This is a genomic window from Fructilactobacillus hinvesii, assembly GCF_024029435.1.
GTDB classification, from domain to species: Bacteria; Bacillota; Bacilli; order Lactobacillales; family Lactobacillaceae; genus Fructilactobacillus; species Fructilactobacillus hinvesii.
In genome coordinates, this window is record NZ_CP097118.1 from 1,375,291 (window position 1) to 1,432,961 (window position 57,671).

General features: G+C 47.4%; 50 protein-coding genes, 5 tRNA genes, 3 rRNA genes, 1 pseudogene and 1 other annotated feature (1 of these 60 running past the window's edge). Of the genes and pseudogenes, 6 read left to right on the plus strand and 53 right to left on the minus strand.

Annotated features, from left to right (window positions below):
* Nucleotides 1-593 precede the first annotated feature (593 nt).
* Nucleotides 594-1,724, plus strand: a pseudogene (gene solA / locus M3M39_RS07010) (N-methyl-L-tryptophan oxidase).
* Nucleotides 1,725-1,766: 42 nt separating this feature from the next.
* Here the strand turns inward: solA and mprF are convergent.
* The 16 genes from mprF to M3M39_RS07090 all read right to left on the minus strand — a co-directional run bounded on the left by mprF (nt 1,767) and on the right by M3M39_RS07090 (nt 15,456).
* On the minus strand, nt 1,767-4,313 hold the full coding sequence (gene mprF, locus M3M39_RS07015; protein ID WP_252797129.1) for a bifunctional lysylphosphatidylglycerol flippase/synthetase MprF: 2,547 nt from the start codon (nt 4,311-4,313) through the stop codon (nt 1,767-1,769).
* A gap of 105 nt (nt 4,314-4,418) precedes the next feature.
* Nucleotides 4,419-4,784 (minus strand): 50S ribosomal protein L7/L12, encoded by a 366-nt coding sequence (rplL, locus tag M3M39_RS07020; RefSeq protein ID WP_252797130.1) that lies wholly within the window; start codon nt 4,782-4,784, stop codon nt 4,419-4,421.
* A 34-nt stretch (nt 4,785-4,818) separates the two neighbouring features.
* Complete coding sequence (gene rplJ, locus M3M39_RS07025) at nt 4,819-5,331, minus strand: 50S ribosomal protein L10 (RefSeq protein ID WP_252797131.1); 513 nt, start codon at nt 5,329-5,331, stop codon at nt 4,819-4,821.
* A 24-nt stretch (nt 5,332-5,355) separates the two neighbouring features.
* Nucleotides 5,356-5,480 (minus strand) — a sequence feature (ribosomal protein L10 leader region).
* A 58-nt stretch (nt 5,481-5,538) separates the two neighbouring features.
* Nucleotides 5,539-6,231 carry a 50S ribosomal protein L1 gene (gene rplA / locus M3M39_RS07030; RefSeq protein ID WP_252797132.1) on the minus strand — a complete coding sequence of 231 codons (693 nt, stop codon included), beginning with the start codon at nt 6,229-6,231 and terminating at the stop codon, nt 5,539-5,541.
* Nucleotides 6,232-6,333: 102 nt separating this feature from the next.
* Complete coding sequence (gene rplK / locus M3M39_RS07035; protein ID WP_252797133.1) at nt 6,334-6,759, minus strand: 50S ribosomal protein L11; 426 nt, start codon at nt 6,757-6,759, stop codon at nt 6,334-6,336.
* Nucleotides 6,760-6,878: 119 nt separating this feature from the next.
* Nucleotides 6,879-7,433: a transcription termination/antitermination protein NusG gene (nusG, locus tag M3M39_RS07040; RefSeq protein ID WP_252797134.1), complete on the minus strand. Its 555-nt coding sequence runs from the start codon at nt 7,431-7,433 to the stop codon at nt 6,879-6,881.
* 127 nt (nt 7,434-7,560) lie between these two features.
* Nucleotides 7,561-7,740: a preprotein translocase subunit SecE gene (secE, locus tag M3M39_RS07045; RefSeq protein ID WP_252797135.1), complete on the minus strand. Its 180-nt coding sequence runs from the start codon at nt 7,738-7,740 to the stop codon at nt 7,561-7,563.
* Between the two features lie 12 nt (nt 7,741-7,752).
* Complete coding sequence (gene rpmG / locus M3M39_RS07050) at nt 7,753-7,899, minus strand: 50S ribosomal protein L33 (RefSeq protein WP_252797136.1); 147 nt, start codon at nt 7,897-7,899, stop codon at nt 7,753-7,755.
* A 35-nt stretch (nt 7,900-7,934) separates the two neighbouring features.
* A complete protein-coding gene (locus M3M39_RS07055) occupies nt 7,935-8,531 on the minus strand; it encodes a sigma-70 family RNA polymerase sigma factor (RefSeq protein ID WP_252797137.1) in 597 nt (198 codons plus the stop codon).
* A 158-nt stretch (nt 8,532-8,689) separates the two neighbouring features.
* Nucleotides 8,690-9,217: an NYN domain-containing protein gene (locus M3M39_RS07060; protein ID WP_252797138.1), complete on the minus strand. Its 528-nt coding sequence runs from the start codon at nt 9,215-9,217 to the stop codon at nt 8,690-8,692.
* Nucleotides 9,218-9,244: 27 nt separating this feature from the next.
* On the minus strand, nt 9,245-10,003 hold the full coding sequence (gene rlmB / locus M3M39_RS07065; protein ID WP_252797139.1) for a 23S rRNA (guanosine(2251)-2'-O)-methyltransferase RlmB: 759 nt from the start codon (nt 10,001-10,003) through the stop codon (nt 9,245-9,247).
* Nucleotides 9,993-10,418 (minus strand): Mini-ribonuclease 3, encoded by a 426-nt coding sequence (locus tag M3M39_RS07070; protein WP_252797140.1) that lies wholly within the window; start codon nt 10,416-10,418, stop codon nt 9,993-9,995. Before M3M39_RS07070 ends, rlmB begins: the two co-directional genes overlap by 11 nt.
* A gap of 8 nt (nt 10,419-10,426) precedes the next feature.
* Nucleotides 10,427-11,836, minus strand: coding sequence for a cysteine--tRNA ligase (gene cysS / locus M3M39_RS07075; RefSeq protein ID WP_252797141.1), 1,410 nt, complete (start codon nt 11,834-11,836; stop codon nt 10,427-10,429).
* A gap of 113 nt (nt 11,837-11,949) precedes the next feature.
* Complete coding sequence (gltX, locus tag M3M39_RS07080) at nt 11,950-13,443, minus strand: glutamate--tRNA ligase (protein ID WP_252797142.1); 1,494 nt, start codon at nt 13,441-13,443, stop codon at nt 11,950-11,952.
* 78 nt (nt 13,444-13,521) lie between these two features.
* Nucleotides 13,522-14,904 (minus strand): DNA repair protein RadA, encoded by a 1,383-nt coding sequence (gene radA / locus M3M39_RS07085; RefSeq protein ID WP_252797143.1) that lies wholly within the window; start codon nt 14,902-14,904, stop codon nt 13,522-13,524.
* A 15-nt stretch (nt 14,905-14,919) separates the two neighbouring features.
* Nucleotides 14,920-15,456 (minus strand): dCTP deaminase/dUTPase family protein, encoded by a 537-nt coding sequence (locus M3M39_RS07090; RefSeq protein WP_252797144.1) that lies wholly within the window; start codon nt 15,454-15,456, stop codon nt 14,920-14,922.
* Between the two features lie 145 nt (nt 15,457-15,601).
* On the opposite strand from M3M39_RS07090, the gene rpiA reads away from it, so the two are divergent.
* The gene (gene rpiA / locus M3M39_RS07095; RefSeq protein WP_252797145.1) at nt 15,602-16,297 is read left to right on the plus strand and encodes a ribose-5-phosphate isomerase RpiA; all 696 of its coding nucleotides are present in this window, start codon (nt 15,602-15,604) and stop codon (nt 16,295-16,297) included.
* Between the two features lie 50 nt (nt 16,298-16,347).
* Nucleotides 16,348-17,682, plus strand: a complete 1,335-nt coding sequence (locus M3M39_RS07100; RefSeq protein WP_252797146.1) for a C1 family peptidase — start codon at nt 16,348-16,350, stop codon at nt 17,680-17,682.
* Nucleotides 17,683-17,933: 251 nt separating this feature from the next.
* Here M3M39_RS07100 and M3M39_RS07105 read toward each other — a convergent pair whose 3' ends face one another.
* Nucleotides 17,934-18,605, minus strand: coding sequence for a 2,3-bisphosphoglycerate-dependent phosphoglycerate mutase (locus M3M39_RS07105; protein ID WP_252797147.1), 672 nt, complete (start codon nt 18,603-18,605; stop codon nt 17,934-17,936).
* A gap of 167 nt (nt 18,606-18,772) precedes the next feature.
* Between M3M39_RS07105 and M3M39_RS07110 the strand changes: the two genes are divergently transcribed.
* A complete protein-coding gene (locus M3M39_RS07110; protein ID WP_252797148.1) occupies nt 18,773-19,945 on the plus strand; it encodes an LCP family glycopolymer transferase in 1,173 nt (390 codons plus the stop codon).
* 113 nt (nt 19,946-20,058) lie between these two features.
* Here the strand turns inward: M3M39_RS07110 and M3M39_RS07115 are convergent.
* From M3M39_RS07115 to M3M39_RS07280, 34 genes are all read right to left on the minus strand, one after another.
* A tRNA-Leu gene (locus M3M39_RS07115) sits at nt 20,059-20,144 on the minus strand.
* Nucleotides 20,145-20,194: 50 nt separating this feature from the next.
* A complete protein-coding gene (locus tag M3M39_RS07120) occupies nt 20,195-20,638 on the minus strand; it encodes a SprT family protein (protein WP_252797149.1) in 444 nt (147 codons plus the stop codon).
* A 2-nt stretch (nt 20,639-20,640) separates the two neighbouring features.
* Complete coding sequence (locus M3M39_RS07125; RefSeq protein WP_252797150.1) at nt 20,641-22,818, minus strand: Tex family protein; 2,178 nt, start codon at nt 22,816-22,818, stop codon at nt 20,641-20,643.
* Between the two features lie 74 nt (nt 22,819-22,892).
* On the minus strand, nt 22,893-23,735 hold the full coding sequence (gene nadE / locus M3M39_RS07130; RefSeq protein ID WP_252797151.1) for an ammonia-dependent NAD(+) synthetase: 843 nt from the start codon (nt 23,733-23,735) through the stop codon (nt 22,893-22,895).
* Between the two features lie 22 nt (nt 23,736-23,757).
* Nucleotides 23,758-25,224 carry a nicotinate phosphoribosyltransferase gene (locus M3M39_RS07135; RefSeq protein WP_252797152.1) on the minus strand — a complete coding sequence of 489 codons (1,467 nt, stop codon included), beginning with the start codon at nt 25,222-25,224 and terminating at the stop codon, nt 23,758-23,760.
* A 97-nt stretch (nt 25,225-25,321) separates the two neighbouring features.
* On the minus strand, nt 25,322-26,023 hold the full coding sequence (locus tag M3M39_RS07140; RefSeq protein ID WP_252797153.1) for a GntR family transcriptional regulator: 702 nt from the start codon (nt 26,021-26,023) through the stop codon (nt 25,322-25,324).
* Nucleotides 26,024-26,079: 56 nt separating this feature from the next.
* A tRNA-Gln gene (locus M3M39_RS07145) sits at nt 26,080-26,151 on the minus strand.
* Nucleotides 26,152-26,160: 9 nt separating this feature from the next.
* Nucleotides 26,161-26,243, minus strand: a tRNA-Tyr gene (locus tag M3M39_RS07150).
* 120 nt (nt 26,244-26,363) lie between these two features.
* The gene (locus M3M39_RS07155) at nt 26,364-27,836 is read right to left on the minus strand and encodes a peptide MFS transporter (protein WP_252797154.1); all 1,473 of its coding nucleotides are present in this window, start codon (nt 27,834-27,836) and stop codon (nt 26,364-26,366) included.
* Between the two features lie 112 nt (nt 27,837-27,948).
* Complete coding sequence (gene glnA, locus M3M39_RS07160) at nt 27,949-29,295, minus strand: type I glutamate--ammonia ligase (RefSeq protein ID WP_252797155.1); 1,347 nt, start codon at nt 29,293-29,295, stop codon at nt 27,949-27,951.
* Between the two features lie 29 nt (nt 29,296-29,324).
* The gene (locus M3M39_RS07165) at nt 29,325-29,696 is read right to left on the minus strand and encodes a MerR family transcriptional regulator (protein WP_252797156.1); all 372 of its coding nucleotides are present in this window, start codon (nt 29,694-29,696) and stop codon (nt 29,325-29,327) included.
* 130 nt (nt 29,697-29,826) lie between these two features.
* Nucleotides 29,827-29,899: transfer RNA gene (locus tag M3M39_RS07170), tRNA-Thr, on the minus strand.
* Between the two features lie 44 nt (nt 29,900-29,943).
* Nucleotides 29,944-30,016 (minus strand) — tRNA-Asn (locus tag M3M39_RS07175).
* Nucleotides 30,017-30,022: 6 nt separating this feature from the next.
* Nucleotides 30,023-30,139, minus strand: a 5S ribosomal RNA gene (gene rrf, locus M3M39_RS07180).
* Between the two features lie 70 nt (nt 30,140-30,209).
* Nucleotides 30,210-33,125, minus strand: a 23S ribosomal RNA gene (locus M3M39_RS07185).
* A 213-nt stretch (nt 33,126-33,338) separates the two neighbouring features.
* A 16S ribosomal RNA gene (locus M3M39_RS07190) occupies nt 33,339-34,914 on the minus strand.
* Together the 16S, 23S and 5S rRNA genes with 2 tRNA genes alongside form the textbook arrangement of a ribosomal RNA operon.
* Nucleotides 34,915-35,135: 221 nt before the next feature.
* Nucleotides 35,136-35,873 carry a nicotinamide riboside transporter PnuC gene (gene pnuC / locus M3M39_RS07195; RefSeq protein ID WP_252797157.1) on the minus strand — a complete coding sequence of 246 codons (738 nt, stop codon included), beginning with the start codon at nt 35,871-35,873 and terminating at the stop codon, nt 35,136-35,138.
* Nucleotides 35,874-35,953: 80 nt separating this feature from the next.
* A complete protein-coding gene (gene lysS / locus M3M39_RS07200) occupies nt 35,954-37,438 on the minus strand; it encodes a lysine--tRNA ligase (RefSeq protein ID WP_252798020.1) in 1,485 nt (494 codons plus the stop codon).
* Between the two features lie 97 nt (nt 37,439-37,535).
* The gene (gene dusB / locus M3M39_RS07205) at nt 37,536-38,558 is read right to left on the minus strand and encodes a tRNA dihydrouridine synthase DusB (RefSeq protein ID WP_252797158.1); all 1,023 of its coding nucleotides are present in this window, start codon (nt 38,556-38,558) and stop codon (nt 37,536-37,538) included.
* Complete coding sequence (gene hslO, locus M3M39_RS07210) at nt 38,551-39,462, minus strand: Hsp33 family molecular chaperone HslO (protein WP_252797159.1); 912 nt, start codon at nt 39,460-39,462, stop codon at nt 38,551-38,553. The genes dusB and hslO overlap by 8 nt, the downstream gene beginning before the upstream one ends.
* A 65-nt stretch (nt 39,463-39,527) precedes the next feature.
* The gene (gene ftsH / locus M3M39_RS07215) at nt 39,528-41,603 is read right to left on the minus strand and encodes an ATP-dependent zinc metalloprotease FtsH (protein WP_252797160.1); all 2,076 of its coding nucleotides are present in this window, start codon (nt 41,601-41,603) and stop codon (nt 39,528-39,530) included.
* 68 nt (nt 41,604-41,671) lie between these two features.
* Entirely contained in the window at nt 41,672-42,214 is a 543-nt protein-coding gene (hpt, locus tag M3M39_RS07220; RefSeq protein WP_252798022.1) for a hypoxanthine phosphoribosyltransferase, read from the minus strand.
* Complete coding sequence (tilS, locus tag M3M39_RS07225) at nt 42,183-43,586, minus strand: tRNA lysidine(34) synthetase TilS (RefSeq protein ID WP_252797161.1); 1,404 nt, start codon at nt 43,584-43,586, stop codon at nt 42,183-42,185. The genes hpt and tilS overlap by 32 nt, the downstream gene beginning before the upstream one ends.
* Nucleotides 43,587-43,637: 51 nt before the next feature.
* Entirely contained in the window at nt 43,638-44,096 is a 459-nt protein-coding gene (locus tag M3M39_RS07230) for a S1 domain-containing RNA-binding protein (protein WP_252797162.1), read from the minus strand.
* Nucleotides 44,097-44,187: 91 nt separating this feature from the next.
* Nucleotides 44,188-44,556 (minus strand): FtsB family cell division protein, encoded by a 369-nt coding sequence (locus M3M39_RS07235; RefSeq protein ID WP_252797163.1) that lies wholly within the window; start codon nt 44,554-44,556, stop codon nt 44,188-44,190.
* 63 nt (nt 44,557-44,619) lie between these two features.
* Nucleotides 44,620-44,907, minus strand: a complete 288-nt coding sequence (locus M3M39_RS07240; RefSeq protein ID WP_252797164.1) for an RNA-binding S4 domain-containing protein — start codon at nt 44,905-44,907, stop codon at nt 44,620-44,622.
* Nucleotides 44,897-48,424 carry a transcription-repair coupling factor gene (mfd, locus tag M3M39_RS07245; RefSeq protein ID WP_252797165.1) on the minus strand — a complete coding sequence of 1,176 codons (3,528 nt, stop codon included), beginning with the start codon at nt 48,422-48,424 and terminating at the stop codon, nt 44,897-44,899. The genes M3M39_RS07240 and mfd overlap by 11 nt, the downstream gene beginning before the upstream one ends.
* 24 nt (nt 48,425-48,448) lie before the next feature.
* Nucleotides 48,449-49,006: an aminoacyl-tRNA hydrolase gene (pth, locus tag M3M39_RS07250; RefSeq protein WP_252797166.1), complete on the minus strand. Its 558-nt coding sequence runs from the start codon at nt 49,004-49,006 to the stop codon at nt 48,449-48,451.
* Between the two features lie 84 nt (nt 49,007-49,090).
* Nucleotides 49,091-49,444 (minus strand): type II toxin-antitoxin system PemK/MazF family toxin, encoded by a 354-nt coding sequence (locus M3M39_RS07255; RefSeq protein WP_252797167.1) that lies wholly within the window; start codon nt 49,442-49,444, stop codon nt 49,091-49,093.
* 32 nt (nt 49,445-49,476) lie between these two features.
* Complete coding sequence (locus M3M39_RS07260) at nt 49,477-49,713, minus strand: hypothetical protein (protein ID WP_252797168.1); 237 nt, start codon at nt 49,711-49,713, stop codon at nt 49,477-49,479.
* Between the two features lie 20 nt (nt 49,714-49,733).
* Complete coding sequence (alr, locus tag M3M39_RS07265; RefSeq protein WP_252797169.1) at nt 49,734-50,876, minus strand: alanine racemase; 1,143 nt, start codon at nt 50,874-50,876, stop codon at nt 49,734-49,736.
* Nucleotides 50,877-51,048: 172 nt separating this feature from the next.
* Nucleotides 51,049-52,527, minus strand: a complete 1,479-nt coding sequence (cshA, locus tag M3M39_RS07270; RefSeq protein WP_274705465.1) for a degradosome RNA helicase CshA — start codon at nt 52,525-52,527, stop codon at nt 51,049-51,051.
* A gap of 183 nt (nt 52,528-52,710) precedes the next feature.
* Nucleotides 52,711-54,111: a UDP-N-acetylmuramoyl-tripeptide--D-alanyl-D-alanine ligase gene (locus tag M3M39_RS07275; protein ID WP_252797170.1), complete on the minus strand. Its 1,401-nt coding sequence runs from the start codon at nt 54,109-54,111 to the stop codon at nt 52,711-52,713.
* Between the two features lie 87 nt (nt 54,112-54,198).
* A complete protein-coding gene (locus M3M39_RS07280; protein ID WP_252797171.1) occupies nt 54,199-54,996 on the minus strand; it encodes a hypothetical protein in 798 nt (265 codons plus the stop codon).
* Nucleotides 54,997-55,176: 180 nt separating this feature from the next.
* Here M3M39_RS07280 and M3M39_RS07285 point away from each other — a divergent pair, with 180 nt between their 5' ends.
* Together M3M39_RS07285 and M3M39_RS07290 are read left to right on the plus strand one after the other, a co-directional pair.
* A complete protein-coding gene (locus M3M39_RS07285) occupies nt 55,177-55,668 on the plus strand; it encodes a low molecular weight protein-tyrosine-phosphatase (RefSeq protein ID WP_274705466.1) in 492 nt (163 codons plus the stop codon).
* Nucleotides 55,661-56,914: a multidrug efflux MFS transporter gene (locus tag M3M39_RS07290; RefSeq protein ID WP_252797172.1), complete on the plus strand. Its 1,254-nt coding sequence runs from the start codon at nt 55,661-55,663 to the stop codon at nt 56,912-56,914. The genes M3M39_RS07285 and M3M39_RS07290 overlap by 8 nt, the downstream gene beginning before the upstream one ends.
* A 46-nt stretch (nt 56,915-56,960) precedes the next feature.
* Here the strand turns inward: M3M39_RS07290 and M3M39_RS07295 are convergent, their stop codons facing one another.
* Nucleotides 56,961-57,206, minus strand: coding sequence for a type B 50S ribosomal protein L31 (locus M3M39_RS07295; protein WP_252797173.1), 246 nt, complete (start codon nt 57,204-57,206; stop codon nt 56,961-56,963).
* A 102-nt stretch (nt 57,207-57,308) separates the two neighbouring features.
* A protein-coding gene (locus tag M3M39_RS07300) for a UDP-N-acetylglucosamine 1-carboxyvinyltransferase (RefSeq protein ID WP_252797174.1) crosses the window boundary here: on the minus strand, nt 57,309-57,671 show its final stretch. 909 nt of this gene lie beyond the right edge of the window; 363 of the gene's 1,272 nt are visible here — the last part of the coding sequence; the start codon falls outside the window, past its right edge — the gene reads right to left on this strand; it ends in the stop codon at nt 57,309-57,311.

Below are 57,671 nucleotides of genomic sequence, written 5' to 3' on the forward strand. Positions count from 1 at the left end.
CAGAAATTTCCCGCGCTAAATGTTGTTGCACGTTATCACCACTTTCTCGTTAAATAAAAAAACACCCGTCCTCTAAAAAGGACGAGTGTTCCCGTGGTGCCACCTTTATTCCTCCACCTCTCACAAAGTGAAGCTCAGCAGTTACGCTGGTGAAGCAGCATAACTGAGTCGTGATATCGGTTTCCACCCCGCGTGAAGCTTATGATTCACCCCACGACCACTACACAGCCCATCTTCAGTCGGTTAATTTCATCCTTTCGCACCACCCAAGGACTCGCTGGGAAACGCTCCGACTTACTCAACTGTCACGGTTCTTTGCTAATTTGCTCTTAGTGTAGCGTGCCTTTTCCGAAGTGTCAACTACCCATTGAGTCAATTTAGCACTAATTTACTAACTAATTCATCCAAATTAATAAAATCGTTTGTAATTGTCTGTAAAAGCCCCGTACCATGAACATTAAGTTTTAGGTATCAAGCAAAAAGCGAACTTTAAAAGCATTTTTCCACTAAATTAACCTAATTTCCGTTTGACAAGCTTCCTGTTTTTCGGAATAATCAGCTGCAACTGATGTTTTGCAAAAGGAGGAGTTATGATGAAACCCATTTATGATTTAGCCGTGATTGGAACCGGCTCAGTGGGAGCAGCAGCGGGCTATTATGCTGGAAAAGCTGGCCTCTCGGTCTTAGAAATTGATGCCGATGTTCCTCCCCACGAGGATGGTTCTCATCACGGTCAAACCCGTCTGATTCGACATGCGTATGGAGAAGGAGCTCAATACGTACCATTAGTGTTAGCGGCCCAACGGCTTTGGAAGGAGCTGGCCCAGCAAACCGGCCACTCCATTTTTCACCAAACCGGAATTCTTAGCGTGGCTCAGCCCGATTCCCCCTTCCTAACCTAGTTAGTTAGCAGCGCGGAACAATTTCAAATTCCCCTCACTTCTTTGAGTGCCACTGAAATTACGGATCACTATCCAAACTGGCATTTTTCCGCTGACTACCAAGCACTCTTAGAACCGACCGGGGGCTATCTCGAATCCGAAACGGCCATTACGGCCTACATCCAGTTCGCTCGTAAAATTGGAGTGCAGCAAGAATTTAATCAACCGGTCCGAAAATTCCGCTCGTTAGCAAACGGTCAGGTTGAAATTACGACCACGCAGGGTAGTTATCGAGCTCGCCACGTTGCGATTACAGCGGGCACCTGGGTCAAGACCCTCTTACCGAAGTTACCCATCCAACCAATTCGTAAGGTTTTTAGTTGGTTTAAAACCGCGGATCAGCGGTTAACGGAAGCAGCCGGCTTTCCTGGTTTTACCGTGGAGTTAACCGACGGAAATACCTTTTATGGCTTTCCCGGGACCAACGGCACCATCAAAATTGGCCGCCACAACGGTGGTCAACCAATTACTAATTCCGCGGAGCGCACTCCCTTTGGCAGTTATCCCGAAGATTATCACGAAATCGATCCATTGTTAGATCATCATCTCACCGGAACAACTGGCTTAGATCACGGCGGGGCTTGTACCTATGATCTCACTTCCGACCAGAACTTCATCATTGACTACCTACCGAATCAGCGTAATATCCAGATCGTTACGGGCCTCAGCGGTCACGGCTTTAAGTTTGCCAGTGTCCTAGGTAAAATCATTGCCGAGCGAGCGGAAAACCAGCTAGATCAATTCGATTTAACGCCTTTTAAACTAGACCGTTTCCAGAACTAAAAAAGCTTGGCAGTAAAGTATCATCCACTGCCAAGCTTTTCCTTATTGTTGTTTAGGGCGTTCGTTCACAACCCACAATAACTGTAACATCGTGAAGACCAGGGAGTTATTCTTCCGGTACACAAAGTACTTCGATTCCCATTTGTCCACGTATTTTTCCTTGTAGGAACGCAACCCTTGGAAACTATAGAAAGCATCCCCATACTCATAAATTAAATGAGCAATCTTTTCGTTAATAAAACTAAAGCGGGAGTTTCCCACGTTAGCCAACGGAGCCATTCCCAGGTTAAACCATTGGTACCCTTGATCCTTAGAGTACTGGAACAGGTTGATGAAAATCCCATCCATGACTCCTGACGGGGCACTGGAACTAGATCGCATCAAGTCAATCGAGGTCATCTTATGATCCCCGGTCGGCATGATGTTCGCAAAGGCCACAATCTTTTGGTCTTCATCCCTGAAAACCGCAATTGGCGCCTGGTTTAGGTAGTACGGATCAAAGAAGCCGAGCGAAAAGCCCTTTTCTTCCCGACCCCCTAGCCATTCATCAGAAATTTCCTTTAATTCCCCTAAAAGTTCATCGCTAAACGGTGGCTGCAGGATCTCAAAGTGATAGCCGTCCCGGTCAAACTTGTGCATCAATGCCCGTTCGCCCCGGTGGCGTTTTCCAACCAGGGTAAACTCGTTTAAGTTCACCTGACCTTCTTCTCCGGCCTTGATGAAGTCAAAGCCCTTATCATGCAATAGCATCGTCAGCGATTCACTAACTTCATAGAAGACCAAGGTTAGGTCAGCATTATCGGCATCCAGCATGAACTGATCAATGGCAGCTTCCAGTTTGGCTTGATTTCCAAACGGTTCCCCCATGATGATCAATTTATTGGCCTTTTGCCGGTACATAAAGACGATCTGATCCTCGCCGTCTTCTGTGTAAAAGTAAATCCGCTTATCACGTAGAAAGGCCAAGTGACTGACTTCGTTTCCACCGTATTGATCAATTACCTTTCCGATGCGATCACCATCGAAGGGTTGATCCAGCCAGTCTAGGTTTGCATAGGTTAAGACCCGGTAGAGACCATACAGAATACAGAGGGCAATCACAAAACCAATCAACCCGACGACCCAGGTTTGTTGGGATGGAAGAAGATAAGCATTCGTCAATCGGAAATGACGGTGATTACCCACAATCAAACCAACTAAGACGTAGAGAGCAAAGGTTGCCACAAAGAGACCAGCATCTGTAATCAATGCTCCCCAGGAGTAAGTTAATCGTTTGCGGTAGAGTCCCTTCCGTGCTAACCAGAGACACAGCAGAATAAAGCAGAGGAACAATGCCAGTGGCAGTGGGAAGTCTTCCTTCCATAGGGTGTTAGCAATCGCAAAGACCAGCAGAATCACCGTGGGCCAAAAGGCTTTTTGGACCCGGGCCCCCACTCCCCGGGCCAATCCAATTAACAAACAGCCCACAATCACGTTCGAGAGTTGCCCTAAAAAGTAGAGGGTAAAAGGTGCTAACGAAAGGTATAGTGGGTTCACCAGCACCACGTTGGGGACCGTTGCCAACAGAATCATCATGATTCCAGAGAAATACATGAAGAAAGTCACGATTAGTTGAGATGAACGTTGCACGATGTTAGCCGGAATGTCATCTAGGAATTTATTAAACCGTTGCAACAGTTCCTGCGCAAACAAAATTACTCCAATTCCAAACGGAATGAAGTAGTAAAAAACCCGGTACAACAGAACCCACACGGTGGCCGTCGTAGGTGAAACACCAAGGTAGCCCAGCCCCGTAATCATTGCCAAATCGAAAGTTCCAAGCCCCCCAGGCAGCATCGAAATGACTCCAATTACGTTGGCAGCAATGAAGAGCGGAAAAACGCTGGCAAAGTTGATGTGCAGGTTCATGAACATTCCAATGATAATGAAGAAAATGCCACAACTACCCCACTCCAAACAGGAGCCGATGATTAACTTAATTTCTCGCTTAATTGTTAAATCAGCGAAAAACTCTGAATTGTTAAAGCGGGTAAACAAGAAAATCACGGGGAAGTAAATTCCTCCCCCTAACAGAAATGGCCAATAACGATGAAATTGGGTTCCCACGCCAAAGCCATAAATCATCACTAACGATACCAAACAGTAGGTTGAGAGTCCGGCCAATAAAAACAGGGCAATTTTAGAAATCGCATAGAGCACTTGCTTTTTGCTGGCGTTCTTACTATAAAAGCTCGCCCGCAAGCTTGCTCCTAAAAAGCCACCAAAACCAGCAATGTTGGTAAAGCTATTGGTAATCCATCCACTCTTGATGATGTACCACGGTTTAAATTTCCCGGGCAAAAACTCAACAATTGTAAAGTCATACGTTAGCATTGGAGTGACCGCTAACAGCCCTAGCACGATTAAAATTAACAGGTGCGTCGGGGACTGCGAGGCTAAACTAGCTCGCATCTGTCGGCCGTTAATTTCTTGTAGGATGTTGTGGCCTTCGTAGATTACAAAAACCACCATCACTAACAGAAACAGAATCTTGAGCACGTTCAGATAGCGGTTAAACCAGTCCGATACTCGTTTAATAAAATTTTTCACAGGTTTCCTCCAAAGGTCTGGTCGCCTTGTGTTTTTCTCAATCAAAATCCTCCTAGTAAAAAAGGATGTGTGAGAAACACACATCCTTGCTTACGAAGACTAAGACTACTTAAGCGTAACAGTAGCACCTTGAGCTTCAAGTTTTTCTTTAATATCGTTAGCTTCGTCTTCTGAAAGACCTTCCTTAACGATTGATGGAGCTTCATCAACCATTGCCTTAGATTCTTTCAAACCAAGACCAGTGATGTTTTTGATTTCCTTGATAACCTTGATCTTACCAGCACCACCAGAAGTTAATTCAACGTCAAACGTTGACTTAGCAGCACCATCACCACCAGCAGCACCACCAGCGGCAACTGGAGCAGCAGCTGAAACATCAAATTCGTCTTCGATTGCTTTTACCAAATCGTTTAAATCAGTAATAGAAGCATCTTTTAATTGTGAAATAATTGCATCTTTATCAAAAGCCATTTTTATTCCTCCTCATAGGACAGTCATTTTTATATTATGCGGCGTCATCGTCGTCTGATTTGCTATCAGCCACAGCTTTAACAGCGTAGGCAACGTTCCGAACTGGTGATTGTAACATACTTGCAAGGGTAGCAAGCAATTCATCACGACTAGGCAACGTAGCAAATTCGTTAATCTTATCAAGGGAAGCAACTTCACCTTCGATAATTCCACCCTTAATTTCAAGAGCGTCGTGATCTTCAGCGAACTTCTTCAAGATTTTAGCAGGAGCAATTGGATCTTCGTGAGAGAAGGCAACCGCACTAGGACCATTGAAGACATCCTTTAAGTCGGTGTGACCACTTTCATCAGCAGCCCGTTCCAAAATCTTGTTTTTGATCACCATTAATTTTACACCGTTATCACGTAATTCTTTCCGTAATTCAGTGTCTTGAGCAACCGTTAACCCCCGGGAGTTAACTACGATAGCTGAAACTGCTTCTTTAAAATCATCAGCAACTTCAGTTACCTTCTTTGCTTTTGCATCAATAACTTCTTTCTTTGGCATAATTTCACCTCCCGTTTAAAATTGGGACCTAATAAAAAATCCCTATGCTCGCCAAAACATAAGGAAAAGTCGTTAAACTAAACTCCTCGGCAGGCATTAATTAAGACCATTACGGTCACCTGAGTCTTAGGCGATTCATATTCAATTAACAATTTATCATAATTATGACTAGTCGTCAATCTGAGATTTTTTAGCGTTCATCGTTAACTAGAATGATTCAGGAGCAACCTTCACACCTGGTCCAAACGTTGATGAAACTGAGATATTTTGGATGTAAGTTCCCTTCACAGTTGAAGGACGGTTCTTAACCAAGATATCTTGAACGGTCTTGAAGTTTTCCACTAACTTGTCAGCGTCAAACGATGCTTTCCCGATCGCAACGGCAATGTTTCCGTCCCGGTCCGTCCGGTAAGTAACTTGACCGGCTTTGGCATCTTTAACGGCTTTTTCAACGTCCATGGTAACAGTCCCCGTCTTCGGGTTAGGCATTAAGCCCTTTGGTCCTAAGACCCGACCTAAACGACCAACTTGTGCCATCATGTCTGGCGTAGAAATCGCAACGTCAAAGTCTAACCAGCCGTCCATAATCCGTTGAGCCAAGTCATCTTCACCAACGACATCGGCACCAGCAGCTTCAGCTTCTTTAGCCTTGTCACCCTTAGCGAAAACAACTACCGTTTGATCTTTACCAGTTCCGTTAGGAAGCACTACGGCTCCCCGTAACTGTTGATCAGCTTGTTTCGTGTCCACGTTTAACTTGATAACGGCTTCGATGGAGTCATCAAAGTTAGCAGTGTCTAATTTTTGGACGAGCTTAACTGCTTCATCAACTGGGTAAGCTTTACTCTTGTCGATTTGTTCAGCAGCTGCTCTGTATTTTTTCCCTCTTGTACGAGCCATGTAATTTCCTCCTTGCAAATGTGGTGATGACGGAAAGAATATCCTCCCACGCTCACACGCTATCTTTTGATAGCGTAGCGACTGTCATCGTAGTAGCAGTGATTAACCTTCGACAGTGAATCCCATACTACGAGCAGTACCTTCGATCATACGCATTGCGGCTTCAACGTCGGCAGCGTTTAGATCTTGCATCTTGGTTTCGGCGATTTCCTTCACTTGATCCTTGGTTACGCTAGCAACCTTCTTCGTGTTGGGTTCACCAGAACCAGATTCCACGCCAGCAGCTTTCTTCAAGAGCACTGCGGCTGGTGGAGTTTTGGTAACGAATTCAAACGAGTGATCTTCGTATACCGTAATTACAACTGGAATCAACATTCCTGCTTGATCAGCAGTCCGAGCGTTAAAATCCTTTGTAAATTCCATGATGTTTACCCCAGCTTGACCCAATGCAGGTCCAACTGGAGGAGCAGGTGTTGCTTTACCCGCTGCAATTTGTAACTTAACAATATCAGCTACTTTTTTAGCCACGAGACATACCTCCTTAAGTCCGTGTGTGGTCATCGAGGAATTGAAATCCCTCTCCCACGTTGATTATGCATAAATACACTAGATTAGTCTAACACACTGACTAGTGATTAACAAGCTCATTATTCTAAGGTCAGTGGTTTTACCTGGTTAAAGTCTAGTTCGGTACTAGTTTCTCTGCCAAACATGTCAATGTTAACCTTTAACTTACCTTTTTCGTTATCGATGCTGGTGATCTTCCCAGACAAGCCTTTGAAGGCTCCGTCCACAATCGTCACCGTGTCTCCAACTTCACTATCCAACGGTTGGACCGTTTCCTTGACACCAAGACTAGCCATCACCCGTTCTACTTCTTCCGGTAGCAATGGGTTGGGCTTTGATCCCTGCCCGTGAGAACCGATGAACCCAGTTACTCCTGGAGTATTTCGAACCACGTACCAAGCCCTATCGGTCATGACCATCTGCACTAATACGTACCCAGGGAAAGTCTTATCCATGACAACCTTTTCCTGACCGTTCTTAACTTCGTGGGTTTCCATTTCCGGAACCACTACATCAAAAATGTAGTCCTGCATCCCCATCGAGTCTCGTCTAGATTCTAGGTTTTCTTTAACCTTGTTTTCGTAACCAGAATACGTGTGTAAAACGTACCATTGCTTTTCTGCTGATTCTACCATCGCAATCTCTCCTCTACTTTGTTTCTTCATCCGAACCGGCGCACGTGGATGCGACTAAAATAAAAAAACCTCGCACCCACGAAGTTTTTCAATCTTACTATACCAAAAATTAAGCGGCAAAACCAGCTTAACCTGCTTTTAACAAAATTGCTTCTAACGCCCAGTCGATTAATCCAAGAAAGACCGTAAAGAACAACGTTGTTCCAATCACAGTCGTGGTATCAATCCGCGTTTGGCGTGCATTCGGCCACGTAATCAGCTTTAATTCCCCGATTACGCTCTTTAAAAAGTTCCAGAATCGTTTCATTGTTATCTTCTCCTAGCGAGTTGCTCGATGCAAGGTGTTTTTACCACAGTGCTTACAGTATTTGCGAAGGGTTAAGCGGTCGGACTGCTTAGAAACGGATACGTGGTAGTTCCGCGCCCCACACACAGAGCACGCTAAAGCCATTTTTACTTTGGCCATTCACGACTCCCTCCCATCATATTTATACTCTAGCATCAAACTGAAGCAGCGTCAATTGTAGTCTGACGGTACTTCCGTTTACAGCGAACCAGGGCATTGTGCACCTGCTGTTCCTCCACCTGGAGTTGTTGCGCAATTTGGGCTACCGTTTGTTGGCGCAAGGTGGCCACTAAGACCCGGCGTTCGAGAGGAGAACAGGATGCCCCGACCGTTTGGAGTCGTTCCGTGAGTTCACAACACCATAATGGATCCGGTGCTTCGGGATCCTGAATCGTTTCTGCGTAATACTCGGGATTGGAACTAAACGACGCTTGGAGTTGTTCTGGGATTCGCTTTTGGGCGCTTTTCTTGCGCAGTAAATCAAACATATGATTCCGGAGGTTCGTCTTATAAAACGCCCCAAAGGGAACCCGTTTGCTGAGATCATAGCGATGGAGCGTCTTAATGAAAACCAGTGCGGCCTCCTGACTCCAATCGGTTAACTCCATGTCGTTTAAAAAATAGTCGCGCCACAGCTTCAAGTAAACCGGAGCAAACTGCTGAAATAACCGTACGAAACACTCTTCGTCCTGTTTTGCTGCTACAATCGTTGCACTATCACACTGATAATTTAACTTAATTCCCATTTTCATCGCACTCCTCGTGGTTGGTTGCTTCTAAGTTACAGAAAGCTCCGCTCACCCCACAAGCGAACGATTGTTCCAACCACGGCTAGTTCACGTAGTCCACTTTCAACTTATGCCAAAAGCACTAAAAAGTTAGTGAAAAAGAAATCAGGATCAGTGATTACTCACTGATCCTGATTCAAACGATTATATAAATCCCGCAGTTTTTGGGCTTCCTTTTCGTTAAAATTCAACCGGTTACCCAGTGGTTGCTGATGATAGGTCTTAGTGACCTGCTTGATCTCCACCTTGGCCCGCTTCACCGAACGCAAAAGCTCTGGGGCCGAAATCCGCAGGGCTCCCGCACTAAAGATGGTCCACTGCTCGGCATGGTCGCTCGTAGCCACCTCTACCTGGGTAAACAAGGACTGTTCTCGCGTTGCCAACGCTTCAATGTAAGAATCAGCAGTTTCATTCTTACTGGTCCAGACCACATCGATGTTTTTAACCTGGACAGTCCGGGCATTTCCCGGAACGTACATGGCATCAAAAACCACAATAATCTTTTTACCGCTGTACTTTTGGTACTCCGACAAGTCCCACAGTAATTGATCTCGTGCCTCTGGGAGTTGATCCTTTAATTTTAGTTGATTTAAGTGAGGCCAGCTACCAATCACGTTATAGCCGTCCACAATCAACAGTTCTTTTTTCATGTTCTCACTCCTCGCCCGTCGTTTCGGTTAAAGGGGATGGCGGGAGTTAAAGCCCTGGTACATCAACAATCCGGCCGCAACAGAGGCGTTCAGACTCTGGATGTCTCCAATCATCGGAATCGTAAGCAATTCATCCATCTTTTGCTTGACCAACGGCGAAATCCCCTTGCCTTCACTTCCAATCACAAGGGTTACTGCCCCTTGGGCATCCCACCGACGATAATCAGTCCCCTGCATGTCGGTTCCAAAGATCCAGACGCCGCGTTCCTTTAACTCCCGAATCGTGTTTACGAGGTTCGTTACCCGCGCCACGGGCACCCGTTCCATGGCTCCGGCTGAAGTTTTCGCCACCGTAGCGGTTAATCCGACGGACCGGTGCTTCGGAATAATCACCCCGTGCACCCCTGCGGCATCCGCCGTTCGCAAAATCGAACCCAGGTTGTGGGGATCGGACACGTTATCGAGCATCACAAAGAATGGCGCTTCATTTCGTTCCTCCGCCCGGGCAAACAAGTCATCGATGGTTGCGTACTTAAACGGGGCTACTGCTAAAATAACCCCTTGGTGGTTTTGCCGGTTCGCCATGAGGTCTAACTTCGTCTTTGGCACATTCGTAATTACCAAATGACGCCCCTTGGCCAGCTGCAAAATAGCTTGAACCGTCCGGTCCTCTTTACTAATTCCGGTCTGTAAAAATACTTTATTAATTTCTTGGTCCCGGTTCCGGAGCGCCGCCACCACTGGATGACGCCCGATGATAAAATCAGTTTCTGCTTTATTTGGCATATTCTACCCTTCCTGCTTGGACCTGTTTAATGCACCACTGGGCTAGTTCCTGAAACCGCTCGTCCTGCCCACTTAACGACAAATACCCAAAGAGGGCTTCAAAGCCGGTTGAGACCCGGTAAGTAACTACGCTGGTGTTTTTAGCGTGGGTGTAGCTCTTCGCGTTGCGTCCCCGCTTGTAAAAATACCACTCTTCGTCCGTTAACAAGTCGTCTGCTTCCATCAGCTTAATCAACCCAGCCTGGGCCTTCGCGGAAACGTAGCGAGTGGCCTTGTGTTGCAGTTGGTTGGGACGGGTTAACCCCTCGTCAATTAGATGGCGCCGAATAAAAACTTCATACACGGCATCACCAAGGTAGGCCAAGGCAATCCCATTTAACTGTCGAAAGTCCTGTTGCTGCGTTGCTTCATCCATGCTTACGCTTATTCCCTTCTAAACCGCGTTCCCTGCGGCGTATCTTCAAGGATGATTCCTTGTGCTTTCAATTCATCTCTAATTTCGTCACTGCGGGTAAAGTCCTTGCCTGCTCGGGCCTGTTCCCGTTCGGCAATCAGCTTTTCCACTTGGTCGTCGTTTAGTTCTTCTGAAGCTAATTTAATGCCAAAGATCGATGCTAATTGAGCAAGACGGTCACTCACCACTTTGAGCGTGTCAACAAACACCACCGGATTCTGACTGTAAATGTTTCCCAGTTTAGCCAGTTCGTAAACGCTCGAGATTCCGTTTTGGACGTTAAAGTCATCGTTCATAGCGTCCTGAAAGTCGGCTTGGATCTGACGCACTTCTTGTTCCAGCTTAAAGTCACTGCCGGGTTCGGCGTCCTTGAAGCGATAATTCAGGTTTTGGTAAGCCGTTTGCAGCTTTTTTAGATTAGCTTGGGCTTCGTCTAAACCAGACTGGCTAAAGCGAATCGGCCGCCGGTACTGGGTGGTGGCCATCAGTAACCGAACGACTTGCGGATCCACCTTTTTCAGCAACTCGTGCACGGTGACAAAGTTGCCCTTTGACTTACTCATTTTTTCATCGTCAGCCCCGACCGTCACAAAGCCGTTGTGCAACCAGTACTTCACAAACAGTTGCCCCGTCTTGGCCTCACTCTGAGCCCGTTCGTTTTCATGGTGGGGGAATTCAAGGTCAATGCCACCCCCGTGAATGTCAATCGTATCGCCGAGATACTTCGTAGCCATCACCGAGCATTCGATGTGCCAGCCGGGCCGACCAGCTCCCCACGGTGAATCCCAGGAGATTTCCCCGGGTTTAGCCGCTTTCCAGAGGGCAAAGTCAATCGGATCTTCCTTTTTAGCCAGTTCAGCAGCTGAAATATGCTCACTGGCGCCACTTTCGAGTGTATCAATGTCTTCGTGACCGAGTTCCCCGTAACTAGGGAACTTGCGAGCCCGGTAGTACACGTCTCCATCGGCTTCGTAAGCGTATCCCTTGTCAATCAGGTCGGTTACAAAGGCAATGATCTCTGCAATGTTTTCCGTCGCCCGCGGGTTGACGGTCGCCGGTTTCACGTTTAAAGCGGTGGTATCTTCGTAGTAAGCTTTGATGTAGCGATCAGCTAGTTTTGGAACCGTCGTCCCTGCTTCTTGCGCGGCCGTAATCAGTTTGTCATCAACATCCGTAAAGTTCGAAATGTAAGTAACGTCATAGCCTAGGTATTCCAGATAACGCCGAATCGTATCAAAAGCCACCACACTGCGGGCGTTCCCAATGTGAATGTAGTTATAGACGGTCGGTCCACAGACGTACATCTTCACCTTACCAGGTTCTAACGGCGTAAAGGTTTCTAACTGGTTATCCCGTGAATTGTAAACTTGTAATTTCATCGTGGCAGACCCCTTTTTCTCAATTTATTTAGTCCCTATCATACCATAATCAGCACATTAGCTGACAAAACAAAAGGCCTAGTAAGCACTAGACCAATTGTTAGAAAAATATTTTAGTTTGCCTGGATTTGTTCCAGCGTTTGGTGCACGTGTTGCAAGGCTGTCTCGCGTCCAATCAGTTCGATGGATTCAGGCAGTTCCGGACCTTCCATTTCGTGGGTTACGGCAATTCGGATTGGCATCCAGAGTTTGCGACCCTTAATCCCGGTTTCCTTTTGGACCTCTTTGATGGTCCGTAAGATGGCTACCTTGTCAAAGATTGGCAGTTCCTGCAGTTTCTTGGCAAATTCTTTTAAAACGACCGGAGCAGTGTCGTTTTGCAGTTCAGCTAACGCATCTCCGGTAACTTGATCTGGTTCGGTGAAGAAGACCGTCGCCATTTCGTTAATTTGCGCCATGTAGCTCATTTGCCGCCGGTAAACGTCAATCAACTTGCGCGCCCATTCAATCGTCTTAGCATCCGGATTTTCCGGTAGGTTACCAGCTTTAATCAATTGTTGTAAAGCCAGGTCAACGATTACGTCTTCGTCGCCATCCTTGACGTACCGGTTATTAATCCATTCCAGCTTCTTGTTATCAAAGGTAGCTGGTGACTTACTCAACCGCTTTTCATCATACATTTTGATGAATTGCTTTTCGGAGTAAATTTCGTCTTCACCAACCGGAGACCAACCTAACAGCACGATAAAGTTAAATAAGGCGTCAGGCAGGTAGCCCAGGTTCCGGTACTGTTCGATGAATTGGAGCACGGTTTCGTCCCGCTTACTCAATTTCTTTCCCGTATCGGCACTAATGATCAGGCTCATGTGACCAAACTTCGGTGCTTCCCAACCAAAGGCTTCGTAAATCATCAGTTGTTTGGGCGTGTTGGCCACGTGGTCATCACCCCGGAAAATGTGGCTAATCTGCATGTTGTGATCATCGGCCACCACGGCAAAGTTATAGGTGGGCATGCCGTCTCGTTTGACGATGACGAAGTCGCCCCCAATGGTATCGGAGTCAAAGGAAACGTGCCCTTTCACCATGTCGTCCCATTCGTAGGTCTTGTGCTTGGGCACCTTAAACCGAATCACCGGCTTTAAGCCCTTCGCTTCGGCAGCATCCATTGCTGCTTGGCGTTCTTCAGCCGTCATGCCCGCGTATTCGTATTCATAGTGGGGCATCACGCCCCGGGCCCGTTGTTCTTCTCGTTCTGCTTCGAGTTCTTCCTCCGTTTTGTAGGAGTAGTAGGCCTTGCCTTCGTCGAGCAGTTGTTGAATCAGCGGATCGTAAATGTCTTTTCGTTCTGATTGCCGGTACGGACCGTAATCGCCACCAACGTCTGGACCTTCATCCCAGTCAAGTCCCAACCACTTTAGGTTATCTAACTGACTGATTTCTCCGTCCTGCACGTTCCGTTTCGTATCCGTATCTTCAATCCGGATGATGAACTTGCCCTTGTAGTGACGGGCAAAGAGGTAGTTAAAAATTGCCGTCCGAGCGTTTCCGATGTGCAAATGTCCCGTAGGACTTGGTGCATACCGCACGCGAATCTGATTGTTTGCCAATTGCATTCTCTCTTTTCTATTAATAGTTTCACCTTAGTTTACAATGGATAGCGCCAAAAATAAACCCGCGGACCGGGGTTACTTCGGCAGAGCGAGCTTTAAGGCTTCTTTAAGGGTCGTAACACCCACCACTTCAATCCCGTCTGGAACATCGAAACCTTCCAAACTGTGTTTAGGGACCACAATCCGGGAGAAACCAAGCTTGGCAGCTTCGCGGATTCGTTGCTCAATCCGGTCGACCCGGCGGACTTCCCCGGTCAACCCGAGTTCGCCGACGTAACATTCCCGTGGATCGGTACTGACGTTTTCATAACTGGAGGCAATGCTGACGGCCATCGCCAGGTCAATGGCAGGTTCGTTCAACTTTACCCCACCAGCCGCTTTTACGTAAGCATCCTGGTTTTGCAACATCAGACCGGCCCGTTTTTCTAAGACGGCCATGATTAACGAAACCCGGTTTCGATCAACTCCAGTGGCGGTCCGCTGTGCGTTCCCAAAGACCGAGGGCGTAATCAACGCCTGCAGTTCAACCAGAATCGGTCGGGTTCCTTCCATTGCCACCACAATCGCTGATCCGGTCGCATTCTTCAGTCGTTCCTCTAGGAAAATCTCCGACGGATTTTGCACCTCTTGCAGGCCCCCGTCCGCCATCTCAAAGATGCCGAGTTCGTTGGTCGAGCCAAACCGATTTTTGACCGCCCGGAGCAAGCGGTAGGAGTGGTGCTTATCTCCTTCAAAGTACAACACCGTGTCCACCATGTGCTCTAAAGTCTTGGGACCAGCGATTGCTCCGCCCTTGGTCACGTGCCCGACGATGAAGACCGTAATGTTATTGGTTTTGGCAATGTTCATGAGGTCGGTGGTGACGCCGCGGACCTGTGAAACGGAGCCAATCGCAGAATCCACGTCGCCCTCCTGCATCGTCTGGACCGAGTCAACAATTACGACGTCCGGCTTTAAATCAGCAATCGCGTTTCGAACCGCCGTCATATCGGTTTCTGGAAAGACGTAGAGCCGGTCGTTGGCTGCAATCTGGAGGCGGTCAGCCCGCATCTTAACTTGATCAGCACTTTCTTCTCCGGTCACGTACAGAACCCGCTTACCCATGGTGGCTAGTTGCCCGGAAACCTGAAGCAGTAAAGTTGACTTCCCAATTCCAGGATCACCACCAATTAGCACCAAAGAACCCGGCACAATGCCGCCCCCGAGCACCCGGTTTAATTCCGCCGACTGAATCTGGTAGCGGGGAGCATCATGAGCATCCACTTCGTTAATCAGCTGGGGTTCCACCCGCTTCCCCGCTAAGGAAACCCGGGTGGCCGGCGAACTCGCACTGCTATCCTTTGTGACCGTTTCTTCTGTAAACGTGTTCCATTCACCACAGTTAGGACACCGGCCAAGGTAGGTCGGTGAAATGTACCCACAGTTGGAACAAACAAACTGCGTTTTGGTTTTACTCATACGTGTGCTTCCTCTCTAATCACCAGAAGAACCAAAGCCTCCGGTTCTCGTTGCGTGGGGCGTTTCGTCTGCATCAGCCAGTAGGTACGGCATAAAGATCCCCTGGGCAATCCGGTCGCCCTTGTGAATCTTACGGTCACGAATTCCCCAGTTAACCAGCTGAACGAAAATTTCCCCTTCGTTTTTTTCATTATTATAGTAGTCGGCATCAATCACTCCAATGCCGTTCGGTAAAATCAGGCCCCGTTTCAGCGGATTGCTGGACCGGTTGGCCAAAATTAACACCTCGTTCGGTTGCATGTAAGCCTTAATCCCGGTCGGAACCAAGTAGGGCTTTAAGTCCTGACTGGCTTCATCTGCTTCTGTCGCGCTTAACTGCCGCCCCTGTCGTAAGATTTTAAACGCCCGGAGCAATCCCTGTTTCCAGATTGATGGCAACACCATGTCCGTCGAACTGGCCAGGTCATACCCAGCTGCTTGTTTTGTCGCGCGCTGGGGTACTTGGATCCCCAAATTAGCTGCTTGTGATGTAACTTCAAATCCGCGTTTCATTTGCAAAACTCCTCACCTTTAAATAATTGGATAGTACCATTCTAACAGGATTTAGAGCATTTCAACATTACTTGACAAATGCTAAAAAGCCATGGAAAATTAAGGACTGAATTATAAATTATATGGTGGATGAAGGGGACAGTCAATGGATAGCGAAGCAATTAAACAACAAAAGGCGCAGGTGGGCCAAGAAGCCGTTAAATACATTGAAGATGGAATGGTCGTCGGCATCGGGAGCGGATCCACGATGTGGTACATGGTCGAAGCCCTCGGCAAGCGGGTCCAAGAAGGCCTAAACATCGTTGGGGTTCCAACTTCTCGGGCTACTCGCAAGCATGCCAACGAACTAGGCATTCCACTCAAAACCGTCGATGAGGTCGATCGGATTGACCTCACCATTGATGGTGCCGATCAGATTGACCAAAATTACCAAGGAATTAAAGGCGGAGGCGCCTCCCATTTGATGGAAAAGATTGTCGCCACGAACTCCACGAAAAACATGTGGATCGTGGACGAAAGTAAGATGGTGACGGCCTTTAACTATCCCGTTCCGGTCGAAGTGATTCCCTACGGAAGTACCCAACTCGAACGACGCTTAGACCGCTTAGACCGCTTAGACTTACAACCGAAGTTGCGGAAAAACGCAGCTGGTGAATTTGTCACGACCGATTCTAACAACTACATCATTGATCTCTACCTTGATCCATTAGACGAACCCAAAGAACTGGCCCATATCCTCGATCCCCTCGTTGGCGTTGTCGAACATGGCCTCTTCTTAGACATGGTAAACACGATTATTGTCCAGCACGCTGATGGTCCTGAGGTTATTAACGTGCGTTAAGCACCTAAAATGCAGTATAATATTCGTAATTTATTGATGGAGGTTACATTATGCCAAAGGAAATTTCACCAGAAAACATTGAACGTTATCAAAACAACCTAAAGGATCAACCAGATGCCGACGTCATTCGGCGCGCCGTGACCCACAACGGCATTTTAGCTTCCGCCGCTGACTACGAAGCTAACAATCAGTTAGATCCAGTCTTCTCTGTCGACGTTTCGAGCCAACCTGTTTCTGACCAAAAACGGAGCGGGCGGTGCTGGCTCTTTGCCGCTTTAAACACGATGCGGTCCAAAGTTGAAGGCAACTTCAACGTCCCGAAGGAATTCGAACTTTCTCAAGTTTACCTCTTCTTCTGGGATAAGTTTGAAAAGTCGAACTACTTCTTAACCAACATCTTAAAGACGGCCGACCAACCATTGACCGATCGGAAGGTGAACTTCCTCTTACAAACCCCACAACAAGACGGGGGCCAATGGGACATGATTGCAGCATTGATCGCCAAGTACGGCGTGGTGCCAAAGTCGGCCATGGCTGAAACCGCCAGTAGCAACAACTCGAGCGAGTTAAACAGCGCCTTGAACACCCAGTTACGCCACGATGCCATCATCTTACGGAAACTGGTCAAAGATGGGCAAAGCGGAGAAATCATTAACGCCAAAAAAGACGACATGTTAAACGAAATCTACCGGATGTTAGTGTACGCCTTTGGCAAACCAACGACGGAATTCACCTTTGAATACCGGGATAGTGATAATCAATACCACATTGATCAAAATATCACGCCCCAAGAGTTCTTTAAAAAGTACGTAAACGTTAACTTGGATGACTACGTATCCATCATCAACTCCCCGACGGACGACAAGCCATTTAACCAAACTTACACGGTTGAAATGTTAGGAAACGTCGTGGGTGGGCAACCAATCAAGCACTACAACTTGCCAATTGACCGTCTAAAGGAATTGACCATCAAGCAACTGCAAGCCGGTGAAACGGTTTGGTTCGGTAGTGACGTTGGTCAAGCCAGCGACCGCAAGAACGGTTTGATGGACACCAACCTTTACCACGTTGACCAACTGATGGACACCGACATGAGCATGAGCAAGGCCGAACGCCTCGACTACGGTGAAAGTGTGATGGACCATGCCATGGTCATCACTGGAGTGGACATTGTGGACGGCCAGCCAACGAAATGGAAAGTCGAAAACAGTTGGGGTGACAAGGTCGGAACCAAGGGTTACTTCGTTATGAGTGACGACTGGTTCAGCGAATTTGTTTACCAGGTTGTCATCAACAAGAAGTACCTGACTGACCAAGAACGACAAGAACAAGCCCAAGCACCAACGGTTCTCGCACCATGGGACCCAATGGGTACGTTAGCTTAATGAGCTAAATTAAAATGCGTAATCACTAGATGTGGTTACGCATTTTTTAGCTGGAACAGAAAAGACTCCTAACGATGGGGTTAGGAGTCTCAGTGAAGATGATTAACTTAGTTATTAAAACTTTTCATACATTAGCCTGGACCGTTCATCGGTTCGTTACAAAGGTTAACGAACATAATCTTCAAATTTAGTGAATTTGTAAAGAGTAAAAATCTCATAAAAACCTTCATCATTCTTTTTTCATTAGATGATTACCGCAAAATCTGCTTATCCAGGATTTGCAACTGATTATCTAACGTATAGATAATCGGTTGGGCGTTTGGAACCTCAACTCCATCAATCGCTACGTCGGAAAGGTGTTCGAGGTACTTAATCAACGCCCGGAGCGAGCTCCCGTGGGCCACGATTAGCTGATTTTCGTTTTGTAGGAGCCGGGGGGCCAATTGATCCTGCCAGTATGGTAACAAGCGGTCATAGGCCATCTGCAAACTTTCAGCCCGGGGTTCTTGAATCCCCATTCGCGCGTAACGGCGTTTGGGCGTGACCTCGGCTAACCGCGGAGGTACGGCCGTAAAACTCCGGCGCCACTGCATGAACTGTTCGTCACCGACTTCCTCTCGGACCACTGGTTTCTTGCGACCCCGCAGCGCTCCGTAGTGCCGTTCGTTCAGTCGCCAGGTTTTGTACTGGGGAATCCAGAGCTGGTCAATGCTGTCTAAGACGATGTTTTCTGACTGAATCGCGCGTTTCAAATAAGAGGTGTGGGCCGCAGTAAAGGACAGGTCCAACTGTCGTAGTCGTTCTCCAGCTGCTTGCGCGTCTTGCTTGCCCTGTTCTGTCAGCGAAACGTCATTCCACCCCGTAAAGACGTGTTGCTGGTTTGCGGTACTTTCCCCGTGCCGAATCAAGACTAATTTACTCATTGATCCCCCACCTCCTAATTAATTCATTCCGTTTCATTCTAACATACAACCAAAAACCCCTACTGGCGATTTAATTGTAAAAAATTCCTTAAAATCACTGTTTTAGCGTCGGCTTCTTTTCGGAATAGTTTATAATGGAAAACAGACTGATATAAACGAGGGTTATCATGACAGAAAAGCGCAATAATCAGCCGGACAAACGCACCGGCCGCAACCATTTTATGAATGAATCACAAAAACCGCAACAACCAACGCCCAAGCGTTCCAATCAACCGAAGCGCCCCGATCCCAATGCGATAGAGTGGCATCCTAAGGCCTGGGCCTGGATGGCGGGGTTACTAATCCTAGGGCTCGCCATCATCGCGTTCGCCTTCTTCCAGTACCAGCGGGTTTCTTCCACGTTGAACTCAACCTATTCGGGAGGAAAGAACTCTCGCAACGTATCGAAGATCATTAAGCAGCGCAAGCCGTTCACCGTTCTCTTGATGGGAACGGATACCGGGGAACTGGGACGAACGGATAAAGGTCGGACGGACTCCATGATTTTGGCGACCGTGAACCCGAACACCAAGCAGACCACCTTTACCAGTATTCCACGGGATACCAAGGTCGTCGTGCCCGGAGATTCGCAACCCTACGAGAAGATTAACGCTGCCTACACAATTGGAGGCGCTGATACGGCCACGGAAGTCGTCCACAAGTTCTTCAACGTTCCCGTTGACTTCTATGCCGTCGTCAACATGAAGGGAATTAAGCAAATGGTGAACGCCGTGGGTGGCGTTGACATCACACCGAACCTGACCTTTGACTACGAAGGTATTAGCGTGAAAAAAGGTAAGACTGAGCATATGAACGGACAAACCGCCCTGCAGTACTCGCGGATGCGGTACCAAGATCCGCTCGGTGATTATGGGCGCCAAATTCGGCAACGCCAAGTTCTTAACGCCATTTTGCAAAAGGGATTAACGATTGGTAACGTAGGCCGATACGGTGAAATCCTGAAGAGCCTCAAAGGAAATCTGCAAACCAACCTGACCTTTGACGACATGGTTACGATTGCTGGCAGTTACAAGGACGCCACTAAGAATCTGACCCAAACTGCCCTGCAGTGTGATAATGCAACCGTCGATGGTTTAAGTTACCAAGTTGCTCCTAACAAGGAACAGTTGAAGGTTTCGAACGAGATTCGCAAGTCATTGGAGCTTCCAACCGAAAGTAGTCTGACATCATCACAACGTGAGGTTAACTCCAACGAACAAGACGGCGAAGAGGAAGACGACGGCTCGTTCTTTAACGGCATGGATTCTGTGAATAATAACAACGAATTACCCAAGAATTAATTAAAACCGGTGGCGCTCTCCATTGAGCGTTGCCGGTTTTTTGTTTTTGGTTATCACTAATTGCAACAAAAAAAGGATTGTTGAAATGATTTTTCAACAATCCTTTTTAGTAGTGCGGCCAAGAAGATTCGAACTTCCACCGGGAAAACTCCCGACAAGATCCTTAATCTTGCGCGTCTGCCAATTCCGCCATGGCCGCGAATTAACAATAACTATCTTAGCAAGAATTCGGCAGAGATGCAAGGCTTTTTATGGATTTGATTTGTTTTGGACTAATTTTAACCGGTGCCGGCACCGACTGCAAACATAGCGATTGACGTTCAGCCGACGTTGGCGCGGATACTGCTGCCCACAGTGTTCACATTGATACAGGTATTTGGGAGCCGTCAGCCGGGGCGCATACCGACTGCCCCCGACGGCCTGTAAGAGTTGTTTAAATTCAGGCGAGTTGTGTTTTCCCGATTTGCCGGTTTGGTGCAGATGATAGTGTACGAGCTCATGCTTAATGACTCCAGTGAGCACCGCCGGATTCTGAGCCATCTTCGGGTTAATATCAATGTCATGTGACCGCAAGTGATAGCGGCCTCCGGTGGTTTGGAGGCGCCGGTTAAAGTAGGCATGGTGGCAAAACGGACGGTGAAATGCTTCCGTCGAAATGGTTTCCACCAGTTGTTGCAGTTGTTGGTCGGTCATCATCAGTTCTCCTTTTCAGGTTCAATCATCGATAACTGAATTCGCTGACGCTGCTCGTCAATTCCAATCACCCAGACCGTGACTACGTCTCCAATCGCCACCACGGCCGCCGGATCCTTAACAAAGGCTTTTTTCATCCGGGAAATGTGGACTAATCCGTCCTGTTTGACCCCGATATCAACAAAGGCGCCAAAGTCGGTCACGTTCCGGACGGTGCCTTGCAGCTCCATCCCCACTCGCAAGTCCTGAATCGTCAAAACATCTGCCTTTAACAGTGGGGCTGGCATCTGATCCCGCAGGTCGCGTCCCGGATGGGTTAACCACTGCAATAAATCAGAAACTAAGATTGGCGCTAATGATAAGCGTTGGGCAAGGTCTGCTGCGGAACTCCGTTGCAGTCGAGTCTGGTTCTTGGGATCTGTGAAATGGTCGCGATCAATCCTTAAGTCATCCAGAATGGCCTGCGCCGCTGGATAACTCTCCGGATGAATGTCAGTATTATCGAATGGGTTGCTTCCTCCTATAATACGTAAAAAACCCACGGATTGTTCAAAGGCTTTCGGACCGAGACGCTGAACCTGCTTTAATTGGTTGCGGTTCCTGTAGCCCCCGTTAGCTTCGCGGTATGCAACCACATTTTCCGCTACGGCTGGGGTTAATCCGGAGATATGGGCTAATAACTGGGGACTGGCCGTGTTCAAATTCACCCCGACCTGGTTAACCGCCGTTTCCACCACTTGATCCAGTTGGTGATCAAGTTCTTTTTCTGAGACATCGTGTTGATACTGCCCGACCCCGACGGCCTTGGGATCAATCTTGATTAATTCCGCCAGTGGATCCTGCAGTCGCCGAGCAATGCTAATTGCCGACCGTTCCTCCACGTGAAGTTCTGGAAATTCAGCTCGGGCCAGGGTACTTGCAGAGTAAACTGACGCTCCCGCCTCATTCACAATTACGTAGTGCACCGATCGACTAATCGTCCGTAACGTTTCCGCCACAAACTGTTCTGATTCTCGTGAAGCCGTCCCGTTCCCAATCGCAATCACGTCCACGTGATAACGGTCCAGTAGCTGCTTGAGTTCCACCCGGGCTTGCTCAATTTGCGCTTCACTAGCCGGGGGAGTCGCATAGATAATTTGTTTGGCTAAAAACTTACCCCGTTCGTCCACCACCGCCAGCTTACAGCCGGTTCGATAGGCAGGATCAAAGCCGAGCACCACCTTCCCCTTCAGTGGCGGTTGCATTAACAGGTGGTACAAATTGGTGCCAAAAACCTGAATCGCATGGGTGGCAGCTTGCTCCGTTAACCGCTTGCGTAGTTCCCGGTCAATCGCCGGGCGCAGAAAACGTCGATAAGCATCCGTCAGGGCTGTTTCAACCACCGCTACGCTTGGACCAGTATGCTGGCCCACAACGTGAAACCGCAGGTAATTAATGAGCGGCTCCTCGGCCAGGTCGATTTTAACCCGTAACACCTCTTCTTGTTCTCCGCGGTCAATCGCAAGCACCCGATAGGCGGGAACCTGAGTGAGCGGCTCTGTGAATTGATAGTAATTAGAATACACCTGACGCTCATCTTGTTCTTTTCCGTAGGGCTTGACCGTCGTTACCAGCTGACCGTGCTGCCAGGTATAGTTCCGGAGCCACTCTCGAAAGCGAGCTGTTTCTGCCACGGCTTGGCTAATAATTGCTTGAGCTCCCTGCACTGCGGCGGAAACGTCCGGGACCGCTTGCTCGGGATTAACAAACGGTGCGGCTAGCGCCGCAACGTCCTGCTGGGGAAACTGTAACAACTGGTTGGCTAAGGGTTGCAACCCCCCTTGCTTGGCCAGTTCCGCTTTGGTTTGCCGCTTGGGCTTATACGGTAGATATAAATCTTCGACCTGTTGCATGGTAGTTGCCTTTGCTAACTGGCGTTGCAGTGCCGGCGTTAGTTGCTGGTTATTCTCCAATTGGGTTTGAATTTCTTGCTTGCGGTGGGCCAATTTGGCAGCCCGCTGATACCGATCCGCCAGGTCACGAATTTGAACTTCATCTAAATTGCCGGTTTGTTCCTTGCGGTACCGGGCAATAAAGGGAACTGTATTGCCAGCTTCTAATAGCTGGAGGGTGCGCTGAGCTTGCCCTAGGTTAAGGTGGTCTAGGGTGGCGACTACCTGTTTAACTAATGTATTTCCCATCATTTTCCTCATTAATTGAATTGCAAACGAAAAACTCCGTTATTACTAACGAAGTTTTCTCAGGCAGTTATTCATTAATTTTTCCAGAAATCATCATACACCGTGATGGGCATGTGGCGCTTGTGTTCTGTTTTATGGTACCAGTCTTCAATTACCGCTGCCGCATGCTCACTGACGTCCTTGCCTTCCAGAAAGGCATCAATCTCTGGATAAGACACCCCGAGGGCCACCTCATCTGGGAGGGCCGGTCGGTCATCCTCTAAATCAGCCGTCGGCGTCTTTTCAATTAGGGCAGCGGGAGCACCCAGGTACTCTAACAGTTCCCGCCCCTGGCGCTTATCCAGACGCCAGAGGGGCGTGATGTCTGCGGCTCCGTCCCCAAACTTGGTGTAAAAACCGGTCACGGCTTCCGCCGCGTGGTCAGTCCCAATCACGACCCCGTGGTGAGCACCGGCAATCGCAAACTGAGCAATCATCCGTTCCCGAGCCTTGAGGTTTCCCTTGTTAAAGTCGGATAACGTTTCACCATTCGCATTCACCGCCGTCACCATGGCATCCGTAGCCGCCTTGATGTTAACTCGTTCGGTCCGGTCCGGTTGAATGAAATCAATTGCTGCCATGGCATCAGCTTCGTCGGCTTGTTCGCCGTACGGTAAGCGCACCGCAATGAACTGGTAAGCTTGATTCTCGGTTTCTTCGCGTAGTTCACTGACCGCTTGTTGAGTGAGCTTTCCAGCCAAGGTGGAATCTTGGCCCCCGGAGATCCCCAGTACTAGCGTGGTTAACCCCTGATTATGCCGTAAGTACGCTTTCATGAAGTCAACACTGCGGCGTACTTCCATTGCTGGATCAATCTCTTGTTGCACCCGTAATGCATCAATAATTTCTCGCTGAATGGTACGTTGTTCCGCGTTCATCCCTATTCCCTCTTTCATCCGATTATTGTAAGTGGTTTTCGTGACCGTGTTGAATCTGTTTAATCAGATCCATCTTGTTATCCCAAGCAGCCTGCGACAGATCCACTGGGTATTCTTGCGGATTCAGCATCCGCTTGTATTCTGGCCACAACAGGTCCTTAACCTGGTTGGCGTGGTGCTTAATCTCTGCCAAACTGGGTTGTTCATACACTAACTGACCATCCCTAAAGATGTCCTTTAACAGGGGTTCCGCCTTAAAGTCCGTAATCGTCTTGTTAATGTAGGTGTATTGCGGGTGGAACATGTACAGTTCGGCTTCGTTACGCGGGTCCTCGTTGGCTAAGGCCACGTAGTCCCCTTCGGATTTACCATCTTGTTGTTCCGTAATCCGCCAAACCTGCTTCTTTCCTGGGGTCGAGACCTTTTCAGCGTTATTTGAAATCTTGATGGTATCAATCATCTGACCTTGGTCATTTTCAACCGAAACGAGCTTGTAAACAGCTCCTAAAGCTGGTTGATCAAAGGCAGTGATGACCTTGGTTCCCACTCCCCAAACGTCGATTTTAGCGTGTTGCATCTTTAAACTGCTAATCGTATTTTCATCGAGGTCGTTTGAGGCATAAATCATGGCATCCGGAAAACCGCCTTGATCCAGTAGGTCTCGCACCTTCTTGGAAATATAGGCCATGTCACCAGAGTCAATCCGGACCCCTTGGAAATTAATGCGGTCTCCCATTTCACGGGCCACTTTGAGGGCAGCTGGGACCCCACTCTTCAATGTGTCAAAGGTATCGACCAAAAAGACACAGTCGCGGTGGGTTTCGGCATAGGCCTTAAAGGCATCGTAGTCGTTGCCAAAGGATTCCACTAACGAGTGGGCGTGGGTTCCTGAGATGGGCAGACCAAACTCCTTTCCAGCGAGCACATTTGACGTTGCATCAAAGCCCCCGATGTAAGCAGCTCGGGTTCCCCACAGTGCTGCTGAGACTTCTTGTGCCCGTCGACTTCCGAATTCTAATAGCGGATCAGTGCCAGCCACACTGCGAATCCGGGCCGCTTTAGTGGCAATCAACGTTTGGTAATTAACGATGTTTAACAGCGCCGTTTCAATTAACTGACACTCTGGCAACGTTCCTTCCACCTGCACGATGGGTTCGTTGTTAAAAACGAGGTCTCCTTCTTGCGCCGACCGAATCGTCCCGTGAAACTGAAAGTGCTTGAGGTAGTCCAAAAAAGCTTCCGAATAGTCACTTTGTTCGCGCAGATAAGCGATGTCTGTATCCGTAAACCATAAGTTTTGTAAGTATTCAATCAGGTGTGCTAAGCCGGCAAACACCGCATACCCGTTGCCAAACGGCATCTTCCGAAAGTAAACTTCAAACACAGCGTGGCGATCCGCCATTCCCTCTTCAAAGTAAGTTGCCATCATATTAATTTCATAATCATCGGTATGCAGCGTTAAGTTGTCAGCAGCATCAACCAGTGCCATTGTGAGCCTCCCTAAAATTCATCGATTAAGTAATTACCGCTATTTTACCACGATTATCGCCTAAAGAAAAAACCAACCCTCAATGGAGTTGGTTATCTTACTGTTTTAAATAAAATTCAAAGCGTTCGGCCGCGTACTGGGTTTCGACAACCTCAAACGGCTGTTGATTAGCAAAGTAAGAGATTTGTTTCAGTTTCAAAATCGGTGCGCCAGGCTGAATTTGCAGCTGGTCGGCAACGGCCGGGGTGGCCAAGATTGCTGAGATGTACTGTTGGGCGTTGGCAGGGCTTTGCCCCCACCGTTCCTCTAAGGAGCGATAAAGGGACTTCGTGACCTCTGCCTGGCTCATGTCACTCACTAAGCGCGCTGCTACCACCGTGGTTTCTAGGCAAATGGGTTCGTCATCACCATAACGAAGGCGCTCCATCCGCAGCACCCGTTCACCGGGTTCCAATTGCAGTTGATTGGCTTCACGAAAGGTGGGTTCCACGATTCGGTAGGAGAGCGTCTTACTAGCAGGTTGCTTCCCCTGCGACAACATCGTCTCCGTAAAGCTCGAAATCCCCGACATGTGCTCTTGAACCTTTTGATTAGTAACAAAGGTCCCAGAGCCGGCCTTTCGTTTCAACAATCCCTCTTCAATCAACGTTCCAATCGCCTGACGGAGCGTCATTCGGCTCACTTGGTACTGCGCAGCCAGCTTCCGTTCGGCTGGCAGGCGCGTTCCGACCGGCCATTCTCCCCGCTCAATCTTGGTTTTGAGGTCATCATGAATTTGGATGTAAACTGGAAGTGCCATGGAATCCTCCTCATTGTAAAAAAATACGACTGACAACCGTCAGTCGTATTCGTTAGTTGGGCTAGCTGGGTTCGAACCAGCGCATGCCAGGATCAAAACCTGGTGCCTTACCACTTGGCTATAGCCCAATAATAAAATGGAGGGGAGTGGATTCGAACCACCGAACCCGAAGGAGCGGATTTACAGTCCGCCGCGTTTAGCCAGACTTCGCTACCCCTCCGACATTCTTAGGTGATTCGCATCACCCAATCAACATATATTATATTACCCAAAATCCGAGAAACCGTCAAGGGAAAAATAAAAAAAAGTCCTAAAAAATTTAGGACTTTTACGGAGTGCTTTATCGTACCCCATCCATCAGCTTTTCAACTGGTTTAACGAGGAACAATAAAATAATACTAATGACAACGGCAACTAATCCGATGACGGCAAAGTAACTAACCTCATTGCCTGGCGTGTAAAAACGGGCAATTTGGGAGTTAATTGCTTGCCCAGCGGCATCCCCTAGGAACCACATACTCATCATCTGAGCGCCAAAGGCCTTCGGAGCTAACTTAGTCGTAACCGACAAACCAATTGGTGAAATCAACATTTCGGCAATTTCGATGATGGCCCAGCTTCCAACTAACCAAAGCGGACTTACCATCGCGTGGGTGCCAAACAGCACCAGCGGAATGACCATAAAGAGGAACGATAACCCAGCAAAGAAGAGCCCGTAAGCAAACTTCTTCGGGGTGCTTGGTTGCCGCTTCCCCAACTTCGTCCACAGCCACACAAAGAGCGGTGTGTACAGCATGATGAACAGTGGGTTTAAGGATTGATACCAACTGGGGTTAATTTGTAACCACCCGAGGTTGTTGTTCGTTTGTTTTAAGGCAAACGTAGCGAGGATACTGGATCCGGATTCTTCAATGGCCCAGAAAATGGCCGCCCCGATGAACAACGGGATATAGGCCCATACCCGGGAACGTTCCACCTTGGTCACCTTTTTACTCCGTAACATGATAATAAAGTAAATCACGGGGGTCACCAGCGCCAGAATACTCAAGACACTAACGAAACTATCGAGGGTTAAAATGCCAGTAAAGTGCATTACGATTAAAACGGCAGCAAAAGCAATTAACCCCAGCACAATCCACAGGGAAATCTTAGCCAATTCATCACGCTGAATGGGATCAGTCGGATGCATGCCATCGTCACCAAGGTACTTTTTGCCACCGTAGTAGTAAAAGATTAATCCGATTAACATTCCCACGGCAGCAAATGAAAATCCAAAGTGATAACTAACCGAACTGGCTCCCCAACCACAGACGAACGGAGCGATAAAGGCACCGAGGTTAATGGCAAAGGTGAAGATGGTAAAGGCACTATCCCGACGGGTATCCGTCTTAGAGTACAGATTCCCCACCATGTCAGAAATGTTCGGCTTCAAACATCCCGTTCCCAGCGTAATCAGCGCGATGGAAGCAAACAACCCAATTATGCCAATTGGTAATGCCAAGGCGATGTGCCCTAACATGATCAAAATTCCACCGGTAAAGACGGTCCGGCGACTTCCTAAAATGCGGTCACTAACGTAACCCCCAAAGACGGACGCCAAATACACCAGCGCTCCGTAAATCGACATAATCGATAATCCGGTCGTTTGGGAGAGTCCCAATCCACCTTGAGTGGCAGCGGAAACCATGTAGTACAACAGGATGGCCCGCATCCCATAGTAACTAAATCGTTCCCAAAATTCGGTACCTGCTAGGTACTGTAATCCCTTAGGTTGACCAAAAAACGCATGGTCAACGTCGTGTTTTTGTTCCATCTAAGAACCTCCTATTCTGGTTTGCTCCAAAATAACAATCTCTTCTTAACTAATTGTTAAGTATTAGTTAAGAAGAGATTATACAGGAGCTAATTTTTATTTACAATCTTTTTTAGAGCAAATCGAGGTACCGGTTTCGTTCCCATTGAGAAACATTTTGACTGTAAGCGGTCCATTCCATGTTCTTAGCATCTAAGAAGTTTTGGTAAATGTGAGGACCCATAGCGTCTTTCATTAATTGGTCAGCTTCAAAGTTTTGTAAAGCATCGTGTAACGTGGATGGTAATTTTTGAATGTGATCTAACTTCAATTCTTCCCCATCCATGCTGTAAATGTTCCGGTCAATCGGATCGTCTGGCGTAATCTTGTTCTTGATTCCATCTAAACCAGCTTCCAAGATAGCAGCAACAGCTAAGTATGGATTAGCAGATGGGTCCACGCTCCGTAATTCTAGACGAGTTCCCTTGCCCCGTGCGATTGGAACCCGAACCATTGGGGAACGGTTGGCACCGGACCACGCAATGTAAACGGGTGCTTCAAAACCGGGTACTAGTCGTTTGTAGGAGTTAACGGTTGGGTTGCAGACCGCCGTTAAGGCTTTGGCGTGTTTCAATAACCCACCTAAGAAGTAGTAAGCCGTTTGGGAGAGTTGATCTTCCCCGTTTTCATCAAAGAAGGCATTTTTGCCATCTTTATCGAAGAGGGACATGTTCATGTGCATTCCGGAACCATTGACCCCGTTCAGTGGTTTGGGCATGAAAGTAGCGTATAAGCCGTAACGACGAGCCACCGTCTTAACCACCATCTTGAAGGTTTGGATGTGATCAGCAGCGCGAATTGCGTCATCATATTCAAAGTCAATTTCGTGTTGACCAGGAGCAACTTCGTGGTGAGAAGCTTCGACGTTAAAGCCCATTTTTTCCAGTTCTAGCACCATGTCACGCCGAACGTTAGCAGCGAGGTCCATTGGAGCTAAGTCAAAGTAACTTCCTTGGTCGTTTAATTTCTTCGTGGGACGGCCATTTTCATCCATTTCAAACAGGAAGAATTCTGGTTCTGGTCCAATGTTAAAGTCACTAAAGCCTAGTTCACGCATTTCAGCTAAGACCCGCATCAAGTTGTTACGAGGGTCTCCAGCAAATTGTTCACCATCGGCAGTGTGAACGCTACAAGTTAAACGAGCCACCTTACCATGTTCATCACCCCAAGGAAAGACCATCCAGGTTGATAAATCTGGTTGTAAGTACATGTCACTTTCTTCAATCCGTACAAAACCATCGATTGAAGAACCATCAAACATTAATTTCCCGGCTAAGAGTTGTTCTAATTGGCTAATTGGAACTTCCACGTTTTTGACCGTCCCTAAGAGGTCAGTAAACATTAACCGTAAAAAGCGAACATCCTCGTCTTTTACCATCCTTTTGATATCGTCTGGGGTGTACTCTCTTGTTTTGTTCATACTCCTACTCCTTCTATCGTTATCCTGGGTTAAAATTGTGAGTCGTTGTTAGGGTATAAGCCACCGGCCTTTAAGATATCTTTGCGCAGGTACTGCCGCACTTTGCGGTCACTAAAGCTTTGCTGCTTAGCAGCTTGTTTTTGGGATCGGCGTAATTGCTGTTTTTCGTAAACTCGTTTGATTTGTTCGATATTCATTCCTTCATCTAGATAATCTTTGATTTCTAAAATCCGGTCGATATCATCTAACGAATATAAGCGCCGATTACTCTTCGTCCGTTCAGAATGAACTAAACCACTATCATCGTAGTATCTAATCTGGCGTGCCGTGAGTGATGTCAACTTCATGACCGTTCCCATGGGCAAAACTGCCAAAGATCGTCTTAATTCCTTTTCACTCATATCAACAACCCCTCATTGTCTGCAATCTTAAACTTAAACAGCCAGTGGGTCAACGATTAATGTCACGTTTTGTAACATCGACAAAAAAGCAGTCTGACGATGAACGTCAAACTGCTTTTCAATTTAGAAGTGCCGACTAGAGGATTCGAACCTCCGACCTCCGGTTTACGATGCCGATGCTCTACCAACTGAGCTAAGTCGGCGAAACTAAGTTTATTCATGATGGAACTAACTAGATAGTTCCGAACTCCGACAGGCGGGCTCGAACCGTCGACAACCTGATTAACAGTCAGGTGCTCTACCAACTGAGCTATGTCGGAATAATCGCGTGGCAACGTCCTATCCTCGCAGGGGGCGATCCCCCAACTACTTTTGGCGTGCTAAAGCTTAACTGCTGTGTTCGGCATGGGAACAGGTGTATCCTTTAGGCTATCGCCACCACACTCTGAGTGAACTTCGTTCCCTCAAAACTAGCTAATATTATTTTCTTCCGATTTTACCACTGCACTTTACTTGGTTAAGTCCTCGACTGATTAGTATTAGTCCGCTTCACGTATCGCTACGCTTCCACTTCTAACCTATCGACCTGATCATCTTTCAGGAGTCTTACTTCCATAAAGGAATGGGAAATCTCATCTTGAGGCGAGTTTCACACTTAGATGCTTTCAGCGTTTATCTCATCCATACATAGCTACTCAGCAGTGCGCCTGGCGGCGCAACTGATACACCAGCGGTATGTCCATCCCGGTCCTCTCGTACTAGGGACAGCTCCTCTCAAATTTCCTGCGCCCGCGACGGATAGGGACCGAACTGTCTCACGACGTTCTGAACCCAGCTCGCGTACCGCTTTAATGGGCGAACAGCCCAACCCTTGGGACCAACTACAGCCCCAGGATGCGATGAGCCGACATCGAGGTGCCAAACCTCCCCGTCGATGTGAACTCTTGGGGGAGATAAGCCTGTTATCCCCAGGGTAGCTTTTATCCGTTGAGCGATGGCCCTTCCATACGGTACCACCGGATCACTAAGTCCGACTTTCGTCCCTGCTCGACTAGTCAGTCTCGCAGTCAAGCTTGCTTCTGCCTTTACACTTACAGAATGATTTCCAACCATTCTAAGCAAACCTTTGAGCGCCTCCGTTACTATTTAGGAGGCGACCGCCCCAGTCAAACTGCCAACCAGACACTGTCTCCGAGCACGATTAGTGCTCAGGGTTAGAGTGTTCACATAGCAAGGGTAGTATCCCACGGGTGCCTTCACCGAGACTAGCGTCCCGGTTTCAATGGCTCCTACCTATCCTGTACAAGCTATGTAAACACCCAATATCAAGCTACAGTAAAGCTCCATGGGGTCTTTCCGTCCTGTCGCGGGTAACCTGCTTCTTCACAGGTATCTTAATTTCACCGAGTCTCTCGTTGAGACAGTACTCAAATCGTTACGCCTTTCGTGCGGGTCGGAACTTACCCGACAAGGAATTTCGCTACCTTAGGACCGTTATAGTTACGGCCGCCGTTTACTGGGGCTTCATTTCGAGGCGTCGCCGAAGCTAACCTTTCCACTTAACCTTCCAGCACCGGGCAGGCGTCAGCCCATATACTTCATCTTACGATTTTGCATAAACCTGTGTTTTTGATAAACAGTCGTTTGAGTCTCTTCACTGCGGCTGACCTGACGGTCAGCACCCCTTCTTCCGAAGTTACGGGGTCATTTTGCCGAGTTCCTTAACGAGAGTTCTCTCGCTCACCTGAGGATCCTCTCCTCGACTACCTGTGTCGGTTTGCGGTACGGGTAGTTAATTACTAACTAGAAGCTTTTCTCGGCAGCGTGACATCAGTTGCTTCTCTACTATAATTTCGATCCTCATCAGCGCTTGTCAACCCGGTCAGAAGCATTTCACTCCTCACCTGACTTACGCTTTAAACATCCCTTTCCAACCGGATGCTCAACTTAGCCTTCTGCGTCCCTCCATCGTTCAAACATAATTAACTAGTACAGGAATCTCAACCTGTTATCCATCGCCTACGCTTCTCAGCCTCGGCTTAGGTCCCGACTAACCCTGGGTGGACGAGCCTTCCCCAGGAAACCTTAGTCATTCGGTGGACCAGATTCTCACTGGCCTTTCGCTACTCATACCGGCATTCTCACTTCTAAGCGCTCCAACAGTCCTTGCGGTCTGCCTTCATTGCCCTTAGAACGCTCTCCTATCACGCAACGTAGTTGCGTCCGCAGTCTCGGTAATATGCTTAGCCCCGGTAAATTTTCGGCGCAGAATCACTCGACTAGTGAGCTATTACGCACTCTTTAAATGGTGGCTGCTTCTGAGCCAACATCCTAGTTGTCTAAGCAACTCCACTTCCTTTTCCACTTAGCATATATTTAGGGACCTTAACTGGCGGTCTGGGCTGTTCCCCTTTCGACGATGGATCTTATCACTCATCGTCTGACTCCCGGACATAAATCAATGGTATTCGGAGTTTATCTGAACTCAGTAATCCAAGACGGACCCCTTGCTCAAACAGTGGCTCTACCTCCATGATTCTAATTCCGAGGCTAGCCCTAAAGCTATTTCGGAGAGAACCAGCTATCTCCAAGTTCGTTTGGAATTTCACCGCTATCCACACCTCATCCCAGCACTTTTCAACGTACACGGGTTCGGACCTCCGGTGCGTATTACCGCACTTTCATCCTGGACATGGATAGATCACCTGGTTTCGGGTCTACGGCAACATACTAATTCGCCCTCTTAAGACTCGCTTTCGCTACGGCTCCGCTTTTTCGGCTTAACCTTGCATGCAACTGTAACTCGCCGGTTCATTCTACAAGAGGCACGCCATCACCCCTTAACGGGCTCTGACTGCTTGTAGGCACATGGTTGCAGGAACTATTTCACTCCCCTTCCGGGGTGCTTTTCACCTTTCCCTCACGGTACTGGTTCACTATCGGTCACTAGGGAGTATTTAGCCTTGGGAGATGGTCCTCCCGGATTCCGACGCCGTTTCACGTGTGGCGCCGTACTCAGGATCCTGAACTGAGGGAATTCAATTTCGCTTACGAGACTATCACTCTCTTTGGTGCAGCTTCCCAACTGCTTCAGCTATCGAATTCTTTTGTAACTCAAATGTTCAGTCCTACAACCCCGAACCACGAAGGTTCGGTTTGGGCTATTCCCAGTTCGCTCGCCGCTACTTTGGGAATCGAAATTTCTTTATCTTCCTGTGGGTACTTAGATGTTTCAGTTCCCCACGTTTACCTCTACGTAGCTATGAATTCACTACGCAGTGATTAGTCATCACACTAATCGAGTTTCCTCATTCGGAAATCTCCGGATCACAGCTTACTTACAGCTCCCCGAAGCATATCGGTGTTAGTTCCGTCCTTCATCGGCTCCTAGTACCAAGGCATTCACCATGCGCCCTTTCTAACTTAACCTATAATCCTACGGATTATAAATTATTGAGTTTAGCGATTAAACACATTAAAAAACTCAAATTACACAATGGTTTTCTCGGTTAAAATTATATCAATCAATATAATTCTTACAGAAAATAATATTATCTAGTTTTCAAAGAACCAAGTTTGAGAGTAATCCTCTCAAAACTAAACAAGACTTTGATCGGTGTAAAGTTCCGTATTATTCCTTAGAAAGGAGGTGATCCAGCCGCAGGTTCTCCTACGGCTACCTTGTTACGACTTCACCCTAATCATCTGTCCCACCTTAGGCGGCGGACTCCAAAAGGTTATCCAACCGACTTTGGGTGTTACAAACTCTCATGGTGTGACGGGCGGTGTGTACAAGACCCGGGAACGTATTCACCGTGGCATGCTGATCCACGATTACTAGCGATTCCAACTTCATGCAGGCGAGTTGCAGCCTGCAATCCGAACTGAGAACGGCTTTAAGAGATTAGCTTGACCTCGCGGTTTCGCAACTCGTTGTACCGTCCATTGTAGCACGTGTGTAGCCCAGGTCATAAGGGGCATGATGATTTGACGTCATCCCCACCTTCCTCCGGTTTATCACCGGCAGTCTCTCTAGAGTGCCCAACTGAATGCTGGCAACTAAAGACAAGGGTTGCGCTCGTTGCGGGACTTAACCCAACATCTCACGACACGAGCTGACGACAACCATGCACCACCTGTCATTCTGCCCCCGAAGGGGACACCTAATCTCTTAGGCTAACAGAAGATGTCAAGACCTGGTAAGGTTCTTCGCGTAGCATCGAATTAAACCACATGCTCCACCGCTTGTGCGGGTCCCCGTCAATTCCTTTGAGTTTCAACCTTGCGGTCGTACTCCCCAGGCGGAATGCTTAATGCGTTAGCTTCGGCACTGGGAGGCGGAAACCTCTCAACACCTAGCATTCATCGTTTACGGCATGGACTACCAGGGTATCTAATCCTGTTTGCTACCCATGCTTTCGAGCCTCAGCGTCAGATGCAGACTAGACAGCCGCCTTCGCCACTGGTGTTCCTTCATATATCTACGCATTTCACCGCTACACATGAAGTTCCACTGTCCTCTCCTGCACTCAAGTTTCCCAGTTTCCGATGCACTTCTTCGGTTAAGCCGAAGGCTTTCACATCAGACTTAAAAAACCGCCTGCGCTCGCTTTACGCCCAATAAATCCGGACAACGTTTGCCACCTACGTATTACCGCGGCTGCTGGCACGTAGTTAGCCGTGACTTTCTGGTTAGATACCGTCACGCCGTGAGCAGTTCCTCTCACAGTCGTTCTTCTCTAACAACAGAGTTTTACGAGCCGAAACCCTTCTTCACTCACGCGGCGTTGCTCCATCAGACTTGCGTCCATTGTGGAAGATTCCCTACTGCTGCCTCCCGTAGGAGTATGGGCCGTGTCTCAGTCCCATTGTGGCAGATTACCCTCTCAGGTCTGCTACGTATCATCGCCTTGGTGAGCTATTATCTCACCAACTAGCTAATACGCCGCGGGTCCATCCAAAAGCACTAGCACCAAGGCCAGCTTTCAAACTAAAACCAGGCGGTTTTAGTTGTTATACGGTATTAGCATCTGTTTCCAGGTGTTATCCCCTACTTCTGGGCAGGTTACCCACGTGTTACTCACCAGTTCGCCACTCGGTCCGATCTAAAGTCAACTCAGTGCAAGCACGTCATATCATTTAGGAGACCTCGTTCGACTTGCATGTATTAGGCACGCCGCCAACGTTCGTCCTGAGCCAGGATCAAACTCTCATTTTAAATGAGAACTTTACTAGCTCTACTTTATTTGTTAATTAAGCGAATTGACTTCGCAAATGTTTAATTTTTAAACACTAGTTTAAAAATTCCTTACACTTTTTGTAATCAAAATCTTGTTCAGTTTTCAAAGAACTACTTTAGCACTGCTCTTCAGCGCATTTACTATAATAAGGCCTTTCAAAATAAATGTCAACAATTTATTGCAACTTTTTTTCAAATTCTTAGCACTGCAACTCGGGGTTTTTAACAAACCACCGGTAAGACCCATACAAACCGTTGACCAATTTAATCACTTCTAAAGCTAACATGGAAGCCGAAGCGGGACTCAAAATCTGAAATTGACGGTACCAGATGACTAAACTAACCACGTCCCAAGCGATCCAAATCAACCACTGGGACCGATACCCCCCAAGCATTAATAACATCCCCATCACACTCAACGGTAGCAAACAAGCATCAAGATAAATTTGGGTTCCGTGTAATTGCTTACTAAAGCCTAAGACAATTAAATATAAAGCTACCAACCCTACCAGGACCAGCAAAATTTGCCACTTTTTTAACTTACGGGGTTGCAAAAAGCGTTGTTGTGTTTGAGTTTGCAGTTCTTTCCCCCACCAAAAGATTCCTAACGTTTGGGTAACTAAATAGTACAAATTAGTTGCTAAGTCCCCAATCAAGCGATTTTGCCAGTCAATTACTAAAAATAGTAATGATTCCAAAATCCCCCAACTGTAATTAGTAATTTTACCCTCATCACAGAGCATCAAGTTCACCACGCTAAAAATACTAGCGGAGACCGATAACCAACCAATCAAACTAGTATATTCTCGACTAATTCCAAAAACGATGATGATAATCACTAAATTAATCGTTAACAATAGCTTTGTCGCTGGCTGCAAATGGCGTAAGTCCAATAAATTTTCCCGCCAACTAAAAGTTCTTCGGACTGCATCCCACATTTTGATCACTCCATTTAATTTACCAAAATAAAAACCCTTTAAGTTTACCTTAAAGGGTTTTTCATTACTACTAATTATCCTTATTCTGGATCTTCTTCTGGACGCATGGTTGGGAATAATAAGACATCCCGAATTGATGGGGCATCCGTTAATAACATAACCAACCGATCAATTCCGATTCCTAATCCACCCGTTGGCGGCATTCCGTATTCCAAAGCCTTCACGTAATCTTCATCAATTCCCTGGGCTTCGTCGTTTCCGTTTTCCCGTTCTTTAACCTGGGCTTCAAACCGTTCCCGTTGGTCAATTGGATCGTTCAATTCAGAGAAGGCGTTTGCATATTCATTCCCCAAGATGTACAACTCAAACCGATCCGTAAACCGGGGATCCTCAGCGTTTTTCTTTGCTAACGGCGAAATTTCAATCGGATGTCCATACACAAAGGTTGGATCCGTAATCGTCGGTTGCACGAACGTTTCAAAGAAGGCGTTAATGATGTGACCGACCTTCCAGTATGCTTCGTATTGCACGTGATGTTCATCAGCTAATTGCTTAGCTTCTGCATCCGTCATTTTAGGCCAAAAGTCCACTCCCGTCACTTCTTTAATGGCATCCACCATGTGGATCCGTTTAAACGAGTGATCTAGGTCCACCTTTTGTCCTTGATATTCAATCTGTCCGTTATCACTCACTACTTTGGCCGCACTGCGGAAGATTCCCTCCGTTTCGTCCATTACGTCGTGGAAATCAAAGTAGGCCGCGTAACTTTCTAATTCCGTAAATTCAGGGTTGTGTTCCTTGTCCATTCCTTCGTTCCGAAAGACCCGACCAATTTCATAAACCCGGCCCATTCCACCGACAATCAACCGTTTTAAATGTAATTCCAAGGCAATGCGCAGATAGAGATCAATGTCTAACGCGTTGTGGTGGGTAATGAACGGACGGGCGGAAGCTCCCCCAGCTGATTGATGCAGAACCGGAGTTTCTACTTCCGTAAAGTCTAATTCGATATCCAAATAGTTGCGAACGGCTTTAATAATCTGCGTCCGCTTTTGGAACCGGTCAAAGCTTTCCCGGTTAGAAATCAAGTCCAGGTACCGTTGCCGGTACTTTTGTTCCTTATTTTGTAATCCGTGGTACTTATCTGGTAAAGGCCGTAACGCCTTGGACAAGAACGTCACGTTGCTAGGCTTCACCGTTAACTGGCCCATATCGGTCTTAATTAATTTCCCGGTAAAGCCCAAGAAATCACCAATATCAGCCCGTTTGAAGATTTGGTATTGATCATCGCCCACTACGTCTTTTCGTACGTAAACCTGGATCCGTCCCGTTCGATCCAAAATGTCAGCGAAGCCAACTTTTCCGCTCCCCCGCTTTGCTACTATCCGACCAGCAATGGACACCTGGATGTTTTTGTCTTCCAATTCGACCTTTGAATACTGATCGTATTCATCCGTCAATGGTTGAGCCAGTGCCGTCACCTTAAATCGATGGCCAAACGGATCAATCCCAGCTTCACGCAGTTCGTTCATTTTTTCACGCCGCACGCGCATCTGGTCGTTCATTTGCCGCTCTTGTTTTCTTTTTTGCTTCGGATCTTGTGCCACTCTAATTCCTCCAAACTAAAACTAATTCGCTAGTTTAATTCTATCATAGAACCAATTAGCCTTGTACGGATGCCTGCCGTTTTTTCTGCCGGGCCTCTGTTTTAGCGACAAAGTCATCCATGATTTGCATCATTTCTGCTTCGGTATCGGCACTGGTTAAGGCCACCTTGGTCCGCGCTGAGTGGGACAGACCCTTTAAGTAATAGGGAGCATGTCCCCGGAACTGATGGGCACCAACGTATTCACCCTTAAGTTCCACCAACCGGTGCAGGTGTTCCTTGGCAACCTGCATCTGTTCTTCGACACTCGGTTTCGGTAAAATTTCACCGGTTTCTAGGTAGTGGTTAACCTGGGTTAAGATCCAGGGATTTCCTTCCACGGCTCGAGCCATCATGACGGCCGTTGCTCCCACTTCATCAAGCATTTGCTTTGCCATTTGTGGAGTAGTAACGTCTCCATTGCCAATGAACGGGATCGTAAGCGCATCCGCCACTTCCTTTAAAATTTCCCAGTTGGCGTGGCCCCGATACATCTGTTCCCGGGTCCGGCCGTGCATTGCCACAGCTGCAGCGCCCGCTTTTTCGGCAGCAAGCGCGTTTTGGACGGCATAGATGTGGTCATCATCCCATCCGGTCCGCATTTTAACCGTCACTGGTTTACGAACGGCGGCGGTTACGGCAGAGACCATTTCATACACCTTATCGGGATTCAAGAGCCAGCGAGCTCCCGCTTCACACTTAATTACCTTATTAACGGGACAACCCATGTTGATGTCAATGATGTCAGCCGCCGTCTTTTGGTCAATGAATTTAGCAGCCTCCACCAGCGTTTCCTGGTTCCCCCCAAAGATTTGGATGCTCATTGGGTGTTCTTCGGCTTCCACGTTCGTCATGTCGAGGGTTTTTTGGTTTTTAAACATAATTCCCTTGTCAGAAATCATTTCACACACTACCAGCCCGGCACCAAATTTTTTGCAAATCACCCGAAAGGCAGAATTCGTTACCCCTGCCATGGGGGCTACTACCAACGGGTTATCAATCTTTACGTTCCCAATTTTCCAACTACGATCTTTACTCATGGTTTTCGTCATCCTTTGTTTGCTTGTTTAAAATGTTCACGAGGTCATCCTCAGAAAAATCATACTTGCTTCCACAGAAATTGCAAACCACTTCGGCCCCGTGATCCTCATCAATCAACTGTTGGAGGTCTTTACGACCGATTCCAGCTAGCCGACCAGCAAACTTTTCTTTTGAACAATCACAGTAAAAAGAAACCGGTAGGTGCTGCAAAATTTTCACGTTATCCGTTCCAAATAAAACATCGATCAAGTGGTCCGGATGAGGATCTTCCTTTAGGGTCGTTGCAATGCCTGGTAGTGTCTTTAACCGTTCTTCCAGTTGGGAGATGGCATCTTCGTCTGCCCCGGGCATCGTTTGAATCAGGTAGCCCCCGGCGACTTCAACCTCATCGGATTGGTTTACCTCCACAGAAACTCCAAGCGCCGACGGAATTTGTTCCGACTTAGCAAGGTAATAGGCAAAGTCGTCTCCAATCTTGCCACTCACTAACGGAACACTACTAGCATAAGGTTCAGTTCCTCCTTGGTTCTTTAAAACCTCTAAAAAGCCATCCTGACCGACTCCAGATGCTACGTCAATTTCTCCAGCCGCGGTTCGGGGCAAATCGACATCCGGATGCTGGGCATATCCCTTCACATGACCGTCCGCATCTGCATCAATCAACATGCCGCCCACCGGTCCTTGCCCGTTCAGACGAACCGTCAGTCCTTCCTTTCCTTTGAGAGCTGAATTAGCTAATAAAAGACTGGCAACTAGAGCCCGACCTAATGCCGCTGTTGACGTGCTTTGTAGGTTATGAGAACTTTGGGCGGTTTTAACGACATCCGTTGCGTTAACGGCTAACACCCGAAAGTTTTGATCATTTGTAAGTGCTTTGACTAGTTGATCTTGATTAGTGGTCATAATTTCTCTCCTTTTGGCTTCATTCGAAAAGAGCGCAAGCATTTCTGCTTACGTTCTTCATCGAGTTATTGATCATTATCTGAATCATCATCACTGTGAATGGTGATGTCGTCATGATGGTTAATTTCATTGTCCAGTTGATGAGCAGCCTGGTTTTCCTTCTTCGTTGCTTTTTGTTCTGCTTCAGAGAAGGTTTCACTTTCGTTTTCAGTTGGTTCATCTTCTGCTGGCATTTTCCCAGTTTTATACAGACTCAAAATTTGCTTTTCATCTAACGTTTCGTATTTCAGCAGGGCATCCGCAATTGCTTTGTGCTGTTCCCGGTGTTCTGAAATAATCTTCTTCGCCATTTGATGCCCCTCATCGGTGAAGCGTTTAACTTCTTCATCAATGGCATTCGCAGTTTCTTGCGAATACTTCGGTGCTGCGTATGGATCAGCGTTCGGATCTTCTAACGTTACCGTTCCAAGCTTGTCAGTCATCCCGTATTGGGTTACCATAGCGCGGGCAATTTGGGTTGCCTGCTGGAAGTCATTAGAAGCTCCAGAGGACTGGGAGTCGAAGATAATTTCTTCGGCACTGCGACCACCCATCATTCCGGCAATCTGTTCCATCGCATCCTTCTTTGACAGCAACTGTTGGTCTTCCTTTGGCAACATGATTGCATAGCCACCGGCCCGTCCACGAGGCACAATCGTTACCTTGTGAACCACTCGGGCATCGTTTAAGACCAGCCCCACAATCGTGTGACCAGCTTCGTGGTTTGCCACCACTTCGCGTTCATGTTGACTAATGACCCGATTCCGCTTGGCTGGACCGGCAATGACCCGATCTTCAGCTTCATCTAGGTCAGCAGCAGTAATCTCATGACTATTCCGTCGGGCAGCCAGCAAGGCAGCTTCATTTAAGAGGTTTGCCAAGTCGGCTCCCACAAACCCAGGCGTTTGTTTGGCAATTTCATTCAAATCAACATCCGATGCCATTGGCTTGTCCTTAGCGTGAACCTTTAAGATTGCTTCTCGACCACGCACATCTGGTTGACCGACTAAGATCTTCCGGTCAAATCGACCCGGACGTGTTAAAGCAGGATCCAGGACATCAGACCGGTTAGTAGCGGCCATCACAATGACCCCTTCATTTCCGGAAAATCCGTCCATTTCAACCAGTAATTGGTTCAACGTTTGTTCCCGTTCGTCATGGCCACCGCCCATGCCACTACCCCGACGCCGACCAACGGCATCAATTTCATCAATAAAGATGATGGCAGGAGCTGCTTTCTTGGCTTCGGCAAACAAATCTCGAACCCGGCTTGCTCCGACTCCGACAAACATTTCTACGAAGTCCGATCCAGACAGAGAATAAAACGGCACCCCGGCTTCACCGGCAACCGCTTTGGCCAGTAAGGTCTTCCCTGTTCCGGGAGGTCCTTCAAGTAGCACCCCTTTGGGAATCGTTGCACCCAAGCTCGTAAATTTCTTGGGATCCTTCAAGAACTCAACGACTTCGACCAGTTCTTGCTTTTCTTCATCTTCACCGGCTACGTCTTTAAAGCGAACCTTACTTTCAACTGGTTTGGCCTTGGTCTTACCAACCTTCATCACTCCACCAGGGCCACCGGCGCCGCCACCAGCTTGTTTCATCATTAGGTAAAACAGGTAGATGAAGATTAAGAGTGGTAAGACGGAAACAATCAGGTTAATCCAAAACCCATTTGACTGGGTGGGTTTAGCGTTCACCTTCACGTCATGTTGTTGGGCAACACTGCTGACTTCCTTAACGGTTGAATCACTCTTCACCAACGTTGTGGTAAAATTCTTAACCTTTGCGCTAGCTTCAGATTTTTCTAACCCCTTCTTTGTTACCGTGAAAGATGGCAGACTCCCTGAATTAGCTACTTTAGCTTTTTGGGGGGTCCGATATTCTCCGGTAATCTTATAAATTCCATCCGTAGACTCAATGCTAAAGTCTTTGACTTTATTAGTTTTCAGGTCTTTGATGAATTGACTGGATTGAATCTTTTGGGACTTTGGTCCATTGCTAGTGCTTCCACCAGTTGCAAATAGAACTACTCCCATCGCTAACACAAAAGCAATGATATAAAACAGACTACTTCTAAAAAGTCCATTTTTATTATTTTTCATTTGTGTCCTCCAATTTGATTAAATTAACATACAAAATCTTATCACTTTTCGAAACCAGAGACGACTGATTACCCTTGATAAATTTCAGGCTTCAAAATTCCCACGTACGGTAAATTACGGTATTTGCCTTGATAATCCAGTCCGTAGCCCACTAAAAATTCGTTAGGGACGTTAAATCCAACGTAATCAGCACTAATTCCTTCTATCTGGCGTGCTTCTGGTTTATCCATTAACATGCAAACCTGAACAGAAGCGGCTCCTCGCTTAGCAAAGAGCTTCTTCAAGTAGGCTAAGGTATTTCCGGTATCAACAATATCATCAACTAATAAGACGTCGCGCCCAGTTACATCTTCATCAATATCCTTTACCATCTGAATCTCACCACTGGATTCGGTTCCCCCGTGGTAACTAGAAACGTCAATAAAATCGATATCCATGTAAAGATCCATCTGCTTAATTAAATCTGCTGTAAAGGGAACGGCTCCTTTGAGAACACAAATGACCAGCGGCTTTTTGCCTTGATAATCATGCGTAAGTTGCTTGCCGAGCCGTTGACAGGCTGCCCGAATCTTTGCTTCGCTATACAAAATTGTTTGGATATCGTCGTTCATCGTTTTTCCTTTCATGCTTAATCACTAATCGATACTGCTGGGCCGTTTCCGGTGGGGTTTGAAAACTAACTTTGTAGCCCAAGACTGCTTGCACCACATGCGTAGCGGTTTCTAACACCAAACACTGGGAACGTCGTTCTCGAGGGACCTTTTGGTCAATGAGCACCCGCCGAACCCGTTGCGAATGTCCCTTAGGAAGGGCCACTCGGTCTGTAGCTTGCCACAAACGGGCACGGAGCGGCAACTGTGCCTCCGTCAACCACAAAGAATGGTAAGTAACGTCAGTTGGCAACAATTGATCAGGCTGAAAAACCCCAAATTGACCCAGCAACGGAAGTTCATACCAGTGGTTTAATACTACCATAAACGGCGCTATGGCTTGTGGATTTTCTTGCAAATTATCTGATTTTTTTTGAAATCGCAGGAGCTGATACCGCTTTTGAAACTGCCACTGCTGGCCTAAGTCGAGCTCCCCTTGCGGTTTATTCGGATTTTGAACTAAGGTTAATAACTCTTGCAGCTTAGCCGCAGGAAGCCCCTGGGTAGGGAAAAGGCGTCGCCACAATGCCTGCAGTAAAGAAGGTAAAACCGGTTCGTCCGCCGCTTGCAATTGGTACGTGAGTTCCTCTCCCGTTTGCCAGAGTCGCTCTTGATCGATCAACCGGTCTGAAAGTAATTGGTATTGCTTTTCTAAGCGTTGCAGATTGGAAGCAAAGTGGGCGAGGTGCTCCCCTGCCTGTGGGTTTTCTCGTTCTAACGCCGGTAAAACGTGATGGCGTACCCGATTTCTGCTAACCGCATCCGTCTGGTTTGTCTGATCCTCAAACCAGGTTAAGTGGTAAAAACGGGCGTAACGCACTAGCTCTCGTTTAGGCACATCTAACAAGGGGCGGAGAAGTTGCCCCGTAAAAAAGGGCCGCTGGGAGCGCATCGCCGTAGCGTTAAACACATCTGCTGATCTGGTTAATCGCATTAACACCGTTTCTGCCTGATCGTTTTGATGGTGCGCTAGTATTACCGCTGCAGCCTGGTGTTCTGCTACCAGCCGATGGAAAAACGCATAACGAGCCATCCGGGCTTGCTCTTCCACTCCACGGGTTAAGGAAGCATGCTCCCAGTGAAATACAACGATGGGAAGGTGATGAGTCCCGCAGTACCGCCGCAAAAAGTCTTCCTCTGCTCGACTCTGCGGCCGCAACTGGTGATTCACATGAGCCACTAGCAACGGCCAGTCTGGTCGAGCCACTCGTTCTAACAAATGAAGCAATACCATCGAATCCACCCCCCCAGAAACAGCCACAATCAGGGGGGCACCGGGAGTTAGGGATGCTTTTGTTAAAATTTGTCGTACTCGTTGTTCTAATTCGGTCATCGTTCTCCTCGAATTAAAAAAGCCGAACCCCGCTGGTTCAGCTCCCGTAACTTAATTACGACGGCCCCCACGACCGCCCCGTTTACCTTCTGTATTTTTCTTCAAATCCGAAAGCCGACTCTCACTTTGCTTTAAAAAACTGGATAACATGTCATCAAACTTTTCATCTTTAGTTTCTTCATGATGGGTTGAGTTCGATTGAGCAGCGGACGCATAGCGATGAGTCGATGTACTCTTCGGCCGATGCTGTTCGTGGGACTCTTTTTTAGTTGGCTGTGGTTGCGCTTTTCGAATCGACAAACCAATCTTGCCATCAGCCCCAATCTTGGTCACCTTCACCTTGACAACGTCTCCCACTGCCAAAACATCGTGAATATCTTTGACGTACCCGTCGGCAACCTGACTAATGTGAACGAGCCCAGTTTGATGGTTGCCTAAATCAATAAATGCTCCAAATCCGGTAATTCCAGAAACTTTTCCCGTAAGGATTTCTCCAACTTCAAGCGCCAAAAAATCGTTCCTCCTCAGTTAAATTGTTATCATTATAGCATAAAATCAGTTCAACGCGAAAAAAGCGAAAACCCCTTGGGTTTTCGCTTTTTTATTTGTTCACAAAGTGATAGTTGGTTTCACCCTGCTTGCCATAGTCGTACTTATTGTGAGCGAGCGCCTTCACATAGTCCTCGTTTTGCAAACGTTCGCTTCTTTTTTGGAGCCGTTGTTGCTCCCGTTTTCGCTTTTGCAACGTCGTCTGTTCCTGACGAATGTCTTGGTGCATCGACCGAATTTGAGCATTGGTGGTCACCAACTGAATCCCCAAAATCACGAATACTACTCCAAAAACACCAATTAATAGGGCTGCTCGGCGGATGCGCCGTTTCACAAGGGCACGATTGTGACCTGATTGATGAGAAGGACGTGATCCAATCGCTTCATGCAATTGAGCCACATTACTCTTTTCGTTATTCACCAACGATCACCTCTCACCTTGATTATTATTCTTGTTAATCATGATACAACAAGAACTTGTACTTTACAATAATTCATCGGCTTCTTTTTGATAATCCCGTTGGTATTCTTCATTCACAACTTCATACATTCCAATGGCATCCGTTTTTTTTGTGGTTTGTAAAAGAGCAACCACCCGAATGGTTAGGGTTTTGTTTCCAAACTGAATCATCACTTTGTCGCCTACTCCCACCTTACTAGCTGACTTTGCTGGTTTCTCGTTAATCAAAACTCGACCTTGATCAGCAATTTGCTTTGCGACAGAGCGCCGTTTGATGATCCGTGAGAGCTTTAAAAATTTATCAATTCTCATTTGTTTCTCCTTTACGTGCTGCTGGTTTAGCTTTTTCTAATGCTTGTACCAATCGGTTTAATTCATTAAGCCAGTCTGCTTCTTGCATGGTTGGCTGGATGATCAGTTTCAGTTGAAACCGTCCCGTTACCATTTTTACCGTCGCCCGAAAATCAGTGGTGGCAATGGCACGGAGCAAGTCCTGGCTGCGATAAATTTGTGATCCTTGCTTACTAATAGTGATCAGAATCGTGTGATCAGTTCGTTTAATCTGGTCCACCAGAGCGTAGTCTGCAACCATTTTGATAAAATCGACCGTCAAGAGGTTGGCCACTGCCACTGGATACTCACCAAACCGGTCAATTAAGTCACTCTGTAATTCCGTAAACTGGTCCTCACTGTCTAGTTGGCGCATCCGTTTGTATAGTTCAATCTTTTGCTGAGGATCCGTAATGTAACGGCTAGGAAGGTACGCTTCGATCCCCAACTCAATCTGGGCATCCGTTTTAACCGACTGCCGCTGTTGTCCCTGCTTTTGGGCGACTGCATTGTTTAACATTTGCGTGTACATGTCATACCCAACCGAATCAATGAAACCATGCTGGGCGCGTCCCAAGACGTTCCCTGCTCCTCGAATCGAAAGATCCCGCATGGCCACCTTGAACCCAGATCCTAACTCAGTAAAGTCCTTAATGGCTTCCAAGCGGTTTTCTCCTGCCTCGGTCAGTACCTTATTGGGTTGATACATAAAGTAGGCCTGTCCTACTCGGTTACTCCGGCCAATTCGGCCCCGAATTTGATACAACTGAGCCAATCCCATTCGGTCAGCATCCTCCACAAACAACGTATTAACGTTGGGCATATCAACTCCGGTTTCAATGATCGTGGTGGTCACCAGCACGTCGTAGTCCCCGTTCATGAAGTCATACAAAATTTGTTCCATCTGGTGTTCGGTCATCTGACCATGAATGTAACCAATCCGGGCATCCGGCAATAAGGTTTGCAGTTGATCAACCTTGGCCTCAATGTCTTTAACCCGATTATGCAGGTAAAAAACCTGGCCATCGCGTTGTAGTTCTCGTCGAATTCCGTCCACAATGGCCGCGTCATTTTGTTCCATCACGTAGGTCTGAATGGGATAGCGGTTGGCTGGTGGGGTTTCAATTACAGATAAGTCTCTGACGCCCATCATCGACATGTTGAGGGTTCGCGGAATGGGAGTCGCCGTTAGTGTTAACACGTCCACGTTCTTTTTCAATTCCTTCAATTTTTCCTTGTGTTTGACTCCAAAACGTTGCTCTTCGTCCACAATTAACAAACCTAAATCATGGTACTGCACATCGTTTGAAAGCAGCCGATGAGTTCCAATTACAATGTCTAACTGACCGGCCTTTAAATCGGCTAACGTTTGCTTGGTCTGGCGGGCACTGTTAAACCGTGACAACACTCCAATTGCGACCGGAAAGTTTTCAAACCGACTGGTCAACGTTTCATAGTGTTGCTGGGCCAGTACGGTGGTGGGCACCAGAAAGGCAACCTGTTTACCGGCCTCAACCGCTTTAAAAGCGGCCCGCATTGCTACCTCTGTTTTCCCGTACCCAACGTCCCCAACTAACAAGCGATCCATCGGATGGGGTTGTTCCATGTCATGTTTAATTTCATTCGTACTTCGAATTTGATCCGGCGTTGGTTGGTACGGAAAGGCCGCTTCAAATTCGAGTTGATAGTCATCATCCTCTGGAAAAGCAAAGCCTGGGGTCTGTTCTCGTTGGGCGTACAAATTGACCAATTCGTCTGCCATGTCATCAACTTTTTTAGCAACCTTACTCTTGGTCTTTGCCCATTCATTGCCCCCAAGTTTGTTGAGGCTGGGGTGTTGGTCTTCTGCGGCCACGTACTTTTGAATCAAATTTAACTGCGTGACGGGAATGAAGATATGGGCATCGTTGCGATAGGTAATCGTCAGGTAATCCTGATGCTTACCATCCACTTCCATCGTTTGCATCCCGTCGTAACGTCCAATTCCGTGGTTAACGTGGACCACGTAATCACCCGGTTTTAGATCCGTATAACTCTTGATGCGTTCGGCATTGGTAAAGCGTTGCTGCCGAACCCGACGGGGGTGCTGGCGTTCACTTACCCGTTGAAAGAGTTCGTGCTCAGTGATCACGGCTAGATTAGCGTCTGGCAGTTCAAACCCCATGGTGAGGTTCCCCGTTACAATCTGAACCTGATTAGGAACTAACTGGTCAATGCTGGTCGCGTTACAGTGAATTTCAAAATCCTGAAAGGTTTGTTGCACTTGGGTCAGCCGCTCTTCGTTAGCCACAACCACCACCACCGTGGTTAACGCCGCCTGGTAGCGCTCCATTTCCGTTTTCAGCAGGGGCATTTGACTAAAGAAGCGTTGCATCGGCCGCACCGTAACGTTCACGATTTCATCTAAGCGTAACCGGCCTAAGCCCTTTTGAAATAGTGATAACAAAAGCCACGGTTGGTGACTAGCACCTAACACCGTGGAGAGGTTTAAACTAACCGGTTGGTCGGAAAATAGCTGGTGTTGCTCTGCTACTGACGCTTTCCAGTTCTGCTCGTCTTGTTCTAACTGCTGATTAGCGTCTCGAATCCGAGCATAGTCATCAAAGACCACGATTCCATCTGGGGAAAGATAGTCTAATAATGAGGTTTCCTTTTGAAACAAATCATGAGCATAAATTTGCCACTCAGGATTAGTCACCTTGGTTTGCAAATCCTGGATTAAAGCGGCAATGTGCTCCTGTAAGGCTTGATCTTGGACTGATTGCAACTGTTTTTGGAAGCGACGAACGGCTTGTTCTCGATCCTGCGTGGTCGGCAAAAAATCAGTAGCCGGTAAAACGGTCACCGTCGTTTCATTCTCGATGCTCCGTTGACTAGCAGGGTCAAAACTTCGCAGGGAATCAATTTCTGTATCAAAAAAATCGAGGCGCACGGGATTTTCCGCATTGAGGGGATAAATATCCACAATCGAGCCTCGTACCGCAAATTCACCTGGCACAGCCACCAAATTCTTCCGACTGTAGCCCATGGCTGCTAGTCGTTGCTGTAACTGGGTTAGATCAAAATCATCTCCAAGGTGAACCACTAATTGAGCCGTTGCAAAATCAGCTGGCTGTGGTAATGCCCGTTTGAGTCCTGCGGTCGACGCCACTACGATGGCGGGGGCTCCAACTTGCAATGCATGCAGAGCCTGCACCCGTTCGGAGCGAAATTCTGGGGAACTAGTGGCAACTTCCGCTGCCAGTAATTCTTCGGCGGGAAACAGGTAAACGGGGATGTCACTTACGCCTTCACTAAACTCCTTCACGGCTTGTTCCGCGTGTTCCAACGTATCCGTCACGTAGAGAAGCGGCTTAGCGTGGTCCTTAACAATCGTTTCTAACAATAATTTTTGGGCAATGCCACTGGTACCAGTTACTAACTGTCGCTTACTCTTCGTTAAGTTCGCTTGAATTTGTTGATATTGGGGTAATGCTTGAAAAACTTGAGTTAAATTCACAACAATCCTTTCTGACCGACTTGCCTAGTTAAAGCGATTTTCGAGGGTCGGAAAATCGGCCCCGGCGATCCACTCATCTAACGCCTGTGTCGTGTGATCCAAGGCTTCCACCAGTGGTCCTTGTTGTTCTAAACTGAACTGACTGAGTACGTATTTAACCACGCTTTCGTGCTTCGGGTGATCTGTTCCAATCTTAATTCGATTAAACTGGTCGGTCTTTAGGTGTGCAATCAAACTTTTAATCCCATTATGACCGCCAGCGGATCCATGGGTGCGCAGGCGAATCCGCCCCACGTGCAGATCCATATCATCGTAAACCACCACTATGTCTTCTAAATCCAATTGGTAAAAGGCCATTAGGGGGCGTACTGCCCGTCCGGACTCATTCATGTAGGTCGTTGGTTTAACCAAAAGCACTTTTTCCCCGTCGATAAAACCACTGCCCAGGTCTGCTTCCATTTTATGTTGATTCACCTCAATTTGGTGGTCCTTGGCAAATTGATCGATTGCCATAAAGCCCGTGTTATGCCGGGTTCCTTCGTACTTAACCCCCACGTTTCCTAATCCTACAATCATTTTCATGCTAATTACTCCTTTGTTTTTTCACTAAGCAGAAAAAGAGACTGGCTACATTCCACCCTCTTCGCTTAACTATGTATGTTCCATTTAATCGGTTCCCACACTCAGGGCAAGGGCCTGATTAACCTGCCCCATGATGGTTGCCGATAAATGGGTCACCTTATCGCGCAATCGTTGTTTATCAATGGTGCGAATTTGTTCTAATAAAATCACTGAATCTCGTTCAATGCCAGTTTGTTTGGCAGCGATGGCAATGTGAGTTGGCATCCGTGGCTTACTAATCTGGGCCGTAATTGCAGCAACAATTACCGTTGGGCTGTAGCGATTCCCAATGTCATTTTGAATCACCAATACCGGACGCAGCCCCCCTTGTTCCGAGCCAACCACCGGTGATAAATCAGCAAAAAAAACATCACCACGCTTAATGGACGTTTCCCTCATTCAATCTAACCTTTCGTTCTTAAAGTCTGTGGTTACTGGATTTCATCGTAATATTTATTTAAATTGAAGATTGATTCATACTGACAGGCTGAGTATTCATCCACAATTCGTTGGTTTAATCCCGCCATGGACTGGTACCCATAGGCCATTTGATTCACAATCGGGTTCCGATTAAACCGAACGGCATTCATTGAAAGTGACTTGTGACTCCATTTACAATTAGTGGGTGCTCCCCATGTCTTACTCCCCTTGAGTAAATACGTTAGCATTATCAATCACCTCGAACTCTTTAGTCGTTTAAATCAGTTTGATAGTAAAACCGGGGCAATCGGTTCGAAAAACCACAGGCTAACTCGTAATGAATGGTCTGGCAATGCTCCGCCATTTCTTGCAGGGTAATTGTGTGCCCGTGATCGGTTCCAATTAAGGTCACCTTCGTGTGAACTGGAACCGAATTAGGTAACTTCACCATCAGTTGATCCATGCAAACCCGGCCCACAATTGGACACCGTTTTCCGTTTACAAGGACCAAAAAGCCCTGTAAAGAACGCCGCAATCCGTCAGCATATCCCAGCGGAATCGTCCCAATCCAGGTGGGTTCGGTAACGGAATAAGTCGCTCCATACCCGATGGAACGGCCCGGTTCGACCTGACGCACGGAAACTAGTTCCGAAGTCAGGCTCAGAGCGGGCGTGAGGGGAAATGGTGGTTTAATCGCCGTCCCCGAGGGATTGAGTCCGTACATTGCAATCCCATACCGGACGAGGTTTGCCTCTGGAACCGGATGCCACAAATCGGCCGCTGAATTAGCCACGGACACGTACCGCGGCAAGTGCTTAATTTCTCCTAATAGTTGGCGAAAATTATGCAGTTGAAAGTTAAAGTAGTGGTCATCCGGACTATCGGCCGTCGCAAAATGGGTATACAAACCCTGCCAATCAAACTGGGCTTGCAACTCGTTTACGGTTGCCACGAAGGCTCGAACCTCTTCCGGCCGCTGCAATCCAATCCGCCCCATCCCGCTATCAAGGGCCAAGAAAAATTTCAAGCGACCCGTCACGCGTAAGGACTGTTTCAGCTGGGCCGCAGCCCGTAACCATTCTGCATCCGCCACGGTCACCGTCACGTCATACTTAACCACCAAATCCACCTTGGTTTCATCGGTTAATCCGAGCACCAGGATGGGTTGCTCAACCAAGCCCGCTTTTCTCAGTTGAATGGCTTCATCTAAAACGGCCACACAAAAGCCAGTGGCCCCAGCAGCAGCTGCTGCCCGAGCAACTTGGACCGCTCCGTGACCATAACCATCGGCTTTGACCACGGCGAATAACTTGCTTCCCGGCGTCAAGCGCTCCACCGCCTGGTGCACATTTTTACGAATAGCAGTTTCGTTGATTAAAATTTGTCCGTTTCGATTATTTGCAACGACCATGATGCTCTCCTCGTTCGTTAAATTGTTCTCATTATATCATTTTCAGTTCTAAACGAAGGGCAGAAATCCCTTGTTGGTTGAAGAAATCTGGCCTAGTAGTGCTAAGTAATTTTATTTGCTAACAAAAAAAGTCCCTTAGCGGTTAAACTAAAAGACTCTCAGCGTTAATTAATTAGTGCTTCTTTTTAATGACAAAATTATTTTTGCGGCCGTGATGCCGATCACCGTGGTCACGATGATCATTATTCCGACGGTTACTTCGGTAGTTACTAGAGCCACCTCGGTGATTGTTACGCCGATAGCCACCACTATGACGACCGTTTCCTCGACCTCCATGACTCTTTAATGGGCGTTCGGGAGTAATGTGTACCTTCACCTGTTCTCCGGTTAACTCATTCAGCAAAGCAGCCGCAAGGTCTAAGCTATCATAACGATCCACTAACTCCTGCGCAGCCGCCTGGAAACGGGCGGTATCTGTCTTGGTAATTAATTTTTCCGCGTCAGCCTTTGCAAACTGAAGTTGACCAGCAAGGGCTTCATCAGCAGTCGGTGGCTTCAATGGTAACATCCGGACCTTCGTTAACTTTTCAATCCCACGCAGATAGCTCATTTCGCTTGGAGTTACAAACGTAACGGAAGTTCCATGCCGACCGGCCCGACCGGTCCGACCAATCCGGTGTACATAACTTTCTGGATCCTGGGGAACATCAAAGTTATAAACGTGGGTTACGCCAGAAACATCAATTCCCCGGGCAGCCACATCAGTTGCCACCAAATAATTAATCCGATCTCGCTTGAACTCGTTCATAATTTGGGTTCGCCGGTTTTGGGTCAAATCCCCGTGTAGTCCAGCTGCCTTATAACCGCGAGCAACCAACCCCTTCGAGACTTCATCAACCCGCCGCTTGGTCCGACAGAAAATGATGGTTACCTTCGGTTGGTTAACGTCAAACAACCGCGTCATCGTATCGAACTTTTCAACGTCTCTAACCTTTACGTAATACTGGTCTACCAAGTCTGTCGTCAGTTCTTTGGCTTTCACCTTGACCTGCTTTGGATCAGTCATAAACTGAACCCCCACTCGTTTGATGGGAGCAGGCATCGTTGCGGAAAAGAGCATTGTTTGTCGGTCCGCAGGGGTTTGTTTGATAATCTTTTCAATATCCTCTAAAAAGCCCATGTTAAGCATTTCGTCGGCTTCATCAAGTACCAAGAACCGCACGTGATCCAACTTAAGGGTGTGTCTTTGGATGTGGTCCAATAACCGACCGGGAGTTCCGACGATAATTTGGGGCTTCTTCTTTAGGTCATAAATTTGTTTCCGGATGTCTGACCCACCGTATACAACTTGAGCCCGTGCCCCCTCGGTCTTACCCAATTTTTGAATTTCACGTTGAGTCTGAATGGCTAATTCTCGGGTGGGAGAAATAACTAACGCTTGGACATCAGGGTTGTTGACGTCAATCCCTTGCAGGATGGGAAGGGCAAACGCAGCCGTTTTTCCGGTTCCCGTTTGTGCTTGACCAATCACGTCTTCCCCGTTCAGGGTCAGTGGAATGGTCTGTGCTTGAATGGCAGTTGGTTCCGTGTATCCATTCGCTGCCACTGCTTCTAACAGACTAGCTGTTAGTCCTAAATCTTCAAAATTCAAATGTGTTCCTCCTACTTGTTGAACCATCAGGGTAAATTCAACCCCACTCTTGAAAAAAATCCGTTTTTCGCGTTTCAAGTGGAATCTGATTTACAATTTATCTGCTCGTTCTGCCTACAAAATCGTACTTATTTTTAAAAAAGCAACCTCTCCAGCATACCGCAAATGTCAAATTTAATCAAACTATTCCTTCGTTAGTTTGGTTAAGGCCGCTAGCACTTTTTCTAAATGTAACCCGTGGCTAGCCTTCAAAAGCACCTCATCTCCAGGAGCAATGTGACTTCGCAACGCGGTCGTTAGCTTAGGCAACTGTTCTTCCGTATAATGAAACAACGTCGTTTCTGGTTGGTAACAATCCATCAGTGCTGTAAAAAGAGCCGTCATCTTGCTTCCAACCAAAAAGACCATGGGAAATGTAGCCGGATTTAGGGCTGATGCCAGTCCGGCATGCATGGCTTCTGATTGGTCGCCCAGTTCCAACATGTCACCTAAGACCACAATTCGTTTCCCATCTAGTTCGGTATCAGCAAACGCCTGCAACACGGCCCGGACCGCCGTTGGATTTGAGTTATAGACATCGCTTAAAATCATTTCTCCCTGATTACCCGGTACCCATTCAGCCCGGTTGGCAGTAAGATCCGGATGAGACAGTCCGCCCCGCAGATTTGCTGGAGTGACCTCTAAGAGCTCTCCGACGCTTAGGGCTGCCAGTGCGTTGTTAACGTTGTAGTCGCCAAGCAGTGGAATTGTAAATTCAAAGTCCTGCCACCGGTTCGTCTCAAAGCGGGTTTCCTGATCACTTTCCGTGATCTTGGTTGGATAAATATCATTCGTTCCCTGCCGACCAAAGGTAAACCGTCGTGGGTTCGTGCGAACGGGCTGGTCCGTTAGCAACGGTTCATCGCCATCGTAAACAAAAACGCCATCACTTGATAGTCCATCTGTGATTTCTAGTTTAGCCTGGGCAATCTTGGCTCTGGTCCCAAAGAACTCAATGTGAGCCTCTCCAATCATGGTAATCACCGCAATATCTGGCTGTACCAGTTCACTTAGTCGGTGGAGTTGTCCGGGACGATCCATTCCCATTTCGACCACCAGCACCTCGGTGTTTGAACTCATCGACAAAATCGTAATGGGAACCCCAATTTCATTGTTAAAGTTGTCCTGGGTCTTTGTGACGTTAAACGTGGTTTGCATCACAGCCGCAATCAAGTCCTTGGTCGTCGTTTTCCCATTACTGCCGGTCACAGCCACAACCTTGGGATTAATCTTAGCCAGGTAATATTTTGCAAGGTCCTGGAGCGCCGTCAACGGATCAGAGACGATAATGAGCGGAAAATCATCCGGAACCCCATCTGTTGATCGGTCTTTAGACCACAATGATGCCACGGCCCCGTGTTCACTGGCACTTTTTACGTAATCATGACCGTTCCGCTTTCCTCGTAAAGGAACGAATAATGCTCCAGCAGTGAGGGCTCGACTATCAAATGCTACGGAAGTTACTTCAAGTGAAGTTGCAGTTGCAGTTGCGGGGACTAATTCGCCCTGGACCGCTTGCGCAATTTCAGCTAGTCTCATTTTCATATAATTAATACTCCTAAGATGCAAAATCATCGCACAAAATGCAATCAGTCCTATTATAACATTAATGAAAAAAGAACCGAATTGCCCCTAAACAAAGTCGTTTAAATCGGGATCCTCGTGCTGTTCATCAAGTTCAATCGTCCACTTATTACTCATCGTATTGTAGGTCAGGGTTCCCACCCGACCCGTTTCGGCTTGGAGCTGTTCGACACTACTCCAAATCACCTTTTCTGGCTCCGCTTTTTTTACAAACACTGGGATTTCAAAGCGGCGGTGGATTTCCTTCGTCAGATCAAAGGCCAAAATCATTCCACGGCGACTAATCCAAATTAACCGATCTAAGATTACCTGATCAAGGTCCTTAATCGGCAGAGGCCGGGAAAAAATCCGCCGAGAATTACGAAATTCACGCAGATGACGTTTAATGCTGAGTGCTAAAATGTGATCCTGCTCAGCAAAGTCAAGAAAATAAATCCGTTTAAACCCATTGTTACCACCTACATACACAATCTGATTCCGTAATTTCCCTAAAAAAGGCGTTCGCTGGTAGGTGGGAATCCCCATGTGTCCCAGATAGAGCAAGTCTGCAATCTCTCCATCTGTGAGCGAATCAATTCCATCTTCCGTTTGGTAGTTAATCCACTTGGTATTACTTTTTGAGCCTGGCTCCCCTAAAATATACTCACGGACCTGGCTTCGACCAACCACGAGCGGAAACTTGGCGTGCGAGTTATACCGGTTGGACCGTTCAAAATCATCATTTAGCAGCAAAATGCTATGTGGAATTTCACTAACTCCGTTAATAAAGTCGGCCGCTGTAATGCCCCAAGCCACGCCGAAACGTTCGGTGACACTCACGCGTAGATAAATGAGATTGTTTAGCATGTGCTCACCCCTCAATAATTCAATCGTTTCCAATTATACGCCCTCGCAGCTAGTAAAAAACAAAAAATTACCGTTTTTTCAAAAAAGATCCGCCACTGAATTAATCAAAACAATGCCGTTTTTCCGGGGAATTTGCTATTATGGATAATACAAGCATTTTTAAGATTGGAGTGAATAAACGTGAAACCCACTAACGTGTTATTCGTTTGTTTGGGAAATATCTGTCGTTCGCCGATGGCAGAAGTAATGTTTCAACGATTAGCCAACACACATGGCGTTTCTAATCATTACCGGATTACTTCTGCAGCCACTAGCGACGAAGAAGCGGGGAATCCGCCCCATCCAGGAGCACTGCAAACGCTCCAAAAACATCAGCTCGATGCCAGTCAGCATCGTTCGCATCCCCTCACTGCATCAGAAGCAGCCGCTGCCGATTGCATCATCACCATGGACCACAGTAACTTAGCTGAAGTTCAACGCTTATTACCACCAGCTGAACGAGCTAAGGTGCACCTGTGTATGGACGTTGTTCCCGGTAAAGCCGGTAACAGCATTGCTGATCCATGGTATACCCATAAATTTGAAACCACCTACCAAATGCTAAATGAAGCGTTACCCCTCTGGTTAGAACGTTTAGAACAAAAACGACAGGAGGCGAGCCCTCATGAGTGAAGCTGAACCCGAAACGGGCGATTCAGCCCCCTTTGTCGTTCCGAAAAAAATCTGGCACCAAAATCTAATTGCCCTCTGGGTCGGACTCTTCTTAACCAGCATGGGTTTTAGCGAACTAATGCCGTTCCTTTCTTTGTACATTGAGAGTCTTGGAAATTACACGCGTAGTGAACTAAGTCTTTATAGTGGCCTCGCCTTTTCAGCTTCTTTTATCGTAGCTGCCGTGGTTTCTCCCCTCTGGGGGAGTCTAGCCGATCGTTACGGACGCCGTCTCATGCTGCTCCGTGCCTCACTGGGAATGGCCATTTGTGTGCTCTTAATGGGGTTTGCCACCAACGTGTGGATGATTATCGGCCTGCGCTTTATCCAAGGAATTTTTTCCGGTTACATGCCAAACTCCAACGCCCTATTAGCAATTCAAGTTCCAAAGAAGGAAAGTGGGAAAGCCCTGGGGATTCTCTCCACCGGCGGGGTGTCTGGTGCATTATTTGGCCCCTTTTTAGGGGGAATCTTAGCATCCATTTTTAGTTACCGGGTCACCTTCTTCATCACGGGGAGCCTAATGTTAGTGGTCTTCTTTGTGACTCTCTTCTTTGTTAAAGAAAAGTTTCAACCGGTGGCAAAGGAGGATAATCTCCACACTAAGGAAGTCATTCACATTCTTCCCCACCCCAAGTTAATCTTTGGGATGTTTGTGACGACCATGATTATTCAGGCCTCTAACAACTCCATTTCTCCCATCCTCTCCCTGTACGTCAAACAAATCATGCATGGCAGTCCAACGGTAACCTTGTTTAGTGGAATCGTAGCCGCCGTGCCGGGAATTTCAACCCTTGTCGCTGCGCCCCGGTTGGGTGCCATTGGAGATCGGATTGGTTCAGAAAAAATCATGATCTTTGGTTTCATCCTGGCCATTTTCCTCTACATCCCCATGGCATTCGTTACCAACGTCTGGGAATTAATGGCCCTCCGGTTCTTACTCGGGGTTTCCAACGCCTGCATGCTGCCTGCGGTACAGGCCATCATCGCTAAGAACACCCCAGCGCAAGTAACCGGTCGGATCTTTAGTTGGAACCAATCCTTTCAGGCGGTGGGAAACTTTACGGGTCCCATGATTGGTTCGGTGGTTTCTTCCATCTTTGGTTACTCGGGAGTTTTTATCTCGACTTCAATCCTGGTACTGCTAAACCTCTGCCTTGTATTAAACGACACCAAAGGTTTACGCCGCAGCCATCAAACCAAATAAAAAAAGCTTCTTCCGTTTTGGAAGAAGCTTTTTTGATTGGCATTCCTTAGTTGGCGAAGCCGTATTTCTTGTTGAAACGGTCCACAGCCCCATCGGCTTGGGCAGTTTTTTGCTTCCCAGTGTAGAATGGATGGGAATCAGATGAAACTTCCACCCGAATCAATGGGTAAGTCTTACCGTCAATGTCAATCGTTTGTTCAGAAGTAGCGGTTGAGCCCGTAATAAACTTGAAGCCCGTACCTGAATCTTGAAAGACTACTTCATGAAAATCTGGATGAATTCCTTTTTTCATAATAATCTCGCTCCTTTGCCCTGAATTTATAAAACCCAGAGATTGATGTCAATATCTCAACTTTTGTAGTGTATCATTAATCTAACTTCCGTGCAACCACGCCTAATCAAGCTGATTAATCAACTCAACGTCCGCATGCAAGTCCATTAATTTCCGTTCAATGTTATCGTATCCGCGCAAAATATTGTCACTTTTTTTAATCACGGTCTCTCCCTGAGCCATCAGCCCGGCAATCATCAGTGCTGCTCCAGCGCGAATTTCACCAGCAGACACTTCTGCTCCGTGTAACTCCTGCGTAGGATGCACAATAATCTGGTTGCGGTCATTAACACTAATCTTTGCTCCTAACTTTTGAAGCTGAGTGATGTGCTTTTGTCGTTTAGGATAAATCGTGTCAGTGATGACACTCTCGCTATTGGCCGTTAGCAATAATGGCGTTAGCGGCTGTTGCCAGTCCGTTGCAAA

What these genes read in the sequence shown, in the direction of transcription:
- hpt (WP_252798022.1), bottom strand. Translation starts at nt 42,214, where the DNA reads ATGAACGACGATATCCAAACAATTTTGTATAGCGAAGCAAAGATTCGG.
- pth (WP_252797166.1), bottom strand. Translation starts at nt 49,006, where the DNA reads ATGAAAATGATTGTAGGATTAGGAAACGTGGGGGTTAAGTACGAAGGA.
- alr (WP_252797169.1), bottom strand. Translation starts at nt 50,876, where the DNA reads ATGGTCGTTGCAAATAATCGAAACGGACAAATTTTAATCAACGAAACT.
- rplA (WP_252797132.1), bottom strand. Translation starts at nt 6,231, where the DNA reads ATGGCTCGTACAAGAGGGAAAAAATACAGAGCAGCTGCTGAACAAATC.
- M3M39_RS07055 (WP_252797137.1), bottom strand. Translation starts at nt 8,531, where the DNA reads ATGAAAATGGGAATTAAGTTAAATTATCAGTGTGATAGTGCAACGATT.
- ftsH (WP_252797160.1), bottom strand. Translation starts at nt 41,603, where the DNA reads ATGAAAAATAATAAAAATGGACTTTTTAGAAGTAGTCTGTTTTATATC.
- rplJ (WP_252797131.1), bottom strand. Translation starts at nt 5,331, where the DNA reads ATGCCAAAGAAAGAAGTTATTGATGCAAAAGCAAAGAAGGTAACTGAA.
- M3M39_RS07260 (WP_252797168.1), bottom strand. Translation starts at nt 49,713, where the DNA reads ATGCTAACGTATTTACTCAAGGGGAGTAAGACATGGGGAGCACCCACT.
- radA (WP_252797143.1), bottom strand. Translation starts at nt 14,904, where the DNA reads ATGAGTAAAACCAAAACGCAGTTTGTTTGTTCCAACTGTGGGTACATT.
- dusB (WP_252797158.1), bottom strand. Translation starts at nt 38,558, where the DNA reads ATGAGTAAAGATCGTAGTTGGAAAATTGGGAACGTAAAGATTGATAAC.
- M3M39_RS07280 (WP_252797171.1), bottom strand. Translation starts at nt 54,996, where the DNA reads ATGCTAAACAATCTCATTTATCTACGCGTGAGTGTCACCGAACGTTTC.
- M3M39_RS07090 (WP_252797144.1), bottom strand. Translation starts at nt 15,456, where the DNA reads ATGAAACGCGGATTTGAAGTTACATCACAAGCAGCTAATTTGGGGATC.
- rpmG (WP_252797136.1), bottom strand. Translation starts at nt 7,899, where the DNA reads ATGGCCAAAGTAAAAATGGCTTTAGCGTGCTCTGTGTGTGGGGCGCGG.
- M3M39_RS07295 (WP_252797173.1), bottom strand. Translation starts at nt 57,206, where the DNA reads ATGAAAAAAGGAATTCATCCAGATTTTCATGAAGTAGTCTTTCAAGAT.
- glnA (WP_252797155.1), bottom strand. Translation starts at nt 29,295, where the DNA reads ATGAACAAAACAAGAGAGTACACCCCAGACGATATCAAAAGGATGGTA.
- M3M39_RS07060 (WP_252797138.1), bottom strand. Translation starts at nt 9,217, where the DNA reads ATGAAAAAAGAACTGTTGATTGTGGACGGCTATAACGTGATTGGTAGC.
- nadE (WP_252797151.1), bottom strand. Translation starts at nt 23,735, where the DNA reads ATGAACGCGGAACAACGTACCATTCAGCGAGAAATTATTGATGCATTA.
- secE (WP_252797135.1), bottom strand. Translation starts at nt 7,740, where the DNA reads ATGAAACGATTCTGGAACTTTTTAAAGAGCGTAATCGGGGAATTAAAG.
- lysS (WP_252798020.1), bottom strand. Translation starts at nt 37,438, where the DNA reads ATGAACGACCAGATGCGCGTGCGGCGTGAAAAAATGAACGAACTGCGT.
- pnuC (WP_252797157.1), bottom strand. Translation starts at nt 35,873, where the DNA reads ATGTGGGATGCAGTCCGAAGAACTTTTAGTTGGCGGGAAAATTTATTG.
- M3M39_RS07100 (WP_252797146.1), top strand. Translation starts at nt 16,348, where the DNA reads ATGCCAAAGGAAATTTCACCAGAAAACATTGAACGTTATCAAAACAAC.
- rpiA (WP_252797145.1), top strand. Translation starts at nt 15,602, where the DNA reads ATGGATAGCGAAGCAATTAAACAACAAAAGGCGCAGGTGGGCCAAGAA.
- rlmB (WP_252797139.1), bottom strand. Translation starts at nt 10,003, where the DNA reads ATGCCAAATAAAGCAGAAACTGATTTTATCATCGGGCGTCATCCAGTG.
- rplL (WP_252797130.1), bottom strand. Translation starts at nt 4,784, where the DNA reads ATGGCTTTTGATAAAGATGCAATTATTTCACAATTAAAAGATGCTTCT.
- hslO (WP_252797159.1), bottom strand. Translation starts at nt 39,462, where the DNA reads ATGACCACTAATCAAGATCAACTAGTCAAAGCACTTACAAATGATCAA.
- tilS (WP_252797161.1), bottom strand. Translation starts at nt 43,586, where the DNA reads ATGACCGAATTAGAACAACGAGTACGACAAATTTTAACAAAAGCATCC.
- M3M39_RS07290 (WP_252797172.1), top strand. Translation starts at nt 55,661, where the DNA reads ATGAGTGAAGCTGAACCCGAAACGGGCGATTCAGCCCCCTTTGTCGTT.
- M3M39_RS07135 (WP_252797152.1), bottom strand. Translation starts at nt 25,224, where the DNA reads ATGGCACTGGTTGATGCTGCTGACAACTTAACGCTGCATACCGATGAT.
- nusG (WP_252797134.1), bottom strand. Translation starts at nt 7,433, where the DNA reads ATGGTAGAATCAGCAGAAAAGCAATGGTACGTTTTACACACGTATTCT.
- M3M39_RS07125 (WP_252797150.1), bottom strand. Translation starts at nt 22,818, where the DNA reads ATGGGAAATACATTAGTTAAACAGGTAGTCGCCACCCTAGACCACCTT.
- M3M39_RS07155 (WP_252797154.1), bottom strand. Translation starts at nt 27,836, where the DNA reads ATGGAACAAAAACACGACGTTGACCATGCGTTTTTTGGTCAACCTAAG.
- M3M39_RS07240 (WP_252797164.1), bottom strand. Translation starts at nt 44,907, where the DNA reads ATGAGAATTGATAAATTTTTAAAGCTCTCACGGATCATCAAACGGCGC.
- M3M39_RS07140 (WP_252797153.1), bottom strand. Translation starts at nt 26,023, where the DNA reads ATGGCACTTCCAGTTTACATCCAAATTCATGATGACCTCAAAACCAAG.
- M3M39_RS07105 (WP_252797147.1), bottom strand. Translation starts at nt 18,605, where the DNA reads ATGAGTAAATTAGTCTTGATTCGGCACGGGGAAAGTACCGCAAACCAG.
- M3M39_RS07070 (WP_252797140.1), bottom strand. Translation starts at nt 10,418, where the DNA reads ATGGATGAAGCAACGCAGCAACAGGACTTTCGACAGTTAAATGGGATT.
- M3M39_RS07110 (WP_252797148.1), top strand. Translation starts at nt 18,773, where the DNA reads ATGACAGAAAAGCGCAATAATCAGCCGGACAAACGCACCGGCCGCAAC.
- M3M39_RS07275 (WP_252797170.1), bottom strand. Translation starts at nt 54,111, where the DNA reads ATGAAAATGAGACTAGCTGAAATTGCGCAAGCGGTCCAGGGCGAATTA.
- M3M39_RS07165 (WP_252797156.1), bottom strand. Translation starts at nt 29,696, where the DNA reads ATGAGTGAAAAGGAATTAAGACGATCTTTGGCAGTTTTGCCCATGGGA.
- M3M39_RS07120 (WP_252797149.1), bottom strand. Translation starts at nt 20,638, where the DNA reads ATGACCGACCAACAACTGCAACAACTGGTGGAAACCATTTCGACGGAA.
- M3M39_RS07255 (WP_252797167.1), bottom strand. Translation starts at nt 49,444, where the DNA reads ATGAGGGAAACGTCCATTAAGCGTGGTGATGTTTTTTTTGCTGATTTA.
- cysS (WP_252797141.1), bottom strand. Translation starts at nt 11,836, where the DNA reads ATGAAATTACAAGTTTACAATTCACGGGATAACCAGTTAGAAACCTTT.